The 41853-nt window shown below is 71.7% G+C and carries 39 protein-coding genes and 1 pseudogene (1 of these 40 cut by a window edge); 22 read left to right on the top strand and 18 right to left on the bottom strand.

The window, feature by feature from the left end:
• The 5 genes from ACT3T5_RS10935 to ACT3T5_RS10915 form a co-directional block, all read right to left on the bottom strand.
• Positions 1–625 (bottom strand): FGGY family carbohydrate kinase (locus tag ACT3T5_RS10935; protein ID WP_444594337.1); only part of this gene is annotated, 625 nt, incomplete at its 3' end.
• A 239-nt stretch (positions 626–864) separates the two neighbouring features.
• Positions 865–2121 (bottom strand): Dyp-type peroxidase, encoded by a 1257-nt coding sequence (locus ACT3T5_RS10930; RefSeq protein ID WP_444594336.1) that lies wholly within the window; start codon positions 2119–2121, stop codon positions 865–867.
• Positions 2118–2786, bottom strand: a complete 669-nt coding sequence (locus ACT3T5_RS10925; protein WP_444577132.1) for a copper chaperone PCu(A)C — start codon at positions 2784–2786, stop codon at positions 2118–2120. Before ACT3T5_RS10925 ends, ACT3T5_RS10930 begins: the two co-directional genes overlap by 4 nt.
• A gap of 183 nt (positions 2787–2969) precedes the next feature.
• The gene (locus ACT3T5_RS10920) at positions 2970–3659 is read right to left on the bottom strand and encodes a hypothetical protein (protein WP_444594335.1); all 690 of its coding nucleotides are present in this window, start codon (positions 3657–3659) and stop codon (positions 2970–2972) included.
• A gap of 20 nt (positions 3660–3679) precedes the next feature.
• Positions 3680–4684 carry a universal stress protein gene (locus ACT3T5_RS10915; RefSeq protein ID WP_444594334.1) on the bottom strand — a complete coding sequence of 335 codons (1005 nt, stop codon included), beginning with the start codon at positions 4682–4684 and terminating at the stop codon, positions 3680–3682.
• Between the two features lie 210 nt (positions 4685–4894).
• On the opposite strand from ACT3T5_RS10915, the pseudogene ACT3T5_RS10910 reads away from it, so the two are divergent.
• Positions 4895–5161: pseudogene (locus ACT3T5_RS10910) on the top strand (DUF1905 domain-containing protein); the annotation flags it as partial.
• Positions 5162–5225: 64 nt separating this feature from the next.
• Here the strand turns inward: ACT3T5_RS10910 and ACT3T5_RS10905 are convergent.
• The gene (locus ACT3T5_RS10905) at positions 5226–5750 is read right to left on the bottom strand and encodes a hypothetical protein (RefSeq protein WP_444594333.1); all 525 of its coding nucleotides are present in this window, start codon (positions 5748–5750) and stop codon (positions 5226–5228) included.
• Positions 5751–5858: 108 nt separating this feature from the next.
• Positions 5859–6794, bottom strand: a complete 936-nt coding sequence (locus ACT3T5_RS10900; protein WP_444577137.1) for a LysR family transcriptional regulator — start codon at positions 6792–6794, stop codon at positions 5859–5861.
• An 89-nt stretch (positions 6795–6883) separates the two neighbouring features.
• On the opposite strand from ACT3T5_RS10900, the gene ACT3T5_RS10895 reads away from it, so the two are divergent.
• Positions 6884–7195, top strand: coding sequence for a hypothetical protein (locus ACT3T5_RS10895; protein WP_444594332.1), 312 nt, complete (start codon positions 6884–6886; stop codon positions 7193–7195).
• Between the two features lie 19 nt (positions 7196–7214).
• On the opposite strand, the gene ACT3T5_RS10890 is transcribed toward ACT3T5_RS10895, so the two are convergent.
• Positions 7215–7589 carry a VOC family protein gene (locus ACT3T5_RS10890; RefSeq protein ID WP_444577139.1) on the bottom strand — a complete coding sequence of 125 codons (375 nt, stop codon included), beginning with the start codon at positions 7587–7589 and terminating at the stop codon, positions 7215–7217.
• Between the two features lie 81 nt (positions 7590–7670).
• Between ACT3T5_RS10890 and ACT3T5_RS10885 the strand changes: the two genes are divergently transcribed.
• Positions 7671–8171, top strand: coding sequence for a MarR family winged helix-turn-helix transcriptional regulator (locus tag ACT3T5_RS10885; RefSeq protein WP_444577140.1), 501 nt, complete (start codon positions 7671–7673; stop codon positions 8169–8171).
• Positions 8172–8398: 227 nt separating this feature from the next.
• Here ACT3T5_RS10885 and ACT3T5_RS10880 read toward each other — a convergent pair whose 3' ends face one another.
• The 4 genes from ACT3T5_RS10880 to ACT3T5_RS10865 all read right to left on the bottom strand — a co-directional run bounded on the left by ACT3T5_RS10880 (position 8399) and on the right by ACT3T5_RS10865 (position 15862).
• Positions 8399–11983 carry a S41 family peptidase gene (locus ACT3T5_RS10880; protein WP_444594331.1) on the bottom strand — a complete coding sequence of 1195 codons (3585 nt, stop codon included), beginning with the start codon at positions 11981–11983 and terminating at the stop codon, positions 8399–8401.
• Positions 11984–12062: 79 nt separating this feature from the next.
• The gene (locus ACT3T5_RS10875) at positions 12063–12851 is read right to left on the bottom strand and encodes a hypothetical protein (protein WP_444577142.1); all 789 of its coding nucleotides are present in this window, start codon (positions 12849–12851) and stop codon (positions 12063–12065) included.
• A 101-nt stretch (positions 12852–12952) separates the two neighbouring features.
• Complete coding sequence (locus ACT3T5_RS10870) at positions 12953–13954, bottom strand: hypothetical protein (RefSeq protein ID WP_444594330.1); 1002 nt, start codon at positions 13952–13954, stop codon at positions 12953–12955.
• A gap of 258 nt (positions 13955–14212) precedes the next feature.
• On the bottom strand, positions 14213–15862 hold the full coding sequence (locus tag ACT3T5_RS10865) for an alkaline phosphatase D family protein (protein ID WP_444594329.1): 1650 nt from the start codon (positions 15860–15862) through the stop codon (positions 14213–14215).
• Positions 15863–16181: 319 nt separating this feature from the next.
• Between ACT3T5_RS10865 and ACT3T5_RS10860 the strand changes: the two genes are divergently transcribed.
• The 4 genes from ACT3T5_RS10860 to ACT3T5_RS10845 all read left to right on the top strand — a co-directional run bounded on the left by ACT3T5_RS10860 (position 16182) and on the right by ACT3T5_RS10845 (position 20037).
• The gene (locus ACT3T5_RS10860) at positions 16182–17291 is read left to right on the top strand and encodes an ABC transporter ATP-binding protein (protein ID WP_444594328.1); all 1110 of its coding nucleotides are present in this window, start codon (positions 16182–16184) and stop codon (positions 17289–17291) included.
• On the top strand, positions 17288–18106 hold the full coding sequence (locus ACT3T5_RS10855; protein ID WP_444594327.1) for an ABC transporter permease: 819 nt from the start codon (positions 17288–17290) through the stop codon (positions 18104–18106). The genes ACT3T5_RS10860 and ACT3T5_RS10855 overlap by 4 nt, the downstream gene beginning before the upstream one ends.
• A gap of 85 nt (positions 18107–18191) precedes the next feature.
• Positions 18192–19409, top strand: coding sequence for a sensor histidine kinase (locus ACT3T5_RS10850; protein WP_444594326.1), 1218 nt, complete (start codon positions 18192–18194; stop codon positions 19407–19409).
• A 19-nt stretch (positions 19410–19428) separates the two neighbouring features.
• Complete coding sequence (locus tag ACT3T5_RS10845) at positions 19429–20037, top strand: response regulator (protein WP_444577148.1); 609 nt, start codon at positions 19429–19431, stop codon at positions 20035–20037.
• A gap of 13 nt (positions 20038–20050) precedes the next feature.
• On the opposite strand, the gene ACT3T5_RS10840 is transcribed toward ACT3T5_RS10845, so the two are convergent.
• From ACT3T5_RS10840 to ACT3T5_RS10830, 3 genes are all read right to left on the bottom strand, one after another.
• Entirely contained in the window at positions 20051–20986 is a 936-nt protein-coding gene (locus ACT3T5_RS10840) for an exodeoxyribonuclease III (RefSeq protein ID WP_444594325.1), read from the bottom strand.
• Between the two features lie 20 nt (positions 20987–21006).
• Positions 21007–22074, bottom strand: a complete 1068-nt coding sequence (locus tag ACT3T5_RS10835) for an LLM class flavin-dependent oxidoreductase (RefSeq protein WP_444594324.1) — start codon at positions 22072–22074, stop codon at positions 21007–21009.
• Positions 22075–22192: 118 nt separating this feature from the next.
• A complete protein-coding gene (locus ACT3T5_RS10830) occupies positions 22193–22639 on the bottom strand; it encodes a VOC family protein (protein WP_444577151.1) in 447 nt (148 codons plus the stop codon).
• A gap of 315 nt (positions 22640–22954) precedes the next feature.
• Here ACT3T5_RS10830 and ACT3T5_RS10825 point away from each other — a divergent pair, with 315 nt between their 5' ends.
• Complete coding sequence (locus tag ACT3T5_RS10825; RefSeq protein ID WP_444594323.1) at positions 22955–24643, top strand: BCCT family transporter; 1689 nt, start codon at positions 22955–22957, stop codon at positions 24641–24643.
• A gap of 484 nt (positions 24644–25127) precedes the next feature.
• On the opposite strand, the gene ACT3T5_RS10820 is transcribed toward ACT3T5_RS10825, so the two are convergent.
• On the bottom strand, positions 25128–25649 hold the full coding sequence (locus ACT3T5_RS10820; protein WP_444594322.1) for a ferritin: 522 nt from the start codon (positions 25647–25649) through the stop codon (positions 25128–25130).
• A gap of 595 nt (positions 25650–26244) precedes the next feature.
• On the opposite strand from ACT3T5_RS10820, the gene ACT3T5_RS10815 reads away from it, so the two are divergent.
• The 11 genes from ACT3T5_RS10815 to ACT3T5_RS10765 all read left to right on the top strand — a co-directional run bounded on the left by ACT3T5_RS10815 (position 26245) and on the right by ACT3T5_RS10765 (position 37736).
• The gene (locus tag ACT3T5_RS10815) at positions 26245–27279 is read left to right on the top strand and encodes a carbohydrate ABC transporter permease (protein WP_444594321.1); all 1035 of its coding nucleotides are present in this window, start codon (positions 26245–26247) and stop codon (positions 27277–27279) included.
• Entirely contained in the window at positions 27276–28208 is a 933-nt protein-coding gene (locus ACT3T5_RS10810; protein ID WP_444594320.1) for a carbohydrate ABC transporter permease, read from the top strand. Before ACT3T5_RS10815 ends, ACT3T5_RS10810 begins: the two co-directional genes overlap by 4 nt.
• 183 nt (positions 28209–28391) lie before the next feature.
• A complete protein-coding gene (locus tag ACT3T5_RS10805) occupies positions 28392–29786 on the top strand; it encodes an ABC transporter substrate-binding protein (protein ID WP_444594319.1) in 1395 nt (464 codons plus the stop codon).
• A complete protein-coding gene (locus ACT3T5_RS10800; protein ID WP_444594318.1) occupies positions 29786–30646 on the top strand; it encodes a glycerophosphodiester phosphodiesterase in 861 nt (286 codons plus the stop codon). The genes ACT3T5_RS10805 and ACT3T5_RS10800 overlap by 1 nt, the downstream gene beginning before the upstream one ends.
• A complete protein-coding gene (locus tag ACT3T5_RS10795; RefSeq protein ID WP_444594317.1) occupies positions 30643–31413 on the top strand; it encodes a glycerophosphodiester phosphodiesterase in 771 nt (256 codons plus the stop codon). Before ACT3T5_RS10800 ends, ACT3T5_RS10795 begins: the two co-directional genes overlap by 4 nt.
• 157 nt (positions 31414–31570) lie before the next feature.
• Complete coding sequence (locus tag ACT3T5_RS10790) at positions 31571–32308, top strand: glycerophosphodiester phosphodiesterase (RefSeq protein ID WP_443412463.1); 738 nt, start codon at positions 31571–31573, stop codon at positions 32306–32308.
• 130 nt (positions 32309–32438) lie between these two features.
• Positions 32439–33212 carry a CPBP family intramembrane glutamic endopeptidase gene (locus ACT3T5_RS10785; protein WP_444594316.1) on the top strand — a complete coding sequence of 258 codons (774 nt, stop codon included), beginning with the start codon at positions 32439–32441 and terminating at the stop codon, positions 33210–33212.
• Between the two features lie 48 nt (positions 33213–33260).
• Entirely contained in the window at positions 33261–33647 is a 387-nt protein-coding gene (locus ACT3T5_RS10780) for a hypothetical protein (RefSeq protein ID WP_444594315.1), read from the top strand.
• An 11-nt stretch (positions 33648–33658) separates the two neighbouring features.
• Entirely contained in the window at positions 33659–33895 is a 237-nt protein-coding gene (locus tag ACT3T5_RS10775; RefSeq protein ID WP_444594314.1) for a helix-turn-helix transcriptional regulator, read from the top strand.
• Between the two features lie 121 nt (positions 33896–34016).
• Entirely contained in the window at positions 34017–36482 is a 2466-nt protein-coding gene (locus tag ACT3T5_RS10770; protein WP_444594313.1) for a beta-N-acetylglucosaminidase domain-containing protein, read from the top strand.
• Between the two features lie 84 nt (positions 36483–36566).
• Entirely contained in the window at positions 36567–37736 is a 1170-nt protein-coding gene (locus tag ACT3T5_RS10765; protein WP_444577163.1) for a phosphotransferase family protein, read from the top strand.
• A gap of 3 nt (positions 37737–37739) precedes the next feature.
• On the opposite strand, the gene ACT3T5_RS10760 is transcribed toward ACT3T5_RS10765, so the two are convergent.
• Positions 37740–38180, bottom strand: a complete 441-nt coding sequence (locus tag ACT3T5_RS10760) for an NUDIX hydrolase (RefSeq protein WP_444577164.1) — start codon at positions 38178–38180, stop codon at positions 37740–37742.
• A gap of 254 nt (positions 38181–38434) precedes the next feature.
• Here ACT3T5_RS10760 and ACT3T5_RS10755 point away from each other — a divergent pair, with 254 nt between their 5' ends.
• Both ACT3T5_RS10755 and ACT3T5_RS10750 read left to right on the top strand, forming a co-directional pair.
• Complete coding sequence (locus tag ACT3T5_RS10755) at positions 38435–38827, top strand: hypothetical protein (protein ID WP_444577165.1); 393 nt, start codon at positions 38435–38437, stop codon at positions 38825–38827.
• 88 nt (positions 38828–38915) lie between these two features.
• Positions 38916–39473, top strand: a complete 558-nt coding sequence (locus tag ACT3T5_RS10750; protein WP_444594312.1) for a TetR/AcrR family transcriptional regulator — start codon at positions 38916–38918, stop codon at positions 39471–39473.
• An 82-nt stretch (positions 39474–39555) separates the two neighbouring features.
• Here ACT3T5_RS10750 and ACT3T5_RS10745 read toward each other — a convergent pair whose 3' ends face one another.
• Complete coding sequence (locus tag ACT3T5_RS10745; RefSeq protein ID WP_444594311.1) at positions 39556–40836, bottom strand: MFS transporter; 1281 nt, start codon at positions 40834–40836, stop codon at positions 39556–39558.
• A gap of 277 nt (positions 40837–41113) precedes the next feature.
• On the opposite strand from ACT3T5_RS10745, the gene gdhA reads away from it, so the two are divergent.
• Positions 41114–41853: the 5' portion of an NADP-specific glutamate dehydrogenase gene (gene gdhA, locus ACT3T5_RS10740; protein ID WP_444594310.1), read on the top strand. The gene runs 604 nt beyond the window's last position; 740 of the gene's 1344 nt are visible here — the first part of the coding sequence; its start codon is at positions 41114–41116; its stop codon lies beyond the right edge, outside the window.

Below are 41853 nucleotides of genomic sequence, written 5' to 3'. Positions count from 1 at the left end.
CCTCGAGCAGCTCGGGGAGGTATTCGCCGGTGCGGCGGTCGATCATGCCCGACCAGGCGGCCGACGCCGTGCCGAGCGCCGGGGTGCCCAGCAGCTTGAACGCGACGTACTCGCCGAGCGCCATGAAGCGCTTCGTGCGGGCGAACACTTCGGGGTGGGCCTCGCGCAGCCAGGTCAGGCGGGGCGCGGTGTACGAGGAGTGGAGGCGGGCCCCGGTGCGCTCGTGCAGGTCCTGGACGTCGAGCGTCGTGGCGAGGGCGTCGACCTGGGCGTGGCAGCGGGTGTCCGCGTAGGTGATGCAGGGGGTGATGGCGCTGCCGGCGGAGTCGACCGCGACCAGCGAGGAGGCGAAGGTGTCGAAGCCGATGCCGCGCACCTCGCCGGGCAGGTCGCCGTCGAGCACCACGGCCAGCGCGTCGCGGATCTCCTGGACGACCTGGTCGGCGTCGATCGTGCTGGTGCCGTCGTCGGCGACGGTGAAGGAGTGCGCCTCCTTGTGGTGGCGCGTGCCGACCTCGCGTCCGCTGACGTCGTACACGGCGGCGCGGGTGCCGCCGGAGCCGATGTCGATCCCGACGACCAGGGGGCCCTGGGCGTCGTCGGCGGAAATGTTGAAGCGAGGCATGGCTGTCTCCTGCGGTTCGGATGGGTCGCCTGCGCTCCGTCGAGCACCGAGGCGTGAGCGCGCGGCGTCGGACCAGCATACGAGCAGGCCGACGGGGCGTCAGCGGTGCGCCACCGGTTGCCACCGTCCGCACCCGCCGCGCGCAGCAGCGACGCCAGTGCGCGCTGCGCTTCCGTGCGGGGAAGCCCAGCGCGCACTGGCGTCTGCGATCCGGCGGGGGACCGGCAGCCGGGGGTCGGCTACTCGAGCACGGACTGCCCCAGGTACTCGCCCTCGGTGCAGCCCGGCGGGATCGCGAACACGGCCGAGCCGATGGGAGTGGTCCACTCGTTGAGCAGGTCCAGCTCGGCCAGGCGCTGCTGGATCGGGAGGAACTGCCCGGCCAGGTCCGCCTGGAACGCGACGAACAGCTGCCCCGATTCCGAGATCGCCGTGGATCCCGCCGGCGGGGCCACGTCGTAGTTGTACGGCCGGCGGTAGATCTCCTGATGCTCGCCGTCGTCGACCCCGCGGGCACGACGCATGTGGGCGAACTCGGGGATCACGGCGAAGCCGTTCTCGGAGACCTTCTCGAAGTCGGCGTGCGAGAACTCGGTGCCGCCGCTCAGCGGTGCCCCGTCGTCCAGCCGGGTGCCGGTGGACTGCTCGCGAGCGGAGCGATCGGCCTCGTCCCAGCGGTCCATGTCCATCCGGATCCGGCGGATCACCATCGAGGTGCCGCCGGCGAAGGGGCCTTCGCCGATCCACACCACCTTGGCGAAGTGCTCGCTGCCCAGCTGCGGGTTCGCGCTGCCGTCGACCTGCCCGAACAGGTTCCGCATCGTGGTGCCCGGGGCCTGGATGCCCGGGGAACGGCGGAACCCTCGCTGCACCCAGCGCACCCGGGTGAAGGAACGGGCGTCCTTGAGCAGCATCCGCGCCGCATGGGACACGGTCAGCGGATCCTCGGCGGCGATCTGCAGCAGCAGGTCACCGCCGGTGAACTGCTCCTCGAGCTCGTCGATCTCGAAGGCCGGCAGCGGGGCGAGCCAGCTGGGCACCTCCCTCTGAGCCCGCTCCAGCAGCCGCGGACCGAAGCCCACCGTGACGGTCAGCGAGGCAGGCTCGGCGGCCAGCTCCGGTTCGGTGTCGGCGAGGGCGGCGCGACCCTGGGTGAGGCGGGCGGCGTCGTCCGTCAGCAGGTGCAGCAGCCGCAGGATGCCCTCCCGGTCCACCTCGTCGTGCAGGTCGAGGGCGAGATAGGTCGCCGAGGCGGGCGCGGGGGTCTCCACCCCCGCCTGGTGGGCGCCGTGGAACGGCACGGTGACGCCACCCTGCGGAGCAGCTCCGGCCGACGCCTCCGATCCGGCCGACGCACTCCCCGTCGGATCAGTCCGCACGACTCGGTCCAGACCGATCGCGGCCGCGCCGACCCCGAGCACCCCGGCGCCGGCAGTGCCCGCGCGCAGGAGCTGCCGTCGGCCCGGGCGCGCGGGACCCCGCGGCGCGGAGGTCACTTGTGCCCCTCGTGCTCGCCGCCGCCGTCGGAGGCCATGCCCGACATGTCCTCGTCGTCCTCGCCGGGCGCGTAGTGCTCCTGGGCCCCGGTGAAGTCCTTGACGGTCGCGGTGAACGCCTGCTCGGTGCCCTCGGAGAACACCAGGGTCAGCTCGAGCGTGTCGCCGGGCTGCAGGGGCTCGGGCAGGTCCATGAGCATGATGTGGTCACCGCCGGGCTCGAGCACGAGGTCCTCGCCGGCGGGCAGGGGGAAGCCGCCCTCCTTCTCCTGCATGCTCATCCCTCCGGAGCCGTCGGAGGTGGTCTCGTGCAGCTGCACCATGTCGGTGGCGGGGGTGGTGACCGCGGTCAGCACGAGGTCGGCGTCCGTGCTGTTGGTGATGGTGCCGAAGGCGGCGGTCATGCCGTCGTCGGCGGCCTTCACCCAGGGGTCGGTGACTGAGATCGTGCCGGATCCCGGGCCGGCGGCGCCGTCCGTGGCGCCGCCCCCGTCCGAGGCGGCCTCGTCGGAGGCACCCGAGCCGTCGTCGGCCCCTGCACCGCAGGCGGCCAGGGGGAGCACGAGCAGGGAGACGAGGGCCGCACGACGGGGCAGTGCGGCAGAGCTGGCCGCAGCGCGGGCAGGGGTGCGGGTGGTACGGGTAGAGCGGGAAGCGTCAGACATGGAGGGGTCCTCTCGGAAGGGCGCCGGAGCGGCCGCGGGCTCGCCGGGCGTGGGCTCGCCGGGGCGAGGGCACGCCGGAGCGTGGGCGGGCTGGAGCGCAGGGAACCGACCCGGGCGATGGTGCCGGGGCCGGGTGATCGACCGAAGGGCCGTCGGAGCGGCGACGCGGGGCGTCGGCAGGGCTCAGGCGGCCAGGACCAGGGGCGGACCGCGCCGCAGCTGGGGGGAGAGGACGGCGCGCCGACGCGGGCGCACCGGGACGGCGACGCGGAGGACTCGCGCGGGGGCGGGCAGCACGAGGGCCGGGGCCGACGACGGCACCCGATGCCGGGTGAGGACGCGGAGCAGGCGGGCCACCAGGGTGAAGGACCCCATGACCATCGACTCGCCGCGATGCAGCACCAGGGCTGTGACCACCGCAGCGATCACGTGCCACAGGAGCATCCGCAGATCGCCGCCGCTGCCGTGCAGGGCGTGCTCGGCCGCGAGACCCACCCCCTGCGAGCTCTCGTGCGCGGCGTGCGGGAGATCCGCGGCGGCGGCCGAAGCCCCTGCATGATGGGCGCCGTGCCCGAGGTGCGACCCGGGAGGGTCGACCATCTGCACGGAGGGATCACCCGGGGTGCCGGCCATGAACAGTCCGTGGAAGAGGGCCTGGCTGGCCAGCACGGCGGTGAGCATCCGCGGCAGGGAGAACCGGGTGCCGGCCAGGACCGTGCAGGCCGCGACGGACAGCCACCAGGGGAGCGCGATCCCGAGCCAGGACGGCATCGCGCCGCCGCCCGTCAGGTGGCCGCCGAGCGCGACCAGGGTGGCCAGCGTCGCGGCGACGCCCCCGCGCAGCAGGCGCAGGGGAGATCGGCTGGAGGTCACGACCCCTATTCTGCCCTTTCTCAGCGGGGCCGGAGAGAACTGTCCTCGAGATGTTCGAGATCCAGGTTCGGGACCACCATCACGGGGCTCTCGGCGCGCTGCAGCACGGAGCGCGAGACCGATCCGAGCAGAGCGCTCGCGATCCGGCCGTGCCCGCGGGTGCCGACGACCACCAGCTGGGCCCCGGCGGAGCGGTCCAGCAGCTGCGTGGCGGGGTCGGCCAGCTCGGCCTCGCAGGTGACCACCAGGCCCGGGAACTGCCCGCGCAGACGCTCCGCGAAGGCCTCCAGCTCGTCCGTGAGCTGCTCGAGCTGCTGGTCGATGACGGACTGCTCGGGGACCATCGCCGCGTACCAGACGCCCCACGACTCCGGCGGCGGCATCGTCATCACCAGGTGCAGGGGCGCGCCGCGCTGATGCGCCGCCTGGGCCGCGAGGAGCGTCGCGACATCGCTGCGCTCGGAGCGGTCCACCCCGGCCACGACGGGCGCGTCATCGGCGAGGGGAGCGAAGCGTGCGGCGCCTTCTCCGGCGCCGATCTCGTACTGGCGCGGGACGACGACAGTGGGGCAATGGGCGTGGGCGGGCAGCGCCGAGGACACCGAGCCCAGGAGGCGGCCGACGAACCCGCCCCGTCCGCGGGCGCCCACGACGGCGAGCTGTGCTCGGGAGGACTGGTGCACGAGCGCACCGGCGGCGTCGCCCTCCGCGGTGCAGAAGTCGACCTCGCCGGGATAGCCGCGCAGCTCCTCCCGTGCGGCGTCGAGCACGCCCTGCGCCGCCGTCTCGCGGACGGCTTCGTCCGGGGGAGAGGGCAGGGAGGCGAGGTTCGTGTAGATCATCGACGATTCCGTGTACGCGCTCAGCACCGTCAGATGGCAGTCGAGGCGCTGGGCGGCCCGCGCCCCGTAGTGCAGGGCCTGGATCGACTGGTCGGAGCCGTCGAAGCCGACGAGGACCCCGAGCGGGCGGTCTGCCGGGTCGACGGGGAAGGGAGCTCCCGAGGTGCGGTCGTCGTCGTGCATCACAGCCTCCTGCGCCCGGGGGCTCTCGGTGACCGACGACGGTGCCCCCGAACACGAAGCCATCGCCGATACCTCCATGGTAGGCGCACGGGAGCCAGCCGGTGGGGGCGAAGGTCCCGTGCCTCGTGTCCCGTCGTCGGACGTCGGGACAGGGGCCGAGGTGCGCTCGGATGAGGAGGTCTACGCTCGGACCTCTTCTTCACGGCGACGACGATCGAATGGCGCGGCCCTGCGTCGTTCGTGTTCGCGCGCGTGCCCGACGAGGAGGCTGACGCGATCGCTTCCATCGCCCGCGAGGCCACCTACGGCTGGGGCTGCCTCCCCGTGACGGCGCGCATCGGTGGCACCGACTTCACGACCTCGCTGTTCCCGCGGCACGGCGGATACCTCGTGCCGGTGAAGGTCGCGGTGCAGCGCGCCGAGCAGGTCGCGGTGGGCGACGAGGTCGAGGTGGAGCTGCACCTCGAGGCGCGCTGAGCCCGTCCCGTCCCGCCCGTGATCGCGCTGTGCGGGAGGCCTGCGGGGCCGCCGATCCGCCAGCTCAGACGGTCGGCTGTCCCGGCAGGTCGAGCTCTTCGGCGTAGTGGTCGCGCAGCTGGGTCCAGCCGTGCTCGAGAGCGTCCATGCCCACGATCCGGGCCTGGTCGATGCCGTCCAGGCGGGCGTCGAGCACTCCGAGGCACACCTGCCAGCCGGCGATGTAGATCGGCGCGTGCTGCGGATCGGCCAGCTTCATCAGCAGCGTCACCCGGGCTTCGTCGACCAGCCACTCGAGCACGGAGTCGCCCCAGCGGTGGGTCAGTGCATGGCCCCCGGCGGTGGCGAGGACGTCCACGGAGACCGGGTCGTCCTCGGGGTTCTCCCTGCTCAGCACGGGCCCTGGTTCGGTCAGTGCGCGTTCGGGGACGATCGGGGACCAGGTGGCCAGGAGCTCGGGATCGGTGAGGTGCGCCCAGATCTGCTCGGCGGTGCCGGAGAGGTCGACCTCGAGCATCACGGCATCCTCGGTGAGGTCCACGGCGACGGGGAGGTCGGCGATGCGCTGGTCGATGCTGAGCTCGTTCACGGGATTCTCCTTCCGGGCATCACGGCAGCTGCGGCGATGCGGGCGATGACGTCCTGCCATTGTCCACCCGGTCAGCTGACAGGCACAGATCCGGGCAGGGCCCCGGGGTCAGGCGGCCCTCTCGACGAGATGCGTGACGCCCGGGATCTCGGCGGCGCGCTTGGCGGCGACGGCGTGGATGCGCTGGACGATGTACTGCGCGGCCGGGTTCCGGGCGACGGTGCGCCGCACCTGCACTCTCAGCCGACGCCGTGGTGCCGGTGGTGACAGCGGGATCGCCACGATGTCGGGGCGCAGGTTCTGGGCGATGACCGAGGGCTGCACGCTCACGTGGTCGCCGGTGGCGACGAAGCCGAGCACCGTGGGGAAGTCGTTGGGGTTCACGTCGACGCACGGGGAGAACCCGGCGGCTCGGCAGGCGGCGCCTATGCGGTCGAACCAGAACGATTCGAGCGGATCGTCGGTCACCCAGGACTCCTCGGCGAGGTCCTTGAGCTGCACCGTCGGCCGCGTCGCGAGCGGGTGGTCCACGCTCACGAGCGCGACGTACCCCTCCTCGAGGATCTCGTGGATCTCCCAGTCGACGGATTCGACGGGGCCCGTGCCCTCGCCGACGACGATGTCCATGCCGGCTTCGGCGAGGTCCTCGCAGCTGCAGTCCCGCAGGGCGAGCTCGAGCCCCAGGTCCGGGTAGGCGCGGCGCACGTCCCGAGCGAGCTCGGGGATCCAGGTCGCCGCGATCGAGGTCGCGTAGCCCAGGCGGAGGGTGCCGGTGCGGCCGGAGCGCAGATCCTTCACGGTGCGCTCCAGGGCCACGAGTGCATCCAGCGCCGCCCCGGCCTCCGCGGCGAGGATCCGGGCGTGGGCGGTGACGACGATGCCTCGGCCGGAGCGCTCGACGAGCTCGATGCCGGTCTCCCGGCGCAGGCTCGTGAGGTGCTGGCTGACGGCCGACGGGGTGTAGCCGAGCGCCTCGGCGCTGGCACGGATGCTGCCCGTCTCGACGACGGAGCGCAGCACGCGGAGCTTCACGGGATCGAGCATGCCGCGAGCCTACATCCGTTCAGTTGGGCTGAACAGTGCAGAGCGAATCATCGCTTGTGCTTACGGGAGGGTGGGCACAGGATCGAAGCATGCTCTCCGCACTGATCGGCCTCGCCCTCATCCTCCTCATCGCCGTCGTCACCGTTGCCCTCGGAGCGCTCACGCGCCTGCTCGCCGCCCGGATCGTCGGCCCCCGCTCGCCGGTCGACGCCCCGCTGACACCGCTCGAGCGCATCGCCCTGGGCAACGAGATCATCGCCCGTGACCTCCAGCCCGACGGCACCCACCCCGTCGCGCGCTCCGCCGCGCGCGATGCCCGGATCGGGTGGGTCGACGGGCCGGTGCAGCGCCAGGACCTCGCAGTCCGGTACCCCGAGATCGCCGCCCATGCCCTGCGCTGAGCAGTGGCTATCGGGCCGATCAGCGTGCGGCGGTGTGGGCGGTGAGCACATAGCCCTCGGGGCCCACGAAGGTGATCGTCCGTCCGAACGGGGAGTCGCTCGGGGGGCCGAGGATCTGGACGTCGGCTGCGAGGAGCCGGTCGTGCAGGGCCTCCGCATCGTCGACGCCGAACCACATCGCCACCCCGACACCCGGGCGCGGGGAGGCGGCGTCGAGGTCGACCCCGGGTAGGGGCTCGCGCACGGCGAACGGGATCGGGTCGGTCTCGAACACGATCGCCCCGGGAGGGCCTGCCGGTGCGCGCGTCATCCCCAGGTGCCGTTCGAAGAACTGGGCCGCGGCCTCGAGGTCGCGGACCTGGAGGGCGAGGAAGTCGGGTCCGGTGGTGGTCATGGGTCCTCCTGGGATCGGAACTCCTGAATGTCAGGACCCTTATATCGAACGCCGCCCGACGGGGTATGTCAAGATGTTGATATGCAGACTCCCAACCCGACCCGAGCCGACCTCGTCCGCGACGCCGAGGGAGCCGATGACGCCGGCGGCCCCGATCTCGCGCGACGTCTCGGTTACGTGCTCAAGCAGGCGCAGTCCGCTCTGCGCTCCCGCATGGACGGGGCGCTGCGGCCGCTCGGGCTCACCGTCCCGCAGTACGCGTGCCTCGAGCTCCTGGCCTCGGGACCGCTCACCAATGCCGAGCTCGCCCGGGGCGTCTTCGTCACCGCGCAGTCGATGAACTCCGTGGTGAAGTCGCTGCAGGAGCGGGGCCTCGTGGCGCGCGAGGACGTCGCCCCGACCGGCCGGCGCCGCCCCGCGGAGCTCACCGCGCCGGGTCGCGCGCTGCTCGCCGAGGCCGACGGCTCGGTGCGCCGGATCGAGGCGCAGATGATCGACGCGATCGCCGGCAGGGACGCCGATCGCCTGGTCGACGACCTCTCCGCGATCGCCGAGCACCTCCCCTCGGCCGACCGCGGCTGAGCGACGCAGCCAGGAGCCGCCGACGTCGCGCAGACGCCGGCCTCGAACTGGCTGCTCGTCTCGCGCGGGCGGTCGGCTTCACACGGACTGCTCGCCCTGCGCAGACGGTCGGCCACCCGCACGGAGGATTCCGCACGGGTGGCCGGCACCGGTGTGATCGGATCAGACCCGCAGATCAGACCCGCAGATCAGACCCGCAGATCAGACCCGCGGGACAGACCAGCCCGTCAGCCCTTCGGGCGCCCGAAGCGCGGCGCGGGCAGCGGGGGCGCGGTCGAGGCCGGGTTCTGCGCGAGCAGGTCGAGGGCCTCGGTGATCCCGCGCTCGAGCTGCGGGTCCTGGCCGCCCACCCAGGCGTTCGGCGGCAGCGGCACCTCGATGTCGGGGTCCACGCCGTAGTTCTCGATCTCCCAGTCCACGCCCTCGAACCAGCTGGCGTACTTCGGCTGGGTGACGCCCGTGCCGTCGACGAGGTCGTAGCGGCCGTCGATGCCGATCACGCCTCCCCAGGTGCGGGTGCCGATCACGGGCCCGATCTTCATCGCCTTGGAGACGGCGCCCACGATGTCGCCGTCCGAGCCGGCCTCCTGGTTGGTCACCAGCACCACCGCGCCGCGCGGGGCGAACTGCGGGTAGGTGCCGGGCGTCTCATGGCGCGGGTAGTCCCAGGAGAGCACTCGCCGGGCGAGCCGGTCGGTGACCAGCTGCGAGGTGTGGCCGCCGCTGTTGTAGCGCACGTCCACCACGAGGCCCTCCTTGGTGGTGGCCTCGCGCAGGTCACGGTGCATCTGCGCCCAGCCGGAGGAGACCATGTCCGGGATGTGCAGGTAGCCGAGGCGACCGCCCGAGAGCTCCTCGACCAGGGCGCGGCGCGAGGCGACCCACGCCTGGTAGCGCAGCGCGGAATCGTCGGGCAGCGGGGTCACGGCGACCCGGCGCTCCACGCCGTCGCGTTCGAGCACGAGCTCGGTGGGGGTGTTCGCCGAGCCGACCAGCTGGCCCTGCACGCCGGTCCCGGCCTCGCCCATCGGCCGGCCGTCCACGCGCACGATCGCGTCGCCCACCTCTGCGGCCACACCGGGGGCGAGCAGCGGGGAGCGGGCGTCGGGATCGGAGGAGTCACCGGGCAGGATCCGGGTGATCACCCAGCGCCCGTCGCGGTGCTCGATGTCCGCCCCGAGGTAGGCGGGCAGCATCGGCGGGTCCGCCTGGTACGGGGTGCCCTGCACATAGGCGTGCGAGGTGCCGAGCTCGCCCTGGACCTCCCACATCATGTCCTGGAAGTCGTCGTCGGTGACCACACGCTCGATGACCGGGTCGTACCAGGAGGTCATCGCGTGCCAGTCCATGCCGTCCATGTCGGCGCGCCAGTACTGCTGCGCCATGATCCGGTAGTTGTCCCAGAGCATCCCGCGGCGCTCCTCGACAGGGTCGACGAACAGGCGCAGCCGCCCGGTGTCGATCACCACGCGCGCCGGGTCCTCGTCCTCGACCTTTCGGGTCGACGGGACCTGCACCCAGCTCTCGCCCTGCTTGAGGACCAGGGTCTCCCCGTCGCCGGAGGCCTCGAGGTCGGTGACGCCCTCGGCGAGCACGGTGAGCTTGCGGTCCGCGAGGCTCCAGTGCTCGAGGGTGGGTCCGGGGGCCTCGCCCTCGACGCCGGCGCGGGTGGTGCCGAGAACCCCCTGCTGGGGATGGCGCAGCCACACGAAGCCGCCGCTGACCGCGGTGAGGTGCGAGTACGAGCCCGAGACCACCGGGAAGGGCACCATCCGTGCCTCCACCGCGTCCATGTCGACGCGGGTGGCGGGCGGCGCGGTCGCCTCGTCGGTGCCCGAGGGGCTGGTCGCGCTCGCCGGGTGGGCCGACGGGGCGGCGGCCAGGGCGCCGCCGGCGCGCGTGGTGCCGGGTCCCTGTGCGCCGGGCCCCTGCGCGTCGTTCCCGTGGGCGGCCGTGCCGGGCCCGCCGGCGCCCTCGGCCAGGGCGCCGTGCCCTGCCGGGTCCTTCGTCGCAGGCTCCGCGGCGCTGCTGCTCCAGCCGTCCGGGTGCGGACCGAACGGATCCGGGGTGGAGCGCTCGAGCGGGATGAGGAAGGGACGCTCGGCGTTGACGAACCCGAGGTCGAAGACCATGTCGTCGTACACGGTCTCGAAGGTGCGCAGCGAGAGCAGCGCCAGGTGCTTGCCGTCCGCGCTGAAGGCCGGGGCGGCGTCCTGGTACTTGCCCGAGGTGAGGGCCCGCCCCATCGGCTCGGCGTCCTCGGTGTCGGAGATCAGCAGGCGGCTGAGCATCCACGAGTTCGGCTCGCTCCACACCAGCCAGCGGCCGTCCGGCGACCAGGCCAGGTCCTGCACCTCGCCGCCGTTGGAGCGGCCCACCTCGCGCACCTGGTCCAGCCGCGGGGGTTCCAGGACCTCGGTCCCGGAGTCGGTTCCGGCACTGGTTCCGCCACCGGGGACGGCCTTCGCGGAGTGCGAGGTGCGCGCCGGATCGGTCAGGCCGCGCAGAGTCACCAGGCGCACCACGTTGTCGTGGGTGGAGATCGCGATCTTGGAGCCGTCGGGGGAGGGGATCGCGTGCAGGATCCGGCCCACGTCCCCGAGGTCGAAGCGGATCTCCTCGCCGCCGCCGTCGAGCCGCGCGAGCGCGAGCACGTCGGAGCCGACGCCGCCGTGCTCCCGGTCCGCGAGCGCCTCGGCATCGGTCACCAGCAGGGCATAGGGGGACCGGCCCAGCGGCCGCACCTCTCGCAGGCGGAGCCCGCAGGTGCCGGCCAGCAGCCGGGCCGGACCGCCGCGGTGGGTGAGGGCGTGGGCGCCGCCGCGCCACTCGACGACGCTCGAGCGGGCGTCGTGCACCGGCCGCATGGCCAGCAGGTTCGAGCTGGCGGGGGCCGGGCGGGGCAGGCGCGCCGCACCGACGCCGGAGGCCAGGATCTCGACCTCGCGCGGCTGTGCGTCCAGGGAGTCCAGGGCGAACAGGCGACCGCGGGAGGTGAACACGATGGTGGTGCCGTCGGTCGAGGGCTCGCGCAGGTAGCCCTCCTCGGAGGTCAGCGAGGTGTGGACCTGCAGGTCGGTGCCGTCGGCCGCGACGGACCACAGGTTCGCGCTCGCGCGGTCGGTGCGGGCCGCGCCGGGGCCGGGGGTGTCCGAGGCGAAGATCAGGCGATCTCCGTACCAGGAGATGCACAGCGTCGAGGCGAGGATGTCCTCGAGCAGCGGCTCCCAGGAGCGGGCGGCGTGCGCGGCGACCGGGGCATCGAGGGCGACGTCCTCGCGGGAGACCCAGAGCTTCACGGCGGTGCCGCCCTGGTAGTGCTTCCAGCTGGCCTGGTCGCGGCGCCACGGGGTGGCGACCACGGTGGTGCCCGACGGGTGGATCGCGACCTCGCCGGAGCGGCCCAGGGGCAGCACCTCGGCATTCCCGTCCAGGTCGATCGCCCACAGCTGCGCATCGCGGGCGATCGGGGCGTTGTAGCTGGTGGTGGCGACGATGCGGCCATCCGGCAACCAGCCGACGACCTTCGTGGACGGCTTGCCCCAGGCGGTCAGCCGGCGCGGCGCGGTGTCGCCCTCGGTCGCGATCACCCACACCTCGGGGCCGCCGGTGGTGCGGGAGGTGTAGGCGACGTGCGTGCCGTCGGGCGAGAAGCGGGGGAAGGCGACCGGGGCGCCCTCGTCGGTCAGGCGCCAGGCCCGGCCACCGGAGAGCGGGGCCAGCCACACGTCGTTCGCGGCGGTGAAGGCGACGAGATCGCCACGGACGTCGGGGTGGCGGAGGTAGGCGGCATGAGCGGGAGTCGAAGGCATGTTCCAACTCTAGGGGTGAGCGGCGCCACGTCGAGGGGATATCTGCCCGGAGCGGACAGGAGATCAGCGGGAGGCGCCGTCAGGCGAGGGCGGAGGCGATCACGGAGTCCGCGCGGTGCAGCGTCACCGCGAGCTCGCCGCGGGTGACGCCCTCCGTGCCGGACCAGTCGGAGGCGGTGAGGGTGCCCGCGAGCATGCCGGCCGCCTCGAGCCAGGAGGCGTCGGCGAGGGCCGACGAGGAGTCTCCGGCTGGCGATGCATCGTTCGTCGGATCCCATGAGGCGCCGATCCCGGCCAGTGCCGGGCGCAGCAGGGCGGTGAGCAGCCTGGCTGTGCAGTCCTGGGTGGCGGGATCCTCCGGATGCACCTTCAGGGAGGCGTCGCCCCACAGGGCGCCGCGGCCGTGCAGCCACAGCAGGGCGGCCGCGCGATCGGGATCCTCGCCGAGGTCGACGATCAGCGCGGGCGTGCCGTCGAGGGGCACGGCCGGGGACCCGGCGAAGCGGTGCAGGGCGAGGGCCAGGTCGCCGCGCATGACGGCGGCACCGGGGGAGTAGGAGTTCCCGTCCAGCGCCGGCTGCACGCCGTTCTCGTCGGCCCAGACCATGGCGTCGACACCCTCCGCGCCGTCCTCGACGTCGGAGAACGGGCTGAGGGCGGAGGCGGCGCCGCCCTGTGCCGCGGCGAGCGGAGCGGGCGCACCGGACCGGGTGAGCAGGGCCCCCGCGCCGACCGCGCCGGTCACCGCGGCCGCAGCCGCCCCGGCGAGCAGGAGGGAACGACGCCCGGGTCGGCGCCGGGCAGCGACGGGCGGGACCGGCGATCCGGCAGAGTCGGCCGGGACGGTCGGAGGGGCGGCAGCGGGCATGACCGGCCGCCCGGTCGTCCGTCCGGTCGTCGGTCCGGTCGTCCGCCCGACGGCGGGGGCACCCGGCCGGCCCACCCGCAGCCGGGGCGGGGCTGGTCGTCTCACAGCCACTGCAGCTCCCTCATCCGGCGCACGATCGCCCAGCTCACGGCGAGGTTGCCCCAGCCGTTGAGGTGGATGCCGTCCGGGGCGATGAGCAGCGGCGGCACCACGCCGCGATCCAGAGCATCCTGCGTTGCGCCCTGCGCGAGCAGCTGCAGCGGCGCGAGCGGGGAGCAGTGCAGGCCCTCCTCGCTGGTGAGCAGCTGCTGGAGGTCCAGGAAATGGTCGCCGTACCGGCGGGCCTGCTCCGCGTTGACGGCGGCGACCGCGTCCCCGGTCGCGGAGCCGTGCGGGTCGTGCTCGGTGCACCAGTGGCCGAGGACCAGCGAGTCCGCCTCCGGAGTCTCTGCCGCATCCCACATGCGCTGCACGTCCCGCAGCACCCCGGAGGTGTCGAGGATGTTGTTCTTGCCCATCCAGAGCACCTGACGCGCCGAGGCCCCGACCTCGGCGAGGGACGACGTGAAGACGCCGCCCGACACCGCCGTGGAGAGGTCGTCTGCCCCGATCCCGACCGGATCGTCGGGCGTGAAATACCAGGTCCCGCTGCTGCCGTCGAGCGTCCCCGCGAGCCCGCCGACCGTGCCGGGGACCTGGATCGGACCGCTCGGCGCGAGGCCGGAATCCAGCGTGACCTCGAGCCGGGCAGGAGCGGACGTCGAGTCCGCCTCCGAGTCGCCGACGGCGTTCAGCCGCGGGGTGTCCAGCCCGCGCAGCAGCAGGGTGTGGGCGGAACGGGTGGCGCCGACGCCGAACGCCCGCACCGGGGTGGGGGAAGCCGAGAGGGCCAGGTGCTCGTGGATCCGCACGGGCAGCGGGGTCGCCTCGGCGCCGCCCTCGGAGCTCATCGAGGAGGACCCCCAGAGCGTCATCGGGCGCGAGTCGGGCTCGGGCTGCAGCAGACGCCGGGAAGCCTCGGTGCCGGTGGCCGAGGAGGCGGGAGCGGCCGGGAGGGGTGCAGCGGGCGCGGCCGGTGCGGCGGCGAGCTGCGGCGAGGGCATCGCGATCCTCCGTGGACGGTGCGGGGCGAGTGCTCCGACCGGCGCTCGCAACTCCCCACCTTACGGGAGGAACCGGTGCCGGCACAGGCCTCGCGCTGTGATCCCCGCAGGTCCGACGGCGACCGGCCCGCGCCGGGCCGACGGCGATCGGCCCGCGCTGGCCGACGGGCCCGCGCGCCCGTCGGCTGCGGGACCCAGCCCCGTCGGCTGCCGGACCCGGCCCCGTCGGCCGTGCAGGTCAGGGGCGTCCCGAGAGGGTCACGCCTCGTGAAGGGCGGGCTCCCCGGCGGGCACCACGTAGGTGCGGTCGATGCTCACCTCCGCGTCCGGTCGGGTGACTGCGGGGATCGTCTTGAAGTCCACGCGGAGCTCGTCGGTCGAGTACTCCGAGAGCACGTAGCCACGGTGCCCGCGGATGTACTTGATGTGCGGGTTCTCGGCGAGGACGACCTCCTCGCCGTTCACGACGTCGCTGCCGTCGCCACCCGAGGTGATCGACGTGGACACGAGCTCCACGCCCACGGTCGCGGAATCGGGATCCTGGAAGTCGGCCTTCAGCTCGTTGGCGAAGTGGACGTGCACATCCCCGGTGAGCACCACGGGATTGGCGACGCCACGCTCGGAGAACGCGTCCACGAGGGTGTTGCGGCTGGGCCGGTAGCCGTCCCAGCCGTCCGAGGAGACCGTGGTGGTGGGCCCGGCGGCGTTGTCGCGCTTGGCGAAGAAGACGGACTGGGCGAGCAGCTGCCAGGTCGCGCTCGAGTCCGTCATGCCGTCCAGCAGCCACTGCTCCTGGGTGTCGCCGAGCATCGTGCGGGAGGGATCGGCCTGCTCCTCGCAGTCGGTGAACCACCAGGTCTTCCCGCCGTCGTGGCAGGCCTGCAGGTCTCGGTACTGCCGGGTGTCGAGCACATGGAAGGTGGCCAGATCGCCCCAGCTCAGCCGACGGAACAGCTGGATCGACGAGCCCGTCGGGGCGCTCGAGCGTCGCAGCGGCATGTTCTCGTAGTAGGCCTGCTCGGCGGCGATCTTGCGGGCCACCCACGCGTCGGTGGGCACGCCGTCCTTGGGGTACTCACCGGCCCAGTTGTCCTGGATCTCATGGTCGTCCCAGGTGACGATCCACGGCGCAGTGGCGTGCAGCAGCTGCAGGTCGGGGTCCGTCTTGTAGGTCGCGTACCGAAGCCGGTAGTCCTCGAGCGTGGTGCACAGCTTGTTCGGGTGCGTACGGATCTTCCCGGTGCCGGGCCCGCCCTCGTAGATGTAGTCGCCGAGCCCGAACACCAGGTCAGGGCGATCCTCGGCGGCGCGCCGGTACGCGGTGAACCAGCCGCCCTCCCAGTGGGAGCAGGACAGGTGCACCATCCGCAGGTTCCGGGTGCTGCCGCTGGCCGGGGTGGTCAGCGTGCGGCCCACGGGGGAGACGTGGCGCCCGGTGCGGAACCGGTAGAAGAACTCGGAATCGGCGGGGAGGTCCTCGAGCTCCACGTGGAGGCTGTGCGCCTCCTCGGGACGGGCGGTCTCGGTGCCGCGGCGCACGATCGACCGGAAGCGCTCGTCGCTCGCGAGCTCCCAACGCACGTCGATCGGGAGGCTCGGCATGCCGCCGCGGCCGTCGAGCACGTGCGGGTCCACGGCGAGCCGCGTCCACAGCACCACCGAGCTGCTGGTGGGGTCCCCGGAGGCGATGCCCAGCGTGAACGGATCCTTCTCGCGCCAGGTCCCCTCGGCGCTGGCCGGCTGCATGCCGAGCATCCCGGCCGTGGCGAGCGTGGTCAGGGAGGCGCCGGTGAAGATCCGGCGGCTCATCCGACGCTGCCGGGCGAGGTTCGCCCGACGGTCCGGCGCGATGAATCGGGTGGGCTGCTGGGGCTCCTGGCCGAGGAGGCCGCCGGAGAGATCGCTCACGGGGTTCCTGTTCTGGAATGGCACGGGAATCTCATCCTGACCACCTCCGATGCCCCGGACAGACGGTTCTGGGCGGAGCCGACATGATCGTCATCGACTGGCCATCGCCGCAGCCGCGGCCGTTCACGAACGCGCCATGGTCTGCCTGTCTGCCCGTCTGCCCGTCTGCCCGTCTGCCCGTCTGCCCGTCCGCTTGTCTGCGAGGCGGCGAGGGCGCGGGTCCGGGGGCTGCAGGCCAGGGCAGCCCATGACGGATGTCATCCGGGGCGGGTGACGGCCGTGTGAGGGCGCGTCGTCGCGGCGGCCGGAGGGTTGTCCCATGACCACGACATCGCAGATCCCCGGCCCGGCCCGATCCGAGCGCTCCACCCCGGGCGGTCCGACACCCGCCGCCACGCCAACTGCCTCCACCACCCCCACGGCCCCGGACGCCGCGAACCGCGTTCTCCCTGCTCCGGCCCGCGGCGGTGCTCCAGGCACACCGCTTGCCATCGACGCCCGCGACATCACGCGCAGCTTCGGCGCGGTGCGGGCCGTCGACGGGGTGTCGCTGCAGGTCGCACCCGGCGAGATCGTCGCCTTCCTGGGCCCGAACGGCGCCGGCAAGACCACCACGATCGACATGGTGCTCGGACTGGGGAAGCCGGACTCCGGGCACGTTAGCGTCTTCGGGGACACCCCGCGCGGCGCCATCGCCCACGGCCTCGTCTCCGCGGTGCTGCAGACGGGTGGTCTGCTCAAGGACCTCACGGTGCGCGCGACCCTGCGGCTGACCGCGAGCGTGTTCGCCGAGGCCCGCCCGGTCGCCGAGGTGCTCGAGCGAGCCGGGATCACGGAGATCGCCGAGCGCCGGGTGGGGCTGTGCTCGGGAGGCCAGCAGCAGCGGCTCCGCTTCGCGATGGCCCTGCTCTCGGACCCCGGCCTGCTCATCCTCGACGAGCCGACCACGGGCATGGACGTCGAGGGCCGTCGGGCCTTCTGGAGCGCGATCCGCGCCGACGCCGACCGCGGCCGCACCGTCCTGTTCGCGACCCACTACCTCGATGAGGCCGACGAGTACGCCGATCGCATCGTGCTCATGGCCCGCGGACGCATCGTCGCCGACGGCACCGCGAGCGAGATCAAGAACCTGGCGTCGGGCCGGGTGGTCCACGCGACCCTCCCCGGCGCGGACCCCGTCGCCCTCGCCGCCCTCCCGGGCGTGGAGGACGTCGAGCTCGGCGGTGACCGCATCGCAGTGCGCACGAAGGACTCCGACGCCGTGGCCCGCCACCTGCTGACCACCACCGATGCCCGCGATCTGGAGATCACGGCGCAGAACCTCGAGCGCGTCTTCCTCGCCCTCACCGCCGACCAGCCCGCAGACGACCAGCCCACCGACAGGCGTGCTGCCCAGCCCGCCGCCGCTCTCGAAGGAGCCCGCTCATGACCACCGCGACCCCCGCCCTCGATCGTGTGCGCCTGGACCGGCGCGCCCCGCCGCTGGGCGGATTCACCCTCACCTACCTCGGCATCGAACTGAAACGGAAGCTCCGCAACCGCCGCACCCTGATCTTCACGATCGCGTTCCCCGTGGTCATGTTCTGCATCATCGGCCTCCCGCTGCGCGAGGAGGCCCTGACCGACACTCCGCTCGCCGCGGGCGGACCCTCCGTCGCCGCGTACATCATGGTGTCGATGGCGATGTACGGGGTCATGATGTCGTCCGTCCAGACCGGCGCCTCCGTCGGCATCGAACGTGCCCAGGGATGGAGCCGGCAGCTGCTGCTCACCCCGCTGAACCCGCTGGTCAACATCGTCATCAAGATGATCGCCGGAATGCTGCTGGGACTGTTCGCCGTGGTCAGCACCTATATCGCAGGAGCCGTCAGCGGGATCGACCTCAGCGCGTTCCAGTGGATCGTGACGGGACTTTCCGGCTGGCTGCTCGCCGGCGCCGTGTTCACCACCCTCGGCCTGATGGTCGGCTATCTGACGCCCGGGGAGAACTCCGCCCAGATCACGAGCCTCGCGACCGTGCTGCTGTCCTTCCTGGGCGGACTGTTCTACCCGGTGACCTCCATGCCCGACGTCCTGCAGGCCATCGCCAAGCTGACCCCGGTCTACGGCATCGGCGAGCTCGCCCGCTCCCCGCTGACCGGCAGCGCCTTCGAGCCGTGGGCACTCGTGAACGCCCTGGTGTGGCTCGCGATCCTGCTCGCCGGCACCGTGCTCGCCTTCCGACGCGACACGAAGCGCGGGTGAGCGGGCCGCGCGGGAACGGCGCCGGAGGAGCAGAATGTCGGTCGCGGGCTCACCAGAGCCCGCGACCGGGGCGCGAGGAGAGCCGATGAGCACGTCGCCGTCGAAGGACCTGGCCGCCGTCGGCCCGGACCCGGACGAACCTGCCGCCGCCGGAGCTTCGGCCGCTCCTCGACCGGCCGATCCCACTGCCCCCGCCGGGCGGCTCGGCCGCCTGCTCGACCCGCTGCGCTCCGGCCGGGCGGCCGGCTGGTACCTCGGAGCAGGGATCGCGCTGATCTGGCTGCTCAGTCCGCTCGCGCTGGTCGTCGACTCTGCCGCCACCACCCTGCCCGCGGGTCTCGGCTTCGCCCTGCTGATCCTCTTCGCGCTGGTGTTCCTGATCAGCAACCCCCTTCAGCAGAGGATGCCCCCCGCGCGGAGACTCGTGTTCCCCGCCCTCCTGCTGCTCCTGTCGCTGTGCCTGCTGCCCTGGTTCGGGGCGTCGGTGCCCTCCTTGTGGACCTACGTCGGGGTGAGCGTGGGAATGGCGGCCCTGAAGTGGCGGTACACCTGGCCGCTGGTGATGGCCCTCGGAGCGGTCGCCTATCTCGTCGAGGGCTCCGCCTCCGGATGGGGCGACGACGCTCTGCAGATGGCCGCGATCATCGTCTCGATCTCGATGATGATGGCGGCGTTCGGCAAGGTCCGGGACACGATGCGCGAGCTGCGCGCCACCCAGCGCGAGGTCGAGCAGCTCGCCGCGGACCGTGAGCGCAGCCGCATGTCCCGCGACCTCCACGACATCCTCGGCCACTCCCTGACCGTCGTGACCGTCAAGGCCGATCTCGCCGGCCGCCTCGTGGACCTCGACCCCGAACGGGCGAAGGCCGAGCTGGGCGAGATCCAGGAGCTCACCCGCGGCGCCCTCGCCGATGTGCGCGCCACGGTCGCCGGGGCCCGACGGATGAGCATCAGCGGGGAGCTCGCCGCCGCCCGCAGCGCCCTCGACGCCGCGGACGTCCGGGCGGATCTCCCCTCGACCGGGGATGCCGTCCCTGCGGACCAGCGCGAACTGGCCGGCTGGGTGCTGCGCGAGGGGGTCACCAATGTGATCCGGCATGCCGGGGCGTGCGTCTGCCGGGTGCGGCTGGACGCCGACCGGATCGAGATCGCCGACGACGGCGTGGGGCCGACGGGGGCTGCGTCGACAGGCTCCTCGACCGGGCTGACCGGGCTGCGCGAGCGCGTCGGATCCGCCGGCGGGGGCCTGTCCGTCGGGCGCAGCGACCTGGGCGGATTCCGCCTCACGGTGACTCTGCTGTGAGCGGCGAGGAAGGACGACCATGACCATCCGACTGCTCATCGCCGACGACCAGGGCCTGGTGCGCGGCGCGCTCGCCGCGCTGCTCGGCCTGGAACCCGATATCGAGGTGGTCGCCCAGGTGGGACGCGGCGACGAGGTGCTCGACGCGGTGCGCGAGACCCATCCGGACGTCGCCCTGCTCGACATCGAGATGCCCGGGCTCGACGGGATCTCCGCCGCCGCGCAGCTGCGCGAGGCCGGGGTCGGCTGCCGGGTGCTGATCGTGACGACCTTCGGCCGGCCCGGCTACCTCAAACGGGCGCTCCAGGCCGGGGCGAGCGGCTTCGTCGTGAAGGACACCCCGTCGGCGCAGCTGGCCGACGCCGTGCGCCGCGTCGCCCAGGGGCTGCGGGTCGTGGACCCGGCGCTCGCCGCGGAATCCCTGACCCAGGGCGATTCGCCGCTCACCGAGCGCGAGACCGACCTGCTGCAGGCCGCGCGCACCGGTGGCTCGGTCGCCGACCTCGCCCGCATGCTGCACCTGTCCGAGGGGACCGTGCGCAATCACCTCTCCAGCGCGATCGGGAAGACAGGGGGCCGCAACCGGGCCGACGCCGCCCGCATCGCCGAGGAGAACGGCTGGCTGTAGAGGCGGAGACCGGTCAGCTCCAGTCGTAGTCGACGATCACCGGGGAGTGATCCGAGAGTCGCACGCCGCGGAACTCGCGGTCGACCTCGGCGCGGACGGCGCTGCGGGCCAGGCGCGGCGTGGCCAGGTGGTAGTCCAGACGCCACCCCGCATCCTTCGCGAACGACTGCCCCAGCCACGACCACCACGAGTACGGGCCGTCCTCGCCCGGATGCAGGCTCCGCACCACGTCGACGAGCGTGCGCGGGGAGAGCTGCTGGCCGAACCACTCCCGCTCCTCGGGGAGGAACCCGTCGTTCTGCGGATTCCGTCGCCACGCGGCGAGATCCTGCCGGGTGTGCGCGATGTTGAGGTCGCCCAGGAGGAGGAACTCTCGACCCGCGGCGGCGGCCGCCCGTCGGGTGCTGGTCAGATACCGCGAGAATGCGGCCATGAAACCCATCTTCCGGGCATAGCGTGCCCCGCCGTCGGGCGCCTCGCGCATCCGCTCGGGGCGCTGCAGCTCGGCGGGGAGGCCGCCCTTGGGCAGGTAGAGGCAGGCGATCGTGACCGGGGCGTCCGTCAGGTCGACCTCGAGATAGCGGCCGTGGGTGGCGAAGCGGCCGAGCCCGCGGGAGAGCGGGACATGGTCGGGGGAGGCGACGGGCTCCAGAGCAGGCAGCGATCCCGCAGCCTCCGCCGGGCCACCCACCAGCGCGGACCCGCTCCAGGTCCGCACCGCCGCCGGCGGCCGACGGGTCAGCACCGCGACGCCGTTGCGGCCGGGCAACGTGCCCGTGTCGAGGGCGACATGGAAGTCGCCGAAGGCACCGTCGGGGATCTTGTCCGCCTGCGCCCGCACCTCCTGGAGCGCGACGACGTCGCAGCCCCGCTCGGTCAGCCAGTCGCCGAACCCTCGACGATGCGTGGCACGGATCCCGTTGATGTTGGCGGTCGCGATGCGGAGCATCCCCCGAGGCTACGTGCTGGTCAGTTGATCGGGTCTCCCTGCACCGGCCCCTCCGTGTTGGGCTTCCACCCGAGCGCCGGCGCGACGTGCTCGGCGAAGGACTCCAGGATGTGCAGGTTCAGCTCGACGCCGGCCTGCGAGGGGATGGTGAGCATGAGGGTGTCGGCGGACTGCACCGCGGCGTCGGCCTTCAGCTGCTCGATGAGCTGATCCGGCTCGCCCGTGTAGGACCGGCCGAACGTCGAGCGGGTGTTGTCGATGATGCCGATCTGGTCCGAGTCCTCGCCCGGCCGCATGCCGAACATCCGGCGATCCTGCTCGGTGACGATCGGGAAGACGCTGCGGGAGACGGAGACGCGCGGCGTGTGCTCGTGCCCGGCCTCGCGGAACGCCTCGCGGAAGACGTCGATCTGCTCGGCCTGGAGATCACCGAACGAGGCGCCGGTGGCTTCGGTGAGCAGCGTCGAGCTCATGAGGTTCAGCCCCTGGGCGCCGGTGCGCTCGGCGGTTCCGCGGGACCCGGCGCCCCACCAGATGTGCTGGAAGAGGTCCGGGGACTGCGGCTCGATGCGCAGCGGGGCGTGGGGTGCGGCGTCGGACATGTAGGGCTGCGCAGCTGCTCGGGCCATCGGCTGCCCCTGGATGGCCTGCAGGAACGCCTCGAACTTCGACTGGGCGATGTCCGCCCCGCGCGGGTCCGTGGAGCCGGTGTAGCCGAAGGGCTCCCAGCCGCGGTCCGCCGCTTCGGGGGCCCCGCGGGAGATGCCGAGCGCCACGCGGCCGTCGGCGATCAGGTCCAGGGCGGCGGCCTCCTCGGCGAGGTAGAGCGGGTTCTCGTAGCGCATGTCGATCACGCCGGTGCCCACTTCGATGCGCTGTGTGCGCGCGGCGACCGCCGCGAGCAGCGGCATCGGCGAGGCGGCCTGCTTCGCGTAGTGGTGGACGCGGAAGTAGGCGCCGTTGACGCCCAGCTCGTCCGCGCCGACGGAGATGTCGATCGCGTCGTGCAGCATCTGGCGGGCGCTGAGACCGCCCTGCGCGGGGCTGCCGCCGTAGTGGCCGAAACTGAGGAATCCGAAAGCTCGCATGGGGTCACCCTATCCAGTCGTTCAGTTTTCAACAAGAGTGCGGTGCGGTGGCCGGGTCCGCCCGCGTCAACCGGCCCTAGAGGCGTCGCGTCGGCGGCCCTTCTCGGGCTCGGGCAGGTCAGGCGTTCTCGGCGTCTCCGCCCACGACCAGTGCGAACATCACGCCGTAGCGGTCCACCACTTGTCCGTAGTGATCGCCCCACGGGGCGAGGGTGAAGGGCATCGCGACGCGGCCCCCCGCCGCCGTGACCGTTTCGATGAGCGTGTGCGCCTGCTCGACCTCGTCGAGGCCGACGAGGAAGGAGTAGACCTCCGATGCGAGCGGTGGCAGCTCCTGGCCCGGCTCGCCGATGCCGTCCCCGCCCGCCACGGTCAGGAGCCCGCCGGTGAGGGTGCCGTGCGCGACCGTGCCGGGTGGCGGTGTGAACGGGAAGTCGGAGAGGTCCGGGAGGTCGTCGTAGAGGGTGACGTCGAGCGAGCCGCCGAACAGCTCGTGCCAGTGCGCGAGGACCTCCGCGGCGTTGTTCGGGAAGCTGATGTACGGAGAGTTCTGCGGTGCGGTCATGGCGTCCTCCCGGGTCGAGGCGGGGCGGCGTCCTCACCGCCCGCGTCCGCGCAGTCTGGCACGTCCCGCACCACCCTTGGCACGTGTTCCCGCGGCGACGGCCTGCGATGTGCGGACGAGACCTGTGCCCCACCTTTCCGCGGGAGCACCCGGTGCAGGGCGGTCGTCCGCGTAGGGTAGGGCGCTTCGCAACCGGACCCCCGCCGCACTCCCGTCGGCTCGTCGGCCGTTGCAGACCTCCTCTCTCTTCGTCGCCAGCCCTTCTGCCCTCCTGCAGTCCCGGCACGGCAGCGCCCTCACAGAACGGACCGCGCCATGTCGCTGGACCCCTCTGCTGACCCCCTCCCCGTCGACCCGCACCCTGCCGATTCCGACGACGCTCCTCACCGCGCCCGGCGCGACGCCTCCGGACCACGCCGCTCCCGGCGCGACGTCGATCGCTTCCCCCGCGCCCCGCATGTCCCCGGCAGCAGCGGCGGCGCCGTGGTGTGGGTGGCCGTGGCGCTGATCGTCGCCCTCCTCGTCGCCGCCGGCTTCTGGCCTGCGCAGCTGAACGCCGCCGCGGGCGTGGCGATGCAGTGGGTGACCACCACCGGCGGCTGGTCGCTGCTGCTGATCCCGCTGTGCCTGATCGTGCTGCTGCTCGTGCTCGCCTGCACCCGCTTCGGCGACATCCGTCTGGGCCCGGACGACTCCCGCCCCGAATACCCCACCTTCGCGTGGATCGCGATGCTGCTGGGCGCCGTGATGGGCATCGGAATGGTCACCTACGGCGTCGCCGAACCGGTCTCCCACCTGGTCACCCCGCCGCATGGCCTCGCCCAGCCCGGCGGCCGGGAGGCCGTGGTCGATTCCCTGCGCTTCACGTTCCTGGACTGGGGGCTGCACGCCTGGGCCGTGTTCGCCACCTTCGGCCTGGCGATCGGCTACTCCACCCACCGCCTCGGGAACAAGGGGCTGGTCTCGCCGATCCTGCGCCCGCTGATCGGCCGTCACGCCGACGGCCCGGTCGGCAAGGCGATCGATGTGCTGGTCATCCTGTCCACCCTGTTCGGCACCACGACCTCGCTGGGGCTCGGAGCCGCCCAGATCAGCCAGGGCATGAGCCGCCTGACCGGCCTCGACCTCACCACGACCGGAGTGCAGCTCCTCATCATCGCGCTGGTCACCGTGCTGTTCACCGCGTCGGCGATGAGCGGCATCGGGCGCGGGATCCGCTACCTGAGCCAGACCACGATGGTGGTGGCAGCAGCGCTGCTGCTGTTCGTCCTCGCCACCGGTCCCACCAGCTGGCTGATCAACCTCTTCCTCCGCTCGCTCGGCGGCTATGTCGGGGGTTTCGTGGAGATCAGCCTGATGCTGCCCACGGACGGCGCCGACGTGGAATGGATGCAGTCCTGGACCTACTTCATGATGGCGTGGTGGATCTCCTGGGGCGCCTTCGTGGGCATCTTCCTGGCCCGCATCTCCCGCGGCCGCACCATCCGTCAGTTCGTGCTGGTCGTGCTCGGTGTGCCGAGCCTGATCTTCTCCGCCTGGTTCACGGTGTTCGGCGGCTCGGCGATGTTCATGGACCTCGAGCGCGGCACCGGGATCGGCGAGGCCGCGACCGAGAATGTCAACACCGCCTTCTTCGCCCTGCTCGATGAGCTGCCGCTGACGGGCCTCACCTCGGTGGTCGCCGTGGTCCTGGTGATCATGTACTTCGTGACCAGCGCGGACTCGAACACCTATGTGCTCGCCGTGATCTCCTCCGACGGCCGGCTGAACCCCAGCCGTCCGCTCATGGGCATGTGGGGCCTGCTCACCGGTGCGACCGCCGCCGTGCTGCTCTACGCGGGAGGCCTGGAGGCACTGCAGACGGCGGTGATGCTCTCCGCGGCGCCGTTCATCTTCGTGATCCTCGCGCTCGCGGTCTCGCTGGTGATGATGCTGCGCCGCGACCCGCTGGTCCGAAGCCGCGAACGCCGGACCGACGAGGAGTCCCGCCTCAGCGCGAGCTGAGCCGCGGGGCCGACGGGGGACGTCCCATTCCGCGGCCGCGCCTCGGCCCGCGCCGCCTCGCGCCGCCGCGCCTCGCCCCGCGTCGCCGCGCTCCGTGCCGCGCCGTGGCTGGGCCCCGCACCGCGCTGGCCACCGTCGAGCCTGCGCTGTGTGTCGGTGAGAGGAGCCTCAACGACACGTGGTGCAGGCTCGACGCGCGAGATCCGATACGGACGGGATCCGATACGCGCGAGACCCGATACCTGCGGGATTCGATACGTGCGGGATTCGGTACGCGCGGGGTCCGATGCCTGCGGGAATTGATACCTGCGGGATCCGTCCCCTCCGGGGGCGAACAGCGAACGGGCCGGTCCGCGTCGTCTGCGGATCGGCCCGTTCGGCAGAGGTGAGGAGCTCCCTGCTCCCGAGGAGCTCGCAACTCTCGAGGAGCTCCCTGCTCCCGAGGAGCTCGCAACTCTCGAGGAGCTCGCGGCTTCCGAGGGGATCAGCCGGCGTCGGCCTCGGTGGTCTCGGTGGGGCGAGCGCCCAGCTCGGAATCGAGGCGCAGCAGGCCGGAGCCGTCGTCGCCGATCATCTTCACGCGGCCAATGATCTCGGAGACGGTGGACTCCTCCTCGATCTGCTCATCCATGAACCAGTTCAGGATGGGCCGGGAGTCGTAGTCGCCTTCCTTGTCGGCGCTGCGGTACAGCTCACGGATCGCCTCGGAGACCTTCTGCTCGTGGGCGAGCGCGGCCTCGAAGATCTCCAGCACCGAGAGGCCGGGCTTCACCCCGGGAGCCTCGATGGTGCTGATCGCGGAGTGGTTGTCGCGGTCCGAGACGTGCTGGATGAACTTGTTGGCGTGGACGATCTCCTCGTCCGCCTGGTGGCGCAGCCATGTCGCGATACCGGGGAGGTCCTGCTCGTCGGCCTCGATCGCGAGCTGCCGGTAGGTCATCGACGCCGCGAACTCGAGGGTGATCTGGTCCTGGAACTTCTTCTCAAGGTCATTGCTCATCTTCATGGAGCCGACGATAGACCCCTTGTCGTGCGCTGTCAGCCTTGGAGAGCCTTGCCTTGCCTGCGGTTGCGTGCGAGGTCAGGGGTGGGTCTGCGGCTCACGGACGCATCTCCTGGGGGCATGGTCAGCGCAGGGTAGCGCAGCCCTCCACAGCCACCAGGGCGTACAGGTGACCTCCAGGTGAAGCCTCGGTGCGGGCGCGACCAGCGAGCACGGAGCCACGGCGAACACTTCCGGAGCGGCGGATGAACAGTCGATGGACCGCCACCCCGAGGATGCCTGCTCCGCGTCCAATGCGCTCTCGCCGCCTCCGCGATTACCTGATTGACCTGCAGTGATGACGGTCGTTCACGTGTGGTTCACCGGGTCGCCGGGAGCGCTGGCGCGGTACGTCGAGCCCTTCCTACGGTGTGGGACGTCGGCCCTCGGAGCGACAGCGGACCTGCACGTGCAGAGCCGCGGCCCGCTCCCGTCAGGCCTGATCCGCCCGCTGGCCCCCGGCCCTCGACCCGGCCCTCGACGTGGCCTCGACCCGGCCATCTACTTGGCAGTCCGCCCCGCGGACCGTCCCTCCGACCAGGAAGCTGGGAACGCTCCCATGACACTCGCAGTCCGACCGCACCGCGATGCGGACCCCCGGGCCCGATCCCGGGGCGACCAGAACGGCGGACCGACGGATCCCGCGGATCCCTCCGGTCCGACGGACGCCGCCCGGCCGACGTTCGAGCGACGCCCGCCCTCGCCCCAGCGCCGTCGCCGGCGCCGCCGCGATGCCCTCCTGTTCGGTGCGCTGATCGCCCCGAACCTGATCGCGATCATCGTCTTCTCCTACTACCCGGCGATCTACAACATCGGCCTGAGCTTCATGGAGTGGGACTTCGTGGCGCCGAGCCCGGAGTTCGTGGGCCTGGAGAACTACACGGACCTGTTCACCGATCCGGACTTCGGCCAGGTCATGATGAACACGCTGATCTTCACCGGCGTCAGCGTGGTCGGATCGATCATCGGCGGCCTGCTGCTGGGAAGCCTGCTGGCCACCAAGGTCCCGCTGACCGGCTTCGCGCAGACCATGGCCTTCGCGCCGCACATGCTGCCCGGCGCGGCCGTGGGCATCCTGTGGCTGTTCATGTTCGACCCCAACTACGGGCTCTCCCGCTGGGTGTTCTCCCTGTTCGGTGCCGACTCGCCGGACTGGACCACCACCTCGGACTGGTCGCTGTGGGCGATCACCATCGCGTACACCTGGCAGCGCCTCGGCTTCGTCACCGTCATCTGCTACACCGCGATCCTCGACCTCCCGAAGGACCTCTACGAGGCCGCGGCGCTGGACGGCGCGCACGGCTGGAAGCTCTTCCGCAGCCTCACCCTGCCGCTGCTGAGCCCGATCACGTTCTTCCTCTCGATCACGGGGATCATCTCCGCCGCCCAGGCCTTCGACATCATCTCGATCATGACCAGCGGCGGCCCCGGGGTCTCCTCCAGCACGCTGAGCTGGATGGTCTACGAGGAGGCCTTCCAGAAGTTCGACATCGGCTCCGCGTCCGCGGCCGCCACCGTGCTGCTCGCGATCCTGCTGGTCATCACCTACCTGCAGGTCCGCGTCGGCGAGAAGAAGGTGAACTACTCCTCATGAGCGCTCTGACCCTCGAGAACCAGAAGCTCTCCGGCTCCGCAGGCTCGTCCGGTGCGACCGATGCCGCCGGCGGCCCCCGCGCGAACCGCGGCAGGCAGCGCGGACCGCGTCGACCCCTGTGGATCCGCATTCTGCTGATCCTCGCCGTGCTCGGCACCATCGCGATGTTCCTGGTCCCGCTGTACTGGCTGTTCTCCTCGTCGCTGAAGCCGCACGGCCAGATCTACTCCTGGCCGCTGCAGTGGATCCCCACCTCGCTGACCCTGGAGAACTTCACCGAGGCGTGGAACTCGGCGCCCTTCGACCGGTTCTTCCTCAACTCGATCATCACCACCGCGGTGGGCACCTTCCTCGAGCTCTCGCTCGCGATCCTGTGCGCCTACGCCTTCGTGTTCGTGGAGTTCCGCTTCAAGAAGGCCGCGTTCGCGCTGATCATCGCCTCGATGATGCTGCCGGGCCACGTCACGCTGATCGTCAACTACATCACCGTGGCGAACCTCGGCTGGCTGAACTCCTACGCCGGCATCATCCTGCCCGGCATCGCGAGCGCCTTCGCGATGTTCCTGCTCTACCAGTTCATGCGGACCATCGACAAGGACATCCTGCAGGCCGCGGAGATCGACGGAGCCGGGCATCTGCGACGGATGGTCCTGATCGTGGTGCCGCTGTCGAGCCCCATGATCCTCACCGCCACGCTGATCGTGATGGTGGGCAAGTGGAACGAGTACGTGTGGCCGCTGATCGTCACCTCCACCGCGGATATGCGCACGCTCCCCATCGGCCTGCTGTTCCTGCGCAGCCAGGAGGGCTACAGCAACTGGGGCGTGATCATGGCCGGCGCCGTGTTCGTCTCCCTCCCGATGCTGATCCTCTTCTTCCTCGCCCAGAAGCGCATCATCGGCGGCCTCGCCGCAGGAGCGCTGAAGTGAGCGTCGGCCGTGGTCGGCCCCGAGCACTTCGTCGGCCCGCGCTCCGGCCTCCACCGCCTGACCCTTCTCGTCCCGCTGACGGCGCTCCGCCGTCGGACCGCCCGATCCCGACCACCTGATCTCGACCCGATGACCACCCGTCGATCCGCCCCGAACCGGACCACTCTCCAAGGAGCCCCCTGCATGTCCCGACACCTCGCCACCCCGTCCCGTCGCAGCCTGCTCGCCGCCCTGGGAATCGGTGCCGGCGCCGCCGGCCTCGCCGCCTGCGGCTCCCCGAACGCCAGCGGCGACAACGCCGAGAGCAACATCCGCGAGGGCTTCTCGCAGGCGGACCTCACCGTGCCCGCCGGCTACGAGGACCGCACCGCGATCCTGTTCTGGGCCCCCTTCACCGGCAAGAACTACGAGACGCTCTCGGCGCTGTTCACCGAGTTCAACGAGTCGCAGGACGAGATCGTCGCGATTGCGGAGTCCGTGGGCAGCTACGCCGATCTGACGCAGAAGTTCACGGCGTCCCTGCAGGCCCGCGCGGTGCCGGACATCGTCTGCTTCCCCGAGATGCAGTGGCTGCAGTTCCACGCCTCCGACGCCCTCGCCCCGATGGACGGCTACTTCGACGACGAGTGGAACACCGACATCTACATCCCCAACTACGTGAACGAGGGGATCGCCGCAGGGCAGACGTTCGTGGTGCCCTTCGCCCGCTCCACGCCGCTGTTCTACTTCAACCGCACCATCTACCGCGACGCGGGCCTCCCCGAGGAGGGCCCTGAGACCTGGGAGGACCTCGCGGAGTTCGCCCCCGAGCTGGCGAAGATCGAGGTCGAGGGCCGCCCGCTGTCCGCGATGGCGTTCGCCGGCGACGCCTGGACGGGGCAGGCCGACATCTGGGGCTTCGGCGGTGCGAATGCGAACCAGGACTTCGAGGTCACGATCAACGACGAGGCCGGGGCCGAGTGGCTCGAGTGGCAGCGGAAGTTCATCCACGACGACGGCTTCGGCTACCTCGCCAAGGATGCCGGCACCGATTTCCAGGCCGGCGTGACCGCCGGCTGGCGCGGCTCGACGGCCTCGCTGACCGGCCAGACCGAGGCCGCGGGCGACAAGTTCGAGGTGGGCGTCGCCTACATGCTCTCCAAGGAGGGCGAGAAGAAGCAGGTCCCCACCGGCGGCTCCGGCCTCTCGATCGTGCGCTCCGAGTCCCAGGAGCGCCAGGACGCCTGCGCCGAGCTGTTCCGCTTCCTCGCCGGCGCCGAGCAGTCCGCCACCTGGCACATCGGCACCGGCTATGTGCCGATCGTGCAGGCCGCCGCCGAGACGGATTCGGTCAAGAGTCTGGTCGCGGAGAACCCGAACTACCTCGTGGCGCTCAACCAGCTGGAGAACGCCCGCACCGCGGACTACACCAACTGGGACTCCGGCATGGTCACCGAGATCGGTGCCTCGCAGGGCCAGGTCTACGGCGACGGCGCCGCTCCCCAGAAGGTCCTGGACGCCCTCGCCGCCGAGCTGCAGGACACGCTCGACGACAAGCGCGAGGGCTACGAGGCCGTCGACTTCCAGGGGTGGAAGTGATGACCGCCGCAGCCCGCGCGGTCGCCCCCGCGGTCGCCCCCGCGGCCGCTCCCGCGACTGTTCCCGCGTCCGTCCCTCCGGCGGACCCTGCCGGGCAGCCCCTCCCCGGCACCCGGCTGCCCGCCCTGGTGGGCCACCGCGGAGCCGCTGCGGTGGAGCCTGAGAACACCGTGCTCTCGTTCCGTCGCGGCATCGCCGAGGGAGCCCAGCTGCTGGAGTGCGATGTGCACCTGAGCAGCGACGGGGCCGACGCGATCATCCACGACGCCACGATCGACCGCACCGCGCAGGACGACTCGCCCCTGCGCACCGGGGCGGTCGCCGATCTCACCCGGGCCCAGCTGGACCGGGTGCTGGTGGGCGGCGGCGAGCACATCCCGACCCTCGAGCAGGTGCTCGACGCCGCTGTCCGGGAGGACGGTGCTCGGGTGCCGGTGCTGGTGGAGATCAAGGCCCCCGCCGCGGCCCGACGGGTGGTCGAGATCCTCACCGCCTACTTCCCGGGAGAGGCCTGGGACGGGCCGACGCCACCGGCGCTGGTGATCTCCTTCCACGCCGAGGCACTGCACGCCGTGAAGGAGGCCGATGCCCGGCTGCCGCTGCTGCTGACCACCACGGCGACCTCGCCGGAGTTCTTCGAGACCGCCCAGGAGCTCGGGGTCGCCCAAGTGGGGGTGCGGATCGCCGACGCCCGCCAGGCCGACGTGCTCCGGGCCCGCGAGCTCGGGGTGGAGCTGAACCTGTGGACCGCCCGCTCCGAGGAGGAGCTGGCCCGCGCTCTCGAGCTGGGCTGCGACACGATCACCGTGGACGACCCCGCCTGGGCGACCACCCTGATGGAGGAGCTGGTGACCGCATGAGCCGACGCACGTCCGTCCCCCGGATCACCGGTCACCGCGGAGCGGCGGCTGTGGCCCCGGAGAACACGCTGGCAGCCTTTCGCCGAGGGGCGGCAGACGGTGCCGATCAGCTCGAGTGCGATGTGCACCTGAGCCGTGACCGGCGCGACGTGATCATCCACGACGCCACGATCGACCGCACGGCCCAGGGGGACTCGCCCCGGCGCAGCGGCACGGTCGCGGACCTCACCCGAGCCGAGCTCGACGAGGTCCTGGTGGGGGAGGGCGAGCGCATCCCCACCCTCATCGAGGTGCTCGACGCCGCGGTGCGGGAGGACGGCACGCGACTTCCCGTGCTCGTGGAGATCAAGGCCCCGGCGGCGGCCGCCCTGGCCGGTCAGATCCTTCAGGACACCTTCCCCGGCTCCGTCTGGTCGGGGGAGGGCCCTGCCCCGGCGCGGATCATCTCCTTCCACACGGAGGCGCTGCGGATCGCGCTCGAGGTGGCACCGGACGTGCCCCGCGGGCTGCTGGTCCGGGCTCTCAGCGAGCAGGCGCTCGACGACGCGATGGCGACGAAGGCCGAGATCCTGGGCGTGCGCCTGTCCGACGTGCGCGACGGCGACTTCGACCGGATCCGTGGCGTGGGCCTGATCCCGTCGGCCTGGGCCGCCCGCACGGACGACGAGATCCGTCGCGCCGTGGATCTCGGGGTCCCCGAGATCGGGGCCGACGACCCGGCCCACGCACGACGTGTGGTCGAGCAGCACCTCGCTTCCCGGGACTGAGCCCCGGGGATACGGGCCGCCGGTAGGGTCCAAGGATCCTTCCTGCGCGAACGGAGTCCCGCTCGCGCGCAGCAGTCCTCGCGCTCGATCGGGTGCGTTCAGCTGTCCGTCACCAGCGCCGGCCGTCGGGCCGGCTCCGAAGCAGTCCAGGAGAACAATGTCCGACCAGTCCGCCCCGTCCCTGCAGCGTCCCGCGATCGTGGGCCACCGAGGCGCCTCCGCGCACGCCCCCGAGAACACCCTCGCCGCCTTCCGGCGCGGCATCGAGGACGGCGCACAGGTGCTCGAATGCGACGTCCACCTCAGCGCGGACGGCCACGTCGTCGTCATGCACGACGAGACCATCGACCGCACCGCCGCGCCTGACTCCCCTCTGCGCACCGGCGCGATCGGCGATCTCACCCGCGCCGAGCTGGACACCGTGCTGCTCGCGGACGGGGAGAAGGTCCCCTCCCTCGAGGAACTGCTGGCGATGACCACCGTGCCGATCTTCATTGAGGTCAAGGTCGCCGCGGCCGCCCGCGCCGTGGCCGAGCAGCTGCAGGGCCTCGCGGCCGGGTCGCCCGCCGCGGCGTCGACCGTCATCTCGTTCCACGCCGACGCCCTCACCGAGATCCGACGCAGCACGGACACCGCCGTGTCCTATCTGGTCTCCGTGATCGACGAGGAGGCGCTGGCGACGGCGCAGGAGATCGGCGCCGCCGGGATCGGGCCCGCGATCGACGGCCTGTCGCTGCGGGCCGCACGCGCCGCCCGGGATGCGGGCCTGCAGGTGAACCCGTGGACGGTGAACAGTGCCGAGCAGCTCGCGATCGGCCTCGCCTGTGGCGTCGACTCCCTGACCACCGATGATCCGGCCTGGGTGCAGCACGAACTGGACGTGCGCGGGATCTGAGCTGCGCGGCCGCGCCGCGGGAGTGCCGGCCGCGCCGTGGGTGTGCGCCTGACCTGCACTGTCAAGCGACTTTGACATTTGTGGTCAAGGACCCTTGACTCGCATGTCAAGGAGGCCTTACATTCTTGGTATGAGCACATCGGTACCCACCCCGGCCATCCACTCCGCAGCCTCTCCCGTCACCGCTGGTCATGACACTGTCGGCGCAGATCCCGTCGCCCCGACGACACCGCTCCCGCGCCTCCTCGGCGTCCTCGCCGCCCGCCCGCTGCTGATCCTCCTGCTCGGCATTGGCCTGCTGGCCGCGAACACGTCCCTCGTCTATGCCAACGCGCTCGTCGTGGTCGTCGACGTCGTCGCTCTCGGGCTCGTGGCCCTCGCGATGCGCGCCGAGGGCCGCCGGCTGTGGGACCTCTTCCGCCCTCTGCGCTGGCTGGATCTGGCCTGGGGTGCCCTGCTCCTGCTGATCCTCGTCGTCGGCTTCCTCGCCTCGAACGTCGCGGCGAACCTGATCGTCTACGGCGGTGCCCCGCCCGTGCCGACCGGCGCCGCGCCTGCAGTGCCGCTGTGGGTTGGTCTCGTGGCCGTCCTCATCGCGCCGCTGACCATCGCGCTGTCCGAGGAGGCGGTCTACCGCGGATACGCCCAGCCCAGGCTGCAGCAGCGGATCGGTCGCATCGGCGCCCTCATCGCGGTCGCCGCCGTCTTCGGCCTCCAGCACGTGGGCTTCGCCCTCACCTCCGGTCCGGAGGTCGCCTCGAAGGTCCTCACCACGTTCTTCGCCGGGCTGATCCTGGGCGGGCTCTGGCTCTGGTTCCGTCGCCTCCTCCCGCTTGTGCTCGCGCACTGGGGCCTGGACCTGCTGTTCCTGGGCCTGCCCACCCTCGCGCTCGCCCTGCTCTGACCTGCCGCTGTCCCGCGGCCCTCGCCCGTATCTCTCGAAGGAGTCATCATGACCACCACACCCCGCACCCGCGCCAACCGCGCCTTCGTCGTCCGCTTCGTGATCGGCATCGCGCTCTACGTCCTGGGCCTCCTGCTCGCCGATGTCGTCAGCACCTCCGGTGTCCTCGCCTGGCTCCCGGTGCTCCTGATCCTTCCCGGCATCGGCTTCATCGCCTGGGCGAACATCGAGATGTACCGCAGCGGCGATGAGTTCGAACGTCGCAAGATCGCCGAGGCGATCCTGCTGGCCTTCCTCATCGCGACGCCGCTGATCCTCGCGGTCGGCGTGCTGCAGTTCTCGGTGCTGCCGGAGGTCAACTGGATCTTCGCCTTCACGATCCTCATGGTCTCGTGGATCGTGGGCACCATCGTCTCCGCCGTCCGCTACCGCTGAGAGGGGCAGTCATGCGCAACGAGATCAGAGCCCGTCGCACGGAGCTGCGCTGGTCGCAGGCCGAGCTCGGCAAGGCACTCGGAGTTTCCCGGCAGACGGTCATCGCTCTGGAGAACGACAAGTACGACCCGTCCCTCCCGCTGGCCTTCCGGATCTCCGCCCTCTTCGGGGCGCCGATCGAGGAGATCTTCCAGCCCGAGAGTCCGGAGGGGGCCGACGGGGTCGAGGTTGCCGAAGGGGCCGTCTGACGTCGACCGTCCTGGTACGTTGGAGGCGATCCTGTGGGGCGCATCACAGAGCGTGATGCGCCCCCTCCCATGTCCCCACCCCCTCCCGCGCCTCTCGGCGCGGACCCGGAAGGCGACCATTGTGAATCGATCCACCCCTACCTCGGCATCCGCGACTCCCTCGACCCCGGCACGCTCGACCTCGACCTCGAACGCCACTCCCGGCTCCGACCGGCGCGGGCTGGCTGCGCTCTCCCGGCGGACGGCGCTCGGACTCGGCCTGGCCGCCGGCGGCGCCCTGGCTCTCCCGGCGACCGGCGCGCTCGCCGACGGCGGAGGCTCCGGACGCACCCCGACCGTGCGGCCCGCGCCCCAGGGGCTCGAGGCCTCCGCTCGCGAGGTGGTGCTGGGTCGCTCGGCGACCGTCCTCGTCGGCGAGGACACGGACCCCGTGGCCCAGAAGGCGCTGACCGAGCTGCTCGAGAGCGTCGGCTGCACTCCCGAGGTGCAGGTCGGCGGCGAGGCCCCCGCGAGCGGGACCCGCATCCATCTGGGCACCCCCGAGGACAGTCCGACGCTCGCCGCCGCGCTGGAGACCGTCGGCGTCGAGGGTCCCGAGGACCTCGCGGCCGACGGGTACGTGCTCGCCGCCGCCCGCGACCACGGCGCCGTGATGGGGGTCGCTGGGCACGACGCCCGCGGCACGTTCTACGCCGTGCAGACCCTGCGCCAGCTGCTCGCCGGGAGCACGCGGTTCCCCGCCGTGCAGGTGCGCGACGAACCGCTCATGGAGATCCGCGGCGCGATCGAGGGCTTCTACGGGATCCCGTGGTCCCACCAGGCACGCCTGGACCACTTCGCCTTCTACGGCGACCACAAGCTGAACACCTACATCTACACGCCCAAGGACGACCTGCTGCTGCGCTCGAAGTGGCGCGAGCTCTACGCGGGTGACGAGCTCGAGAACCTCGCCGAGCTGGTCGAGACCGCGAACGCGCACCACGTGAGCTTCACCTTCGCCCTGTCCCCCGGCAACGACATCGTCTACGGCAGCGACGAGGACTTCGAGGCGACGGTCACGAAGTTCGAGCAGCTGCGGGAGCTGGGCGTGACCAGCTTCTACATCGCACTGGACGACATCCCCACCGAGCTCGGCGAGGAGGACGCCGCACAGTTCAGCTCCCTCGCCGAGGCGCAGGTCCACTACCTCAACCGCGTGCAGACGGACTACGTCGAGGCCCACGACCTCGCCCCGCTGCAGACGGTCCCCACCCACTACTCGGGCTCCGGGTCCAGCGAGTACAAGACGGACTTCGGGGAGGGCGCCCACCCGGAGATCCGCATCCAGTGGACCGGCGAAGGGGTCTTCTCCCCATCGATCACCGAGAAGTCCGTGGTCACGGCGGTGGCGTCGTACCACACCGAGCACCTGTACATCTGGGACAACTTCCCCGTCAACGACGGCCGACGCGACCGGCTCTTCCTCAACCCGCTCGAAGGGCGTGCGCCGACCCTGCACAAGCATCTCGCCGGATTCACGGCGAACCCGATGATCGAGCCCTACGCCTCGCTGATCTCGCTCGCGAACTACGCCGACTACTGCTGGAACCCGCCCGCCTATGACGCCGAGGACTCCTGGGAGGCGGCGGTCGACGAGCTCGCCGGCCCGGCCGCGTCCGTCCGTGAGGACCTGCGAGTGTTCGCCGACCTCAACCAGAACTGGCCCTACCGGAGCGGATCCCCGACGGCGCCGGCGCTCTCCGCGGACATCGAGGAGTTCTGGGCCGCCTATGAGTCCGGGGACGCCGAGGGCAAGACTCTCGAGGGCCGGCTGACCGCCATCACCGAGCTCGCCACGAGCCTCGAGTCCATGGCGTCGGCCGGGTTCTACGAGGACACGCGGCCGTGGATGGTCGCCGCCGGCCACTGGGCCGAGGCGCTGCTCGCCCAGCACGAGATGCTCCTCGCGATCACCGAGGACCGGCTCGAGGACGCCTCCGCCGCAGCGGCCGGGGTGGCGGAGCACGTCGCCGCCGCCGGCGCGGCCACGGTCCCCGACCAGCGCGGGGACGGGGTCTACAAGGAGAACCAGATCGTCCCGAGCGTGGGCGACGGCGTGTTCGAGGGCTTCATCGCCCGCGCCTGGGAAGAGCTGCGCGACGTGCTGCCGGAGGACCCGTCCCTGCCCTTCCGCGGCCTGCCGGGCACCGCGACGACCACGCTGGGCACCTACAAGGACTACGCGATCGAGCGGATCGTCGACGGGGACCTCGCGACCATGTTCTGGTCCAGCAAGGCCCCGAAGGTCGACGACGTGGTGCAGGTCGAGCTCGAGGAGAGCCACCCGATCCGCTACGTGCAGGTCCAGATGGCCAAGAGCGACTCGACCCCCGGTGACCAGGTCTACCAGGGCGTCCTCGAGCTCTCGGCCGACGGGGAGGCGTGGACCGAGATCGGCACGACCGACGGCTCCGCCGTGGCCACGGCGTCGCTGGACGAGCCGTTCGACGCCCGCTTCTGCCGCCTCCGCGTGACCGGGAAGAACCCCACCGGTCAGTGGGTGCAGATCCGCGAGTTCGGCGTGGGGGAGACCCCGCCGGCCGCCTGAGGCGCGGAGCCGGGGCGCGGTGCCGGGGCGCGTCGCCGGGGTGCGGTGATGCCGCGCCCCGGCAGCCCGCTTACTCTGAGGCTCATGCCCGCCTACCCGCTGACCGCCGCACGGCGCGACCAGATCTGCTCTGCGCTGTCCCAGCTCGCCGATCGCCCCGTGAGACTGACCTCCGAGCAGCATGTCGGCCACGACTGGGCGCCCGTCACCCGCTTGGGCCTGGATCGGGACGTTCCCGGGATCGGTGCGACGGTCGTGGCCAAGACCCGCCGGGTCGAAGGGGAGGGGCATGGTGGCCCGGCGTTCCTGCGCCGCGAGGCCGCGGCACTGCGAACTGCCGCGCCCAGCGGGGTCACCGCCCGGACGATCCATGTCGACGACGACGCGGGCGTGATGCTCCAGACCGACCTGGGCGACTGGCCCACCCTGCAGGACATCCTGCTCGGTGCGGATCCGGAAGCTGCCGCCCGGGGCATGGTCGAGATGGCCGCTGCCGTCGGGCGATTGCACGCCAGCACGATCGACCGGCGCGCTGAGCACCAGAAACACCTCGCCGCCTTCTCCGCAGATGTGGAGACCGGCCAGATGTACGCATTCGGCAGGGAGCACTGGGACGAGATCGAGCAGGCGTGCACCGAGCTCGGTCTTCCGCCCGCGAGGAGGGCGCGCGACGACGTGACGCGCCTCCTGGCACGATCCACCCGCCCCGGCCCCTCCTCCGCGCTCACCCATCGGGACCTGAATCCGACGAACGTGCTGCTCACCGACGACGGAGCCCGCCTGGTCGACTTCGAGGGAAGCGGCTTCGGGCACCTCGGGATCGACGCCTGCTTCCTGTACTACCCGTTCCCGCACCACAGCACTCCGTGGGGGCTGCTGCCAGGCGGCGTCATCGAGTCCGTCGATGCGGCCTACCGCACAGCCCTCGCCGACGGCGGCGCGCACCAGGTGCTCGACCTCTTCGACCAGGTGCTCGCGGACGGGGCGGCCATCGTCCTGATCGGACGGATCAGCCGGTTGCGCCTGGTCTCCCGGCCGGACCAGGCGCCGCAGGACAGCTGGCGCCGCCGCGGGCAGACGGTGCAGCAGATCCGGACCTTCCTGCAGCTCGCGGAGCGGGCCGACGGGCTGGCTGCCTTCCGTGACTGGCTCAGCGCCCTGCAGGACGCGATGATCGCCCGGTGGCCGGATGCCACCGACCCTCCCGCACCGCTGTTCCCGGCCTTCGCCGCCGAGAGGACGCTGTCCCGATAGGTCTCATCCGTCGGTCGCGTTCTGGAGGCTCTCGTAGGCCTGGTCGACGATGCCCGCTCGGGGCTCGTGGTCCGGGAGCCCTGCCAGCGGCATCCAGCGTGCTTCGTCCGTCGTCCCGCCGATCTCGGTGGTTCCGAGCTCTCCGCCGATGATGGTGGCCTCGAAGATGACGCGCACGGCTTTGAACGGCCGCGGTGAGCTGGTGCCCGCGTCGGCCGTCGAGGTGCTGCTGAACAGGGGGCGTCCGACGGCCACATGGAACCCGGTCTCCTCGAAGACCTCGCGCACCACAGCCGCGTCGAGGGACTCCTCGAACTCGACCCCGCCACCCGGGAGCGTCCACCACGGAGTGGAGCCGTTGAACCAGGTCAGCAGGATGTGTCCGTGGCCATCGGTGATCACGGCATAGGCGCTCACGCGTGTGTCCCACTCGGTGAAATCCATCGCGTCAACGTATCAAGGGACGGGGGCCCTCACGCCCGACATACTGGGTGCCATGAACACCTGTCGTGCACGCGTCGTGGTTCTCGGTGCCATGGTGGCTCTGACCGCGTCGTCGTGCTCGGGCGCTCCTGTGCCCGACGATGGTTCGTTGCCGTTCGACACCACCACGACGTCCGACGAGTGACGGCTCCGACGATGAAGGCCATCTGCCGCGTCACCCCCGCACTGCACATCGCCCACGAGGACGGTCGGATATGAGCAGGCTGCTGCACACCAGGTCGCGGCTGACCGCACTGGGAGCCGCCCTGCTCCTCCTCGCCGGCTGCTCGGCGACCACCAGCTACAGCGACGCGGGGGACCAGCTGCCGCAATCCGACCTGGTGGACGCTCTGCCCACCGCCTGGGAGAGCACCGAGATCGTCGACGACACCCACATCCGTGTGACCTTCCTGGGCGGCGTCGACGACTGCTACGGCCATGACGTCGACGTCGAGGAGACGGCCAGCTCGATCACGATCTCGGTCTCCACCGGTGGCCTCCCACGTCACATCGGGGGATGTGACGCCCCTCTGCTCGAGTACACGACTCTCGTCGAGACCGAGCAGCCCGTCGGTGACCGGACGATCATCGACGGTCATGCCGAGTGACCTCGATCCGTCGGCTGTGAGAGCGGGCCCGAGCCGGGTCCCGCGAGCGACTGCCACCGATCCGCCCGGCCCCGCTAGGGTCGGGTCTGTGCCCGACTCCGCCCGTACCCGCCGCCACGACCCGCAGCGCCGCGACCGCATCATCGATGCCTGCCTCGACGTGATCGCGGAGCACGGCGTCGCCGGCACGTCGCACCGCCGGGTCGCGGCGGCCGCGGACGTCCCGCTGGGGTCGATGACCTATCACTTCGACGGGATGGACGATCTGCTGCGTGAGGCCTTCCTCCGCTATGCGGACCGGGGCGCGGCCCTGGTGGAGCGCCGGATGGCGTCGGCCACGACTCTCGACGAGGCGCTCGACGCCTTCGCCGCGAACATCGGCGAGGACGTCTTCGTGACGCAGCGCGACCTGGTCATCAGCCAGGAGCTCTACACCCTGGCGGCCCGTAGGCCGGAGTTCCGGGACATCACCAGCGGCTGGATGGCGCGCACCCGGGCCACGCTGGCCCCCTTCGTCGACGCCGACACCGCGGTCATGCTGGACGCCCTGAACGAGGGCCTCGCCCTGCATCGCGCGCTGCACACCGATCCCTCGGCCGCTGCGCTGATCCGGGGCGCGCTGGGGCGCCTGGCCCGACCAGACTGATCGTCGGGATGGACCGGATGGCTCGGCCGCGCTGAGGGGGACGCGGGCGTGCGTTGCGAAGGATCGAGCAGAGTAGAGCTGGTCAGAGCCCCGCGGAGGCGTTCTCGGGCCCCGTGGCCCGTGGCGCGCGTCGGCCGCTGAGCACACCGGCCAGCGCGATCACCAGCGCTCCGGCGATCGGGACCACGAGCAGGCCGTAGCGGAGCCCGGCGGTGTCGGCCACCAGGCCCACCAGCGGAGGTGAGGCGAGGAACCCCAGCCGCATCAGCCAGGACACGACCGTGAGACCGGTGCCGTGGCGCAGCCCGGGCAGGTCGTCGGCCTCCTGCATCGCGGCGGGTACGAGGGTCGCGCTGCCCAGGCCCGCCAGGGCGAAGCCGACGATCGTGCCGGGCACGGTCGGGAATGCCAGCGCGGTGGCCATGCCCACGGCGATGACCAGGCCGCCGGCGCGGGCCACGGCGCGCTGCCCGAAGCGGTCCACCAGGGAGTCGCCGGCCAGGCGCCCCACGAACTGCGCACCCACCAGGGCGATGTACCCGGTGGCGGCGATCGCCGCAGGGGCGCCGAGGTCGCGGGCGAGGTAGAGGGTCGCCCAGGAGTTCCCGGCGTCCTCGACGAGCGTGCCGCCGATGGCGATCACGACGAGGGCTCCCAGCAGCAGCGCGGTGCGTCCTCGGGTCGGGCGCAGGGCGGCCGGCGGGGGAGCGCCCGTCGTGCCGGCCGCGGCTGCCGCCTCCGTGGTGTCCACCGCCGCGGTGCCCTCGTCGGCCCCACCGGTGGGGCTTTCCGGGTCCTTTCCCGGGAGGGCGAATCGGAGCGCCACCAGGGAGATCACGGCGAACAGGGCGCCGGAGACGCTCAGATGCACGCGCAGCGGCACGTCCAGCGCGATCGCGAGGGCGGCCATCGAGCCGCCGAGCACCGCCCCGATGGACCACACAGCGTGGAAGGAGTTGATGATCGAGCGTCCGTAGCGGCGCTGCACGCGCAGGCCGTGCGCGTTCTGGGCGACATCGGTGATCGCGTCGCACGCACCGGCGACGAGGAGCGCGAGCGCCAGGACGCCGGCGACGGGCGCCCAGGACGCGGCGAACAGGCCCAGTGCCGTGAGGATCGTGCCGGCCACCGCCAGCGGCGCGGAGCCGAAGCGGCGGATCAGCGCACCGGCTCCCAGCCCGGCGAGGATGGCGCCGGCGGGGAACGCGGCGAGCACCAGGCCGTAGGTGGAGTTCGCCAGCCCCAGCTCCCCCTTGATCTCGGGATAGCGGGGCAGGAGGTTCGCGAGCAGGGCGCCGTTGGTCAGGAACATCGCGGCGACGGCGCCACGGGCTCGGCGCACCTCGGGGAGGGGAGAAGGCATGCGTACGATCGTACGTAGTGGGGTCATGTGCTGTCGACAGTGATCCTCGCCTCGCTGCACCGCGGAGGCGCCCGACCGGCAGAAATCCGGGCCGAGCAGGGACTTCTGCTGATTCTGACCAGAACTGCGCCGGGTGGAGGCCCACTGCTCGGACGCGGTGTTCCAACATCTGGGATGACTACGTACTCTGGAACGGCTCTGACCGTAGGTCGCCGTGGGCCCCCGTGCCCGCTGTCACCGCAGACTCTCCCCTCCAGGAGACCCTGAAAGGACCGCGATGATCGATTCGATGCTCCAGAACACGTATGACCAGGTGCTGCACCGCAACCCCGGTGAACCCGAGTTCCACCAGGCAGTGCGCGAGGTCTTCGAGTCGCTCGAGTACATCCAGGGCCGTCACCCGGAGTACAACGATCAGGGCATCCTCATGCGCCTGTGCGAGCCGGAGCGTCAGATCATCTTCCGCGTCCCGTGGGTCGACGACCAGAACGTCGTGCAGATCAACCGCGGCTTCCGCGTCGAGTACAACTCCGCGCTCGGCCCGTACAAGGGCGGCCTGCGCTTCCACCCCAGCGTGAACCTGGGCATCGTGAAGTTCCTCGGCTTCGAGCAGATCTTCAAGAACTCCCTGACCGGCCTGCCCATCGGCGGCGGCAAGGGCGGTTCCGACTTCGATCCGCACGGCCGCAGCGACGGCGAGGTCATGCGCTTCTGCCAGTCCTTCATGACCGAGCTGCACCGCCACATGGGCGAGTACACCGACGTCCCCGCCGGTGACATCGGTGTGGGTGCCCGCGAGATCGGCTACCTCTTCGGCCAGTACAAGCGCCTGACCAACCGCTACGAGGCCGGCGTGCTCACCGGCAAGGGCCTGGACTGGGGCGGCTCGCTCGTGCGCAAGGAGGCCACCGGGTACGGCGCGGCCATCTTCGCCGACGAGATGCTCAAGGCTCGCGGCAAGTCCTTCGAGGGTCGCCGCGTCGCCGTCTCCGGCTCCGGCAACGTCGCGATCTACGC

The organism is Brachybacterium sp. AOP3-A1-3, assembly GCF_052378285.1.
In the GTDB taxonomy this organism is placed as follows: Bacteria; Actinomycetota; Actinomycetes; order Actinomycetales; family Dermabacteraceae; genus Brachybacterium.
The sequence above is the reverse complement of the archived record's forward strand: the minus strand, read 5'-3'. Positions and strand labels throughout refer to the sequence as shown.

Bases quoted from the DNA above. Each gene is read 5' to 3' on its own strand.
- ACT3T5_RS10925 (WP_444577132.1), bottom strand. From the start codon at position 2,786: ATGTCTGACGCTTCCCGCTCTACCCGTACCACCCGCACCCCTGCCCGC.
- ACT3T5_RS10915 (WP_444594334.1), bottom strand. From the start codon at position 4,684: ATGCACGACGACGACCGCACCTCGGGAGCTCCCTTCCCCGTCGACCCG.
- ACT3T5_RS10900 (WP_444577137.1), bottom strand. From the start codon at position 6,794: ATGCTCGATCCCGTGAAGCTCCGCGTGCTGCGCTCCGTCGTCGAGACG.
- ACT3T5_RS10895 (WP_444594332.1), top strand. From the start codon at position 6,884: ATGCTCTCCGCACTGATCGGCCTCGCCCTCATCCTCCTCATCGCCGTC.
- ACT3T5_RS10890 (WP_444577139.1), bottom strand. From the start codon at position 7,589: ATGACCACCACCGGACCCGACTTCCTCGCCCTCCAGGTCCGCGACCTC.
- ACT3T5_RS10885 (WP_444577140.1), top strand. From the start codon at position 7,671: ATGCAGACTCCCAACCCGACCCGAGCCGACCTCGTCCGCGACGCCGAG.
- ACT3T5_RS10880 (WP_444594331.1), bottom strand. From the start codon at position 11,983: ATGCCTTCGACTCCCGCTCATGCCGCCTACCTCCGCCACCCCGACGTC.
- ACT3T5_RS10875 (WP_444577142.1), bottom strand. From the start codon at position 12,851: ATGCCCGCTGCCGCCCCTCCGACCGTCCCGGCCGACTCTGCCGGATCG.
- ACT3T5_RS10870 (WP_444594330.1), bottom strand. From the start codon at position 13,954: ATGCCCTCGCCGCAGCTCGCCGCCGCACCGGCCGCGCCCGCTGCACCC.
- ACT3T5_RS10860 (WP_444594328.1), top strand. From the start codon at position 16,182: ATGACCACGACATCGCAGATCCCCGGCCCGGCCCGATCCGAGCGCTCC.
- ACT3T5_RS10855 (WP_444594327.1), top strand. From the start codon at position 17,288: ATGACCACCGCGACCCCCGCCCTCGATCGTGTGCGCCTGGACCGGCGC.
- ACT3T5_RS10850 (WP_444594326.1), top strand. From the start codon at position 18,192: ATGAGCACGTCGCCGTCGAAGGACCTGGCCGCCGTCGGCCCGGACCCG.
- ACT3T5_RS10845 (WP_444577148.1), top strand. From the start codon at position 19,429: ATGACCATCCGACTGCTCATCGCCGACGACCAGGGCCTGGTGCGCGGC.
- ACT3T5_RS10840 (WP_444594325.1), bottom strand. From the start codon at position 20,986: ATGCTCCGCATCGCGACCGCCAACATCAACGGGATCCGTGCCACGCAT.
- ACT3T5_RS10835 (WP_444594324.1), bottom strand. From the start codon at position 22,074: ATGCGAGCTTTCGGATTCCTCAGTTTCGGCCACTACGGCGGCAGCCCC.
- ACT3T5_RS10830 (WP_444577151.1), bottom strand. From the start codon at position 22,639: ATGACCGCACCGCAGAACTCTCCGTACATCAGCTTCCCGAACAACGCC.
- ACT3T5_RS10825 (WP_444594323.1), top strand. From the start codon at position 22,955: ATGTCGCTGGACCCCTCTGCTGACCCCCTCCCCGTCGACCCGCACCCT.
- ACT3T5_RS10820 (WP_444594322.1), bottom strand. From the start codon at position 25,649: ATGAAGATGAGCAATGACCTTGAGAAGAAGTTCCAGGACCAGATCACC.
- ACT3T5_RS10815 (WP_444594321.1), top strand. From the start codon at position 26,245: ATGACACTCGCAGTCCGACCGCACCGCGATGCGGACCCCCGGGCCCGA.
- ACT3T5_RS10810 (WP_444594320.1), top strand. From the start codon at position 27,276: ATGAGCGCTCTGACCCTCGAGAACCAGAAGCTCTCCGGCTCCGCAGGC.
- ACT3T5_RS10805 (WP_444594319.1), top strand. From the start codon at position 28,392: ATGTCCCGACACCTCGCCACCCCGTCCCGTCGCAGCCTGCTCGCCGCC.
- ACT3T5_RS10800 (WP_444594318.1), top strand. From the start codon at position 29,786: ATGACCGCCGCAGCCCGCGCGGTCGCCCCCGCGGTCGCCCCCGCGGCC.
- ACT3T5_RS10795 (WP_444594317.1), top strand. From the start codon at position 30,643: ATGAGCCGACGCACGTCCGTCCCCCGGATCACCGGTCACCGCGGAGCG.
- ACT3T5_RS10790 (WP_443412463.1), top strand. From the start codon at position 31,571: ATGTCCGACCAGTCCGCCCCGTCCCTGCAGCGTCCCGCGATCGTGGGC.
- ACT3T5_RS10785 (WP_444594316.1), top strand. From the start codon at position 32,439: ATGAGCACATCGGTACCCACCCCGGCCATCCACTCCGCAGCCTCTCCC.
- ACT3T5_RS10780 (WP_444594315.1), top strand. From the start codon at position 33,261: ATGACCACCACACCCCGCACCCGCGCCAACCGCGCCTTCGTCGTCCGC.
- ACT3T5_RS10775 (WP_444594314.1), top strand. From the start codon at position 33,659: ATGCGCAACGAGATCAGAGCCCGTCGCACGGAGCTGCGCTGGTCGCAG.
- ACT3T5_RS10765 (WP_444577163.1), top strand. From the start codon at position 36,567: ATGCCCGCCTACCCGCTGACCGCCGCACGGCGCGACCAGATCTGCTCT.
- ACT3T5_RS10760 (WP_444577164.1), bottom strand. From the start codon at position 38,180: ATGGATTTCACCGAGTGGGACACACGCGTGAGCGCCTATGCCGTGATC.
- ACT3T5_RS10755 (WP_444577165.1), top strand. From the start codon at position 38,435: ATGAGCAGGCTGCTGCACACCAGGTCGCGGCTGACCGCACTGGGAGCC.
- ACT3T5_RS10745 (WP_444594311.1), bottom strand. From the start codon at position 40,836: ATGCCTTCTCCCCTCCCCGAGGTGCGCCGAGCCCGTGGCGCCGTCGCC.